Genomic DNA, 56154 nt, shown 5'->3' with positions numbered 1-56154 from the left:
GTCCGGTCAGCAGGAACCAGCCGGCGCTGCCCCGGCGCAGGGTCCTGCGGTGCAGGTACGCGTCCGTGCCGGACGCCCCCGGGCCCGCGTCCCCGGGTGGGCCGGCGGGTGTTTCGGTTCCTCGGGCCATGAGGCGCTCCAGATGTGTGTCAACGGCATCGTCGGAACTGCTCGATCAAAGGTTCGTCGGCACACCTTTGTGGAACGGTCGCGGAAATGGCAAGAGGCGTGCGGCAAAGAGTGGGGACGGGCGCGCCCCGGGGCAGCGGCGGCGGGCACCGGGCCACCGCTCCCGGTCAGAGGCTCCCGACTGCCGACCCAGGGCACAGGACACAGGACAACGGCTCCCGGCCCGGGGCTCGCGGCTCAGGGCTCACGGCTCACGGCTCACGGCTCACGGCTCACGGCTCACGGCTCAGGCGAGGAAACCGCGCAGCAGGGCCGCCGTGCCGCCGCAGTGTTCCCGCATCATCTCGCGTGCCGCGTCCGCGTCCCGGTCGAGCACCGCTTCGACGACGGCCGCGTGCTGTCGCTGCGAGTGCTCCAGGTTGCGCACCAGCAGCGGGATGCAGTCGAGGAGGTCGTTGAGGGCGGCCCGGACGGCGGCGTACCGCGCGGCGAGCGTACGGGAGCCGGAGAGTTCGGCGAGCGTGAGGTGGAGCAGGGTGTCCTGGCGGCGGTAGTCCTCCAGCCGGGCGCCCCGCGTGGCGTCGAGCGCGGCCCGCAGCCGGGCCTCCTCCTCCCCCCTCAGCCCCTCGGCGCACAGGCCGGCGGCCCCCGTCTCCAGCACCTCGCGGAAGCGCAGGGTGTCCTCCACGTCGACGGCGGCGATGCGGCGGCGCAGCTCGACGGCGCCGTCGGGGGCGGCGGGGCGCGGCAGGACGAACGTGCCTCCGTAGCGGCCGCGGCGGCTCTCGACCATGCCCTCGTCCTGGAGGGCTTTGAGGACCTCGCGCAGGGTGACCCTGCTGATCCGCAGCTGCTGGGACAACTCGCGTTCGGAGGGCAGCCGTTCACCGGGCGGGACCAGGCCGAGGCGCAGGAGCTGGAGGATCTGCTCCAGCGCCTCCTCGAAGCCGTTGCCCGCGCGGACGGGGCGCAGTACGGACTCCAGCGGGCCGGCCGCCGCGATGTCCGCCGTCCCCACCGCGTCGCCCGCGGCCCCCACCGCGCCGTCGCGCGCGCCACCGCTCCCGGCGCCGTCCGCCGCCCGCGCCTCCGCCGCCGGTACAGCCGGACGGGTGTCGTCCGCTCTCCCTCTGGTGACCACTGGCGGATCCCCTTCCCAAGCAATGGTTCTCTGTCATACCTTATGCCTCCCGGTTCCCCTAGGAGGCATCCCGTGGCAGACCGCACACCCCCGCTCGCCCTCGACGAGCTGCGCTCACGTGTCGCGGACGGGTCGATCGACACCGTGGTGCTGGCCTTCCCCGACATGCAGGGCCGGTTGCAGGGCAAGCGGTTCGCGGCCGGGTTCTTCCTCGACGAGGTGCTGGAGCACGGGACCGAGGGCTGCAACTACCTGCTGGCCGTGGACACCGAGATGCGGACCGTCGAGGGCTACGCGATGTCCTCGTGGGAGAACGGCTACGGCGACTTCGCCATGGTCCCCGACACCGCGACCCTGCGTTCCGTCCCCTGGCACGAGGGCACCGCCCTGCTGATCGCGGACCTCGCCTGGCACGACGGCAGTCCGGTGGTGGCGGCCCCCCGGCAGATCCTGCGCCGCCAGCTCGACCGGCTGGCGGAGCGCGGCTGGACGGCGCAGGTGGGCACGGAGCTGGAGTTCATCGTCTTCCGGGACAGTTACGAGGAGGCGTGGGACCGCGACTACCGCGGGCTGACCCCGGCCAACCAGTACAACATCGACTACTCGATCCTCGGGACCGGCCGGATCGAGCCGCTGCTGCGCCGCATCCGCAACGAGATGCAGCAGGCCGGGCTGACCGTCGAGTCCGCCAAGGGCGAGTGCAATCCCGGCCAGCACGAGATCGTCTTCCGCTACGACGAGGCGCTGACCACCTGCGACCAGCACGCCGTCTACAAGACGGGCGCCAAGGAGATCGCGGCCCAGGAGGGCGTCTCCCTGACCTTCATGGCCAAGTACGACGAGCGTGAGGGGAACTCCTGCCACATCCACCTCTCGCTCACCGACGAGGACGGCGAGAACCTGATGGCGGGCGCCGGGCCCGACGGCATGTCCGGGCTGATGCGGCACTTCCTGGCCGGCCAGCTCGCCGCCCTGCGCGACTTCTCCCTCCTCTACGCGCCCAACATCAACTCCTACAAGCGCTTCCAGCCCGGTTCCTTCGCCCCGACCGCCGTCGCCTGGGGCGTCGACAACCGCACCTGCGCCCTGCGGGTCGTGGGCCACGGCCCCTCCATGCGCCTGGAGAACCGGCTGCCCGGGGGCGACGTCAACCCGCATCTGGCCGTCGCCGGGCTGGTGGCCGCCGGACTGTACGGGGTCGAGCAGCGGTTGGAGCTGCCCGACGCCTGTACGGGCAACGCGTACACCGCCGGTTACGACCGGGTGCCGACGACGCTGCGCGAGGCCGCCGAACTGTGGGAGGCCAGCCCCATCGCCAAGGAGGCGTTCGGCAAGGAGGCCGTCGCGCACTACCTGAACATGGCGCGGGTCGAACTGGCCGCCTACGACTCCGCCGTGACCGACTGGGAGCTGCGCCGCTCCTTCGAACGCCTCTGACCACCACCCGCTTCCTGATCGGGGTCCGTACGTGTCACCACCCACCCTGGACGTCCTGAACCCGGCGACCGCCGAGGTCATCGCCGCCGTCCCGGCCGCCACCGCCGCCGATGTGGACGCCGCCGTCGCCCGGGCGGCGGCGGCCCAGCGCTCCTGGGCCGCCGCGGCGCCCGCCGACCGGGCCCGCCTGCTGCGCCGCTTCGCCGTCGTCGTCGACGAACACATCGAGGAACTGGCCCGGTTGGAGGTGCGCGAGGCCGGCCACACCATCGGCAACGCCCGCTGGGAGGCGGGCAACGTGCGCGATCTCCTCGACTACGGCGCGGGCGGGGCCGAACGCCTGCTGGGCCGGCAGATCCCGGTGGCGGGCGGCATCGACTTCACGATCCTGGAGCCGCTCGGCGTCGTCGGGGTCATCGCCCCCTGGAACTTCCCCATGCCGATCGCCGCCTGGGGGTTCGCCCCGGCGCTCGCGGCGGGCAACGCCGTCCTCCTCAAGCCCGCCGAGACGACCCCGCTGACCGCGCTCCGGCTGGCCGAACTCGCCCTGGCCGCCGGTCTTCCCGACGGCCTGTTCCAGGTGCTGCCCGGTGAGGGGCCGGTGGCCGGAAACGCTCTGGTCGGGCACCCGGGCGTCGCGAAGATCGTGTTCACCGGCTCCACCCGGACCGGCAAGCACATCATGACCCGCTGCGCCGAGCAGGTGAAGCGGCTCACCCTGGAGCTGGGCGGCAAGAGCCCCAACATCGTCTTCGCCGACGCCGATGTGGAGGCCGCGGCGGCCGCCGCCCCGATGTCCTTCCTGGACAACGCCGGCCAGGACTGCTGCGCCCGCACCCGGATCCTGGTCGAGCGGTCCGTGTACGACCGGTTCCTCGACCTGCTCGCCCCGGCCCTGGCCGCCGTGGTGGTGGGCGACCCGGCCGACGAGAAGACGCAGATGGGGCCGCTGATCTCGGCGGTCCAGCGGGAGAGGGTGCGCGGGCTCGTCGACGGCGGCCGGGGGGACGGGGACGTACGGGCGATGCTCGGCACGGCCCCCGAGGGCCCCGGGTTCTGGTACCCGCCGACCGTGCTCGCCGGGGTCTCGCCCACCGCTCCGGTGGCCGTGGAGGAGGTCTTCGGGCCGGTCGCGGTGGTCCTGCCGTTCGAGGACGAGGCGGACGCGCTGCGCCTGGCCGACGCCACCGACTACGGGCTCTCCGGATCGGTCTGGACCCGCGACGTGGGCCGTGCGCTGCGCGTGAGCCAGGGGCTGCGGGCAGGCAACCTGTCGGTCAACTCCCACTCCAGCGTGCGCTATACGACCCCCTTCGGCGGCTACAAGCAATCGGGGCTGGGCCGTGAACTCGGCCCGGACGCCCTGGCCGCCTTCACCGAGACCAAGAACGTCTTCATCAGCACGGAGGCCTGAGCACCATGACCGACACTTCTTCCGTCTGCCGCCGCCTGGTCGGCCGCACCGCCGTCGTCACCGGGGCGGGCAGCGGGATCGGCCTGGCCACCGTGCGGCGGCTGGCCGCCGAAGGCGCCCACGTCGTCTGCGCCGATGTGGACGAGGAGCGCGGCAAGGCCGCCGCCGAGGAGGCCGCCGGGCTCTTCGTCCGCACCGACGTCACCGACGCCGAGCAGGTGGACGCCCTCTTCAGGGCCGCGTTCGACGCCTACGGCTCGGTCGACGTCGCGTTCAACAACGCGGGGATCTCCCCGCCCGACGACGACTCCATCCTGGAGACCGGCCTGGAGGCGTGGAAGCGGGTGCAGGAGGTCAACCTCACCTCCGTCTACCTCTGCTGCAAGGCGGCCATCCCCTACATGCGCGCCCAGCGCAGGGGGTCGATCATCAACACGGCCTCGTTCGTGGCCCGGATGGGCGCGGCCACCTCGCAGATCTCGTACACCGCCTCCAAGGGCGGGGTGCTGGCGATGTCGCGCGAGCTGGGTGTGCAGTTCGCGCGCGACGGCATCCGGGTCAACGCGCTGTGCCCCGGCCCGGTCAACACCCCGCTCCTCCAGGAGCTGTTCGCCAAGGACCCGGAGCGGGCCGCCCGGCGGCTGGTCCACATCCCGGTCGGCCGGTTCGCCGAGCCGACCGAGATCGCCGCCGCCGTGGCGTTCCTGGCGAGCGACGACTCCTCGTTCGTGAACGCCACGGACTTCCTGGTCGACGGCGGAATCGCCGGGGCGTACGTCACCCCGGTGTGATGCCTGCCGGCCCGTACGGCCGACGGCGCCCGTCGCCGTCGGCCGTACGGACCGGGGCTCAGTCCTCGGCCGGGGCGAGACCGCCCCGCAGGCGCCGGGCCCGGAGCACCAGGAGCATCTCGAAGCGCTGGTCCGGTTCGTCGATGGCGTCGCCCCACAGCTCGCGGATCTGCCGCAGCCGGTAGCGGGCCGTCTGCGGATGGACGCCCAGCCGGGCGGCCACCTCGGGGGCGCCGCCGGAGGTTTCGATCCAGGCGAGCAGGGTCTCCGCCAGCCGTCGCGCCTGGGTGGCGCTGAGGCCGTCCAGCGGGGCGAGACAGCGCCGGGCGGCGGCGTCGATCAGGTCCTCGGCGGGCAACAGGAGGAGTTCTTCCGTCCGCTCGGTGCAGTGCAGCACCTCGCCCTGCGGCAGCAGGCCCTTCTTGATGAGCTGAACGGCGGTCTCCGCCCAGCGCAGCGAGGTCGCCGCGGCCGCCAGCGGGACCGACGGGCCGATCGCCCCGGACCAGCCGGCCGTCGCGCGCCGCAGGATCTCCGCCCGCCCCGCCGTCTCCGGGTCCGGGACGACCACCCGCGGCTGCTCGCTCTCCATCTCCAGCAGGATGCCCTGCCCCACCGCCGGGGCCACCGCTTCGCGGGCCGGACGCATCAGCACGCCCACCGCGATCGTCTCCGGCAGCTCCCAGCCGATGCGGGCGGCCCGCTCGGCCAGGGCCACGGAGACGTCACCGCGGTGTTCCATCAGCAGGAGTTCGATCAACTGGCGCTGGAGACGCAGCCGTTCACTGGCACGTCGGGCTGCGGCCTCGGCGTAGCCCCGTACCGACTGTTCCACGAGCCCGTCCAGATACTCGAATCCCGATTCGGCCAGCTCGTACATGGCGGGCGCCGGGATGTCGGCCTCCTGGCCGATCTCGGCGAGCCTGCGCCAGGTGAGCCGGACCCCGAGGCGGTAGATGGCCTGGAGTGCGTCGAGGCTGCGGCCCTCCAGCCCCTCGCCCCGGCCGAACTCCTGGAACATCTCCGGCGGCACCCGGGGGCGGTCGCCGCCGGTGAGGTTGTGGACGAAACCCTCGATGGCACGGCGGATGCCGACGAGGGCCAGCGGTTCCCCGGACTCGTCCTCCACCAGGTGCAGATAGGGGTACTCCCGGCGAATCTGGAAGAGGATGGTCTGCGCGAGCTCGGGCGCCTCGGAACGGGCGATCTCCTCGAAGCGGTCGAGCTTGGACCGGGGGACGTCCTGCCAGGCCGGGCGGGTCATGGGGCTGCCGGGGAGGTGTCATAGCTGATCAGAGGCGTGTTGGGCTGGTCGGGAGTGGCGTCGAGCAGTGCCACGGCACCGACCGCCGCACCCACGGCGAGGGTGGCGGCCACCAGGGTGGTGACAGCGGCGGCGACGATTCTGCGCATGGTCGGGTCAGCTCCTTGCTGAAGATGGTCCCCACCCCTTCAGCGCGGCTCTCCGGCTGGGACACAGTGTCGACAGCACATTGACATTCCGTCAAGGCTTTGCTTACTGTTCACGCCCATCAAGGGCTGACCGGCCCGGGGCCCGTGCACCTCCGCGAAGAGATTCGACCCAGGAGTGCCCGGATGCGCCACAACGCTTCACCCCTCTCGCTCGTCCTGCTGGGGGCGGGAGTCTTCCTGCTCGTGCTGGCCCCGCTGCTCGTCTGGTACGTCCAGCCGCACGCCAAGCGCACCCCCATCGACATCGACACCACCACCGTCTTCACGGGGACGGGCAGCTACTTCGACACGTCCGAGGTGGAGACGGTCGAGGACAGAACGATCACGATCACCCGGCAGGTGCGCGGCGACGTGGCCGACAGCGAGCAGAGCGGCAACGCCGTGTGGGACGTCTCCACCTCGGTCGACCACGACGGGACCCTGCCGGCCTCGGACCCCCGCGACGCCCTCCAGTGGACCCTGGAGCGCTGGGTGACCGACCGCTCGACCAACGAGCCGGTCCACTGCTGCGAGGAGTCCCCGCGGTTCGACGGGGAGGCGTACCTCAAGTTCCCCTTCGACGTCGAGAAGCGCTCCTACCGCTGGTGGGACGGCACGCTCGGCGGCGTCGTGCGCCTCGCGTACGCCGGTGAGCGGGAGGTACAGGGCTACTCCGGCTACCTCTTCAAGGGCGAGGTGGAACCCGCGAGGACCGGGGTGCGCCAGGTGCCCGGCGTCCTGGTGGGCCGGAAGAAGACGCCCCAGGTGCTGGCCGAGGAGTGGTACTCCAACAGCGGCATCGAACTCGTCGTGGACCGGCGGACCGGCCGCATCATCAACGCGGCGATCGGCCCGAGGAAGACGCTGCGCGCCCCCGGCTCCAAGAAGGACGCCGTGGTGCTGCTGGAGAGCAGGCGGGTGGAGTTCACAGAGGAGACCCAGCGCAAGCAGGTCGAGCTGGCGTCGGCGGACAGCGACCGGCTCGCGATGCTCGGCACGACCGCGCCGGCCGGGGCGGCGGGGCTGGGCGGGGTGCTCGCCCTGGCGGGCGTCGTCCTGCTCGTCCGGGGCCGCCGAACGGAACCGGAAGCGCCGAATACTCACCTGATGACGATTCCGCGCACCTGAGTTACCGGCAAGTTGTTGCTCCGGTGAGTAGCCGGGGGCGTACCCGTGCCCAAAACTGTCTATCCCCACCAGAGCACGGCCCCCCGGTCTCGTCCCTGTCCCCTGCCCGCGTTCCCTTTCCCCGTCCGTCTCCGCCCCACCCTCGCCCTCGCCCCTCCGGCCCCTCCCCCCGCCTCCCGCGGGCCGCCTTCCCGCCCCCTGAGCCGAGTTGGAGCACGCATGCCCCGGCACGTACCTCCCCCCTTGCTCGACGCAGCCACCGTCCGCCCGGGCCAGGACCCGGCGCCCACCCCGGTCTCCGGGGCCCCCGGACGTATCGTCTTCCTCGCCCACCGCGACCTGGGCAATCCGGCCGCCGGCGGCTCCGAGCTGCTGGTCGACCAACTGGCCCTCGGCCTCACCGAGCAGGGTCACGACGTCACGCTGCTCTGCGGCGGACAGGCCGCCCGCAGGCCCTACCGGGTCGTCTCGGCGGGCTCCGCGCTGGGGCACTACATCGGCGCGCGGTCCGCGTTCGCCCGGCACATCGGCTCGTGCGACCTGCTCGTCGAGGTCTGCAACGGCATGCCGTACCTGGCTCCGCTGTGGCACCGCGGGCCCACCGTGTGCCTGGTCAACCATGTGCACACCGACCTGTGGGACATGCGCTTCCCGGCCCCGGTGGCCCGTGCCGGGCGCAGACTCGAGCACTGGGCGCTGTCCCGCGCCTACCGCGACCACCTGATGATCGCGGTCTCCCCGTCCACGGCGGGCGCCCTGCGCGACCTGGGCGTACCGGACAGCCGGATCCGAGTGGTGCACAACGGGGTCCAGGAGCCGAGCCCGCAGGGCGAACGCTCCACCACCCCGCTGTTCGTGGCGCTGGGCCGGCTCGTCGACTACAAGCGCATCGATCTGCTGCTCCAGCTCTGGGAGCGGGTCCGGCCGGTCACCGGCGGTCGGCTCGTGATCGTCGGCGACGGCCCCGAGCGCGCCCGGCTGGAACGACTGGCCGGCCCGGGCGTGGAGTTCGCCGGGCACGTGACCGAGGCGGAGAAGCACCGGCTGCTCTGCGCCTCATGGCTGCTGCTGCACCCGGCCGCCGTCGAGGGCTGGGGACTCGTCGTCACGGAGGCCGCGGCCCGCTCCACCCCCACCCTGGGCTTCGACGTGCCGGGGCTGCGCGACTCCGTCGAGGACGGCGTCACCGGCCTCCTCGCCCGCGGCGCTTCCTCGTTCGCCGCCGCCTGGTGCGCCCTGGCGCTGGACGACGAGCGGCGCGAGGCCATGGGGAAGGCGGCCCGCGAACGCGCCGCCGACTACCGGTGGACCTCCAGCGTGCGCCGGTTCGCGGCGGTGGCCGCCGAGGCGGCCGCCGGACCGCCGGCCGGCGCCGCGGACCGCCCGAAAGCCCCGGCGATGGGCGCGAGCGCGTGAAAGACCCCTCGTTCCGGCGGTCGGCCGCCCTGTTCCGCGCCTTCCTGCGCGAACAGGGCGACCCCGCCACCGCGTACACCCTGCTGGCCCGCGACGCGGCCGACCAGGTCGAACGGCACGGCCCGCTGCGGGGCAAGGTCGTGGTGGACATCGGCGGCGGCGACGGCTACTTCACCCGCGAGTTCCGGCGGCGCGGCGCGCACGGCTACCTCTTCGAACCGGATTCGGCGGAGATCGGCCCCGGGCAGCGCGCGGACACCGTCGTCGCCGACGGCTATCTGCTGCCGCTCGCCGACGGCGCGGCCGACGTCTGCTTCTCCTCCAACGTGCTGGAGCACGTCGCCGATCCGCACACCTTCCTCAGCGAGATGGCGCGGGTGACCCGTCCCGGCGGCCTCATCTACCTCTCGTACACCAACTGGCTCTCCCCGTGGGGCGGCCACGAGTGGGCGCCCTGGCACTACCTCGGCGCCGACCGGGCCCGAAGCCGCTACGAGCGGCGCACCGGGAAACCCGCCAAGCACCGGCTCGGCGAGAACCTGTTCAAGATCGGCGTCGGCGAGACGCTGCGCCATGTCCGGGGCCGCTCGGACGTGGCGATCGTGTCCGCACGGTCGCGCTACTGGCCCGTCCTCCCCCAGCTCGTGCCGCGGATCCCCGTCCTGCGGGAGTTCGCCACCTGGAACCTCCTCCTCATCCTCCGGCGGTGTTCATGACCAGCGCTGTCCTCCCACCCCGGTCCACGGCGCCGGACGGCGCGGACCCCGTGCCGCCCGGCTCCGCCGGGGGCCCGCCCCCGCCCCGCTCCCGGCGGTGGCTGCTGGGCTTCTGGGCCGCCGTCCTCGCGGCGTTCCTCGCCGTGTCGCCGGGAAGGATGACGTTCGACACCAAGCTCGGCGTCGTCGTGGACCCGTGGCGCTTCCTGAGCGACCTGGGCGAACTGTGGCACAGCCGGGCCGGGTTCGGCGGGATCGCCGACCAGTACGTGGGCTACGCCGTCCCGATGCTGCCGTACTACGGGGCCGCCGACCTGCTGCACGTGCCGGTGTGGCTCGCGGAGCGGCTGTGGCTGTCGCTGATCGTGGCGACCGCGTTCTGGGGGGCGCTCCGGCTGGCCGAGCGACTGACCGTGGGGTCTGCGGCGACCCGGCTGCTGGGCGCGGTGGTGTACGCGCTGTGGCCGACGTACACGATCGTCGTGGGTTCGACCTCGGCCGCGGCCCTGCCGGGCGCGTTGCTGCCGTGGGTGCTGCTGCCGCTGACGGACCCGCGATGGGCGCCGCGGGTCGCAGCGGCCCGCTCCGCGCTGCTGGTCCCGTTGATGGGCGGGGTCAACGCCGCCTCCACCCTGGCCTCGCTGCTGCCGGTGGGGCTGTACCTGCTGTCCCGGCCGGGCGGGCCGCGCAAGCGCGCGCTGCTGGCCTGGTGGATTCCGGGGGTGGTCCTCGCTACCGCCTGGTGGATCGTTCCGCTGCTGCTGCTCGGGACGTTCGGCGAGAACTTCATGCCGTACGTGGAGTCCTCGTACACCACCACGGCGACCATGTCGGCGACGGAGATGCTGCGCGGCGGCGGCAACTGGGTCGGCTACCTGAACTTCGGCGAGGCGTGGCTGCCCGCCGGCTGGACCGTGGCCACCGCGGCCGTCACCGTCCTGGGCTCGGCGCTCGCCGCCGCCCTGGGCCTGGCGGGGCTGGCACGGCGTGACCTGCCCGAGCGCCGCTGGCTGGTGCTGACGGTGCTGAGCGTCGCACTGATCACGCTCGCCGGGTACGGCGGTGCGCTGGGCGGGCCGTTCCACGGGACCGTGCAGGAGTGGCTGGACGGCCCGCTGGTGCCGTTCCGCAACATCTACAAGTTCCAGACGGGTGCGGCGCTCGCCCTCGCCCTGGGTCTCGCACACCTGACGGCGGTGGCCTCCCTCGCCGCCGCGGCGCGCGGCGGGCGGAACGCGGCCCGCTTCCGGCGGCTGGCCCCGGTGGCCGCCGCCGTGACCGTGCTGCCGGGTCTGGCCTGGCCGTACGTCAACGGCTCGATCCTGCAACCGGGTTCGTTCCGGGAACTGCCCGCCTACTGGGAGACCACCGGCGAGTGGCTGGAGAAGAACGCGCCCGAGGACCGTGCCCTGGTGGTCCCCGCGACCGCGCACGGCATCTACACCTGGGGCTCCCCCATCGACCAGCCGCTCGACGTGCTGGCGGACTCGCCCTGGGGGCAGCGGGACTACGTGCCGTTCGGCACACCGGGCAACCGGCGGGTGATGGACGCGGTCGAGCAGGCCCTGACGACCGGCGGCGAGGTGCCCGGGCTGAGCGCGTTCCTGAACCGGGCCGGGCTGCACCACGTGGTGGTCCGCAACGACCTGGACCCCGACCAGTTGGGATATGTGCCGACGACCACGGTGAAGCGCACGCTGGAGGCGTCCGGGTACCGGCGCGTCACCGGCTTCGGGCCCGTGATGACGGGCGGCCGGATCGCGGCGGACACCCCCGTGCAGGTGGAAGGGCTCTACCCCCGGCAGCGGGCCGTGGAGGTCTACGAACCCCCCGCCGGGACGGAGCGTCCGGGACGGGCCGGCACGGCGCCGGTCGCCTCGACGGCCGTGGTGAGCGGCGGGCCGGAGTCCCTGCTCCCGCTGTCGGCGAGCGGGGCGCTGGACGGAAGGCCGGCCGTGCTGGCCGGTGACGCGCACCCCGGCCTGGGGCGGCCGTCGCTGTACGCGGCGGGTGATGGACTGCGGCGCGCCGACACCCGGTTCGGGCTGGTCAACTCCAACACCTCGTACACGTACACCGCCGACGAGCGCAACGCGGTGGAGGCCGCGCAGGACCCCGGCCGCGAGCCCCGGCAGATCCTGCCGTCGACCGGTGCGGAGCACCAGACGACGGCGGTGCTGCGCGGCGCGAAGAAGGTCGGCGCCTCCTCGGTGGGGAACTGGCTGTTCCATCTGCCGCGGTACGACCCGGTCAACGCCTTCGACGGCGACCCGGAGACCGGCTGGGCCGAGGGGTCGCCGGGATCGCCCGAGAACGAGTGGGTGCGGATCGACTTCACCGGGCCCACGGACATCCCCGGCTCGCTCCAGGTGACGCCGCTGCCGAGCGCCGACGTGCGCGCCGCGCCGACCGTCGTGCGGGTCGAGACCGACCAGGGCTCCAAGGACAGTCCGCTGCGGCCCGACGGTTCGGCGCAGACGGTGGCCGCACCCGCGGGGCGGGCGGCCTGGTTGAAGGTGACGATCCTGGAGTCCCAGCAGGGGCGGCCCGGGCTGACCGGCGCCGGCTTCACCGACATCGCGATCCCCGGGGTGCGGGTGACCCGGATGCTGGAGCTGCCCGCCGACGCGCCGCGTGAGGGCGCCGACTCCACGGTCTACTCGCTGCGGCGGGGCAGCGACCCGGGCGGCCTGTCGTCGGTGGCGGCCGAAGCGGGCCTGCACCGGCAGTTCACCCCGCGGGAGGCGGGCGCGTACCGGGTGTCCGCGACCGCGGTGCCGGTGCCCGGCGACGCCCTGGACAAACTGCTGTTCGAGCTGACGGGCGAGCGGGAGCGGATCGAGGTGAGCGCCGACTCCACGGCGCGGCTGGGCACCGACCTCAGCCCGCGCAATCTGACGGACGGCGACCTGACCACGGCGTGGATCGCGGGCGAGCGCCCCGTCCTGCATCTGTCCTGGCCGGAGAAGAAGGAGATCGGGGAGATCGTCTTCGCCGCGGCCGGCGGTCTGTCCACCCGTCCCGAGCAGGTGCAGATCACCTCCCCGGACGGCACGGCGGTGGCCGCCGTGGACGAGAACGGCATGGCCCGCTTCTCGCCGATCAGGACCGACCGGCTGGACATCACCATCTCGCGGCAGGCTCCGCTGACCGTCCACAACCCGGTGGCCGACGACCGGTTGCAGCTGCCGGTCGGTCTCAGCGAGGTCTACATCCCGGCGCTGGAGGAGTACCGCACCCCGCAGCCGAAGCCGGACAAGACCTTCGCCCTGGCCTGCGGCAAGGGCCCGGTGCTGTCGGTCGGCGGTACGTTCCTGGAGACCCGGGCCGAGGGCCGGGTGCGGGACCTGACGCAGCGCCGCCCCATCGAGGTGACGCCGTGCACGAAGGGCGGCTCGGTGGAGCTGCCCGCCTCGCCCACCACCGTCGAGGCGGGGGACGCCGGGCCGCTCGCCATCACCGACGTCACCCTGGGCAACGGTGCGTCCGGGGCCGGGACGGGCACGCCCCGGCCGGTGGAGGCCGAGCGGGGCGACGGCGACCGGCGCACGATCGCCGTCGGCGCGGGCGAGGCGTCCTACCTCCAGATCCACGAGAACCACAACAAGGGCTGGAAGGCCACGCTGGACGGCGAGGAGCTGACGCCGCTGCGGATCGACGGCTGGCAGCAGGCGTTCCTGGTCCCGGCGGGCGAGGGCGGCACGGTCACGCTGGAATACGGGCCGGCCCGAATCTACCGGGCGGGCCTGATCGGCGCCGGAGTGCTGCTCCTGGTGCTGGCGGTCCTCGCCTTCGGGCGGCGGCGCGAGGCGGAACCGTACGCGGACGAGGACCGGCCCGTGCCGCCGGGGCCCGGCCTGGTCCTCGGCACGGTGGCGCTCACGCTGGTGGGGGCCGTGATCGCGGGGCCCCTCGCCCTGGCGGTGCCGGTGCTCGCCGTGCTCGCCCACTTCCGGCCCCGCCTGCTCGCGCCGGTGGCGTTCGCGGCGATGGCCGCCGCGGGCGCGGTCGCGGCGGTGGGCACCGGGGAGGCCACGGCGGCGGACGAGGGCGCGTTCAGCGCGACGGCCCAACTCCTGGCACTGACCGGGCTGTTCGCAGCCCTGGTCACGGCCGGGCGCGGACCGCTCGGCAAGCGGGCCGCCGGGGGCCGGGGGGCGGCCTCGCCCGCTGCGGCGGGCGACGGGGCCCCCACGGTTCCGGCGCGGGCGGTCGCCTCCGGCCGGACGGTCTCCACCGACCCGAAGCGCCCCCAGGGCGACCCGCCGCCCGCGCCCGGCAGCGGGCACGGATACGGGTCGGCGGCGGGCGAGGGGCACGCGTCGAGGCCGGGCGGCGGCCACGGCGATGAGAACCCGGCGCGGCGGTCCGGCGGCGAGCGGCCGCCGTCCCGTCCCGGAGGGAGCAGCTGATGGCGACCACGCAGCGTCCCCGGGCCCGGGGCGGCGCGTCCGGGCCCGGGGGGCCGGTCCGGGTGCCGTTCCCGGTGGTCGACGAGGTGTCCCGGCACTGTGCCCAGGACGCCGAGCCGAACACGGTGCACATCGAGATCCATCTGCCGGGCCCGGTGGACGAGGGGCGGCTGCGGGCCGCGTTCGCCGAAGCGCTCGCCCGGCACCCCCGGGCGCTGATGCGGGAGCGGCCCCGGGGGCCGTTCGCCCGGCGCTACGAGTGGGAGCTGACCGGGAGCCCCGACGTGGACCCGGTCTCCTTCCCGCCGCCGGCGCCCGGGGCGCTGGACCGGGCGCGGGCGCGGGCGCTGGAGGCGGCCCCGCCGCTGACGGCGTCGCCGCCGCTGCGGCTGGAGGTGGTCCGGGAGCCGGGGAGGGACGGCTGTGTGCTGGTGTTCGCCGTCCACCACACCGCTCTCGACGGCCCGGCGTGCATGCGGCTGGCGGCGACGGCCGCCGAGGTCTACGGCGCGCACCGCGCACCGGCCGCTCCCAGCCCGGCGCGCCCCGCCTCCGGGCCGTCCGCCGGGGCCTCTCCGGCGGCCCCCGCGGCGCGTCCCGCCCGGATCGCGGCGGGCGCGCCGGGGCCCGGCACGGCGCCCGGCAACTCCTTGCTGGTGGCCGAACTACCGGTGCCCCGGCGGGAGTCCGGGGCGCCTTACACGGTGAACGACCAGCTGATGGTGGCGACCGCGCTCACCGTGGCCGCCTGGAACCGGACGCAGGGCGCGCCGGGCGCCGACCGCCGTCCGCTGCGGATCACCATGCCGGTCGACGACCGCCCCCGGGGGCCCGAGATGCCCATCGGGAACGGCACCCGGCTGGTGGAGGTCGGCTTCGCCGCGTCCGAGCTGGTGCCCGGCACGGACGTCGCCGCCCTGCTGCGGGCGACCGCCGGGCGGACCAGGGCGCTCAAGGCGGTGCGGCGGCCCCCGCTGGGCCGTTCCGCCTCCCTGCTGACCGCGCCGCTGCTGCCGGTGGCCGCCCGCGCGGCGGCCACCCGGGGGCTGCGGGTGCTGGCGGGGCCGTGGACCTCGACGACGCTGCTGAGCAACATCGGCCGGCTGCCGTACCCGCTGGACTTCGGGGAGGCGGGCCGGGCCACGGCCGTGTGGTTCTCCGCGCCCGCCCGGATGCCCCGGGGACTGACCTTCACCACCGCGTCCACGGGCGGCCGGCTGCATCTGGCGCTGCGCTGGTCGCGCACCCTGCTGGGGGACGCGGACGGCGAGCGGCTGCGCGAGCTGTTCACCCGGCATCTGGCCTCGACGTCCTCGGAGACCGCATGACCGACACCACCGCTCCCCCGTCCGGACTGCGGGACTTCTACGAGAACCCGTCCGTCCCCGTCGCCTCGGGGGACGGCCGCACCCTGCGGCAGGCCCGGCTGCTGGCGGAGGCGCTGGGTGCGCCGGGGCGGGTGATCCTGGACATCGGGTGCGGCGACGGCACGGCGGCGGCCGCGGCGGCCCCGATCCTCGCCGGGCACCGGCTGATCGGCGTCGACTGGTCGCAGGACGCGCTGCGCCGGGCCCGTCCCCGGATGGGCGCGGTGGTGCGCGGGGAGCTGGAGCACGGCGGGCTGCCGCTGGCCGGCGGGTGCGCGGACGCGGTCCTGTTCAGCGAGATCCTGGAGCACCTGGTCGACCCGGACCAGGCGTTGGACGAGCTGCGCCGGGTCCTGCGGCCCGGCGGCCATCTGATGCTGTCCACCCCGAACCTGGCGGCCTGGTACAACCGGGGGCTGCTGCTCGCCGGGGTGCAGCCGGTGTTCTCGGAGGTCAGTCTGCGCGGGATCCACGGCCGCCCCGGTTCGGAGGTGGTCGGACACCTGCGGCTGTACACCGCCCGCGCACTGCGCTCGTTCCTGACGGCCTCCGGCTTCACCGACGTGACGATCAAGGGCGCCCCCTTCCACGGCGTGCCGCGTCCGCTGCGGCTGTTGGACCGGGCGGCGTGCGCGGTCCCGGGCGCGGCCTCCATCCTGCTGGCCCACGCGCGGCGGAGGTAGCGGCGTGTGGTGGGGTGTGGGCGCGGCCCTGGTCGCCAACGCGCTGTACAGCGTGGGGTTCGTGGTGGAGAAACGGGCCCTGGGCTCACTGCCCGCCCTGTCGGCCGACCGGCCGCTGCGGGTGATCCGGGTCCTGGCGACCAGTCCGCTGTGGATCGTCGGCGCGCTGGCGCTGGCGGCCGGGTTCGGGGCGCAGCTGGTCGTCTACCGGGCGCTGCCGATCGCGGCGGCGCAGGGCATCTTCGTCTCCGGCCTGGTGCTGCTCCTGCTGCTGTCCTCGGCGGTGCTGGGCGAGGAGTCCACGGGCCGGGAACGCTATGCGCTCGGCGGGGTCCTGGTCGCGCTGCTGATGGTGGTGGCCTCGGTGCGCGAGGGCGAGGACGTGGTGAGCGGCGACGCGCCGTGGACGCTGGTGCTCCTGGTCTGCGTACCGGCGCTGGCGGCGGGCGTCTGGCTGTACGTACGGGTGGAGAGCCGGGCGGCCAGACGGCACCGGATCCCCACCAGCGGCATCGGGTACGGGGTGGCGGTGGGCCTGCTCTACGGGGTCAGTTCGCTGGCCGTCAAGGGCACCTCCAGCCGGCTGACCGGCGCCGGTCCGGGAGGGGTCGCGCTGTCGCTGCTGGGCTCCCCCTACCCCTACCTGCTGCTGTTCACGGCGGTGGCCGGTCTCGTCATGTCCCAGACGGCGCTGCAACGCTGCCGGGCCTCCCTCATCGTGCCGGTGTGCACGACGGTGACCTGCCTGTTCACCGCGGTCCTCGGGACGCTCGCGTTCGGCGAGTCGCTGCCCGAGGATCCGCTGCCGCTGGCGCTGCGGGTGGGCGGCACGGCGCTCGCGCTCTCCGTCCTGCTGGCCATGCCGCGCCACGACCCGCCGCCCCCGGCCGCCCCCTGACCACCGCCCCGACCCCGTCTTCCGTCCCCCACGACACCCAGGAGCCTTCGATGAACCCCGACGACCCCCTGCTCGCCCTGCTGGCCTGTCCGCTCGACAAGGGCCCGCTGTCCCTGCTGCCCGAGGGCGGGGCGCTGTACAACCCCCGGCTGCGGCTGAGTTACCCGATCGTGGACGGTATCCCTCAGCTGCTTCCCTCCTCGGGGCGGAAGGTCTCGGCGGACGACCACGAGCGCCTGCTCACCCGGATCGAGGGCTCGGCCCCGTGACCACGTTCGCCTCGGCGGTGGCGTCCCGGCTGCCCGGGAACCTCGTCGGCTCGGCCTCCGTCGCCCTGTATCCGCGCTTCGAGCCCGAGCTGCGGCGGCTCGCGGACTTCTGCCCGCCGCACGGTGTCGCCCTCGACATCGGGGGCTGGTACGGGCCCTGGTCGCGGCGGCTGGCCGCCCGCTGCGAGCGGGTGGTGACCGTCGAGCCGGTGCCGCATCTGGCCGAGCACCTGCGGCGGACCCTGCCGGCGAACGCCCGGGTGGTCCAGGGCGCGGCGAGCGACCGGGAGGGCACGGCGCGGTTGTGGTTCCCGGCGGGCGACCGGGGCGACCGGGGGGTGTCGTCGCTGGCCCGCCGCGACATCCATGCGCACTGCCTGGAGGTGCCGTCGATCACCGTCGACGGCCTGGGGCTGCGCGGGGTCGGCTTCGTGAAGATGGACGTGGACGGGGGCGAGCGGGCGGCGCTGCTCGGCGCGGCGGAGCTGCTGCGCACCGACCGGCCGGCGGTGCTCGTGGAGTTGGAGAGCCGGCTCGGCCCGGTCGAGCCCGCCGTCGAGCTGCTGACCGGCCAGGGGTACGCGGGCTGGCTCCTGACGGGCCGGCACTGGGTTCCGCTCGACGGGTTCGACTTGGTGGCCCATCAGGCGCGGACCGAGCACCTGGTGCACCGGGGCCTGCTGCGCCGGGCGTTCGTCCCGCGCCGCGAGCGGTACCTCAACTCGGTGCTCTTCCTGCCGGACGGCCGGACGCCGGGCGCGGCCTGAGGGGCCGGAGTCCGGGGCCCGGCGGATCCGCACCGGTCCGGGCCGCCCGGCGGGCCGTCAGTCCTGCCGCGCCTCCTCGGCGTTGCGCCAGATCGTCAGGTCGACGGTGATGTAGCGGCTGGGGTCGTCGGCGCCGGACTTGCCGCGGTAGGTCAGCACGGCGATGTGGCCGGCCTTGCTGAGCACACAGACCTGCGACCCGGGCGTGAGCTGGTCGAGACCGATCTTCTCGGTGTAGCGGGTCTCCTCCCGGCAGAGCTTCAGCGAGCCTTTCTGGGAGTTCTTCAGGACGACGAGCTTCCCGGTGGCGGTGCCCACCTCCTCGTCCCCGAAGACGGAGTCCCGGTAGAAGTAGAAATCCCCGTCGTCGTACCTGACGTCGCTGTCCTCGTCCTTGGTCGGGCGGGGCGGGTTGTCGGCGAACAGCAGCTCGTAGCCGGCCGTCACGTCGATGCCCTTGTACGAGACGGGCCGGGGGTCGACCGGCTTCGTGCGGGCCTTGTCCGCCGAACCGCCGCCGCGCGAACCGCCCGAGGAGGACGAGGCGGTGCGGTCGCCCTCGCCGGAGGTGTCGGGGTCTTCCGGCGCCAGGGCCCCGATGACGCCGAGGACGACCAGCGCGGCGACGACCGAAGCGGCGACGACCAGCCCCGGCCGCTTGCGGGGCGGCGCGGCGGAGGGCTGGAACCCTCCGGTCCCGCCCCAGCCGGGCTGCTGGAAGCCGGGCTGGGCGAACCCCTGCCGGCCCGGCTGGGCGAACCCCGGCTGGAGGTGGGGCGGCGGGGTGGAGTAGCCCTGGGGGTGGGTGTTCTGCTGCCACTGGCCGGGCGGTACGGCCCCCGGGGCCCCGGGGAGTCCCGGTGCGGCCGGGCCGGTCCGGGTGGGGGCGGCCGCCACGGCGTGAGCGGCCGGGGTGGGCGGGTGGGCCGGCCCGTGGGGCCCCGGGGAGAAATGGGTGGGCGGGTGGGCCGGCGGGGCGGCGGGCCGCGGCGGCGGGGTGGGGGCGGGCGCGGGGAGCCGGCGCCGTTCGGTGATGGCGCCCGCGACCGCCTGCGGGAGCCAGTCCTCGCCCTGGCGCAGCGGTTCGGGCGAGACCTCGTGGCACATCCGGATGACGTCGGCCGGCGGGGGGCGGTGGGCGGGGTCGCGGCTGAGGCAGCGGGTGACCAGGGTGCGGAGTTCGGCGGGCAGCCGGCCGAGGTCGGGGTCCTCGTGCACGATCCGGTAGAGGACGGCGTGCGAGGGGCCGTCGCCGAACGCGGGCGCGCCGATCGCGGCGTAGGCGGCGATCTGCCCGAGGGCGAAGACGTCCGTCGCCGGGGTGACGGCGCCGGCCGCCGCCTGTTCCGGCGCCATGAACGCCGGGGTGCCGATGCTGACCCCGGTGCCGGTCAGGGCGGTCGAGTCGGCGGCGCGGGCGATGCCGAAGTCGATCACACGCGGTCCGTCCGAGGCCAGCAGTACGTTCGCGGGCTTCAGGTCGCGGTGGACGATGCCGGCGCCGTGGATGACGGTGAGCGCCTCGGCCACCCCGACGGTCAGCAGCAGTACGCTGCGCAGCGGCAGCCCGCCGTGCCGGGCGACCGCGTGCGCGAGCGAGGGGCCGGGCACGTAGGCGGTGGCCAGCCACGGCCGCGGGCCCTCGGTGTCCGAGTCGATGACCGGCGCGGTGTACAGCCCCTGCACCCGCTGCGCGGACCGCACCTCCTGCTGGAAGCGCCGCCGGAACTCGGGGTCCTCGCTGAACTCCGGCCGGATCACCTTGATCGCGAGGGGCCGGCCGCCCGGCGTGTACGAGAGGTACACCTTCCCCATGCCGCCCGCGCCCAGCACGGCGGCGATCCGGTAGCCGCCCACCACCGCCGGGTCGTCGGCCTTGAGCGGCTGGAACGGGCCGGTCGAAGACGCGCTGCTCATGGAAACCATCCCCCTGGTCACGGCAGTCCGGAGCCGCACGCGCCCCGAAGATCAGACGAGAGCGTACCGAAAGCCCGGAGCGGGTCGGGGGCCGGCCGCGTCCAAGGCGTACCGCGGAGGCGGACCGGCCGTGCGGAGGCCGGGCCCCCGGGGGACGTGCTGAGGGACCTTTCGCGGAGACGGGCGGCTCAGCCGGTGACGATGCCGGCGATCAGGTTGATCGTGGTGGCCAGGATGGTGACCCCGAACACGTAGGACAGCAGGCAGTGCCGGAGGGCGACCGCGCGGATCCCGGAGGTGGAGACGCCGGTGTCGGAGACCTGGTAGGTCATGCCCAGGTTGTAGCTGAAGTAGAGGAAGTCGATGTAGCGCGGCGGTTCCTCCGTGTTGAAGTCGATCCCGCCGCCGTCGGGCGTCCGGTAGTAGAGGTACGCGTAACGGGCGGCGTACATCAGGTGGAGGGCCGCCCAGGACATGAACACGCCGCAGAGGGCCAGGGCGGCCGCCGCGTGGCTCAGGTCGGTGTGGCCGACCAGGAGCAGCAGGACGATGCCCACCAGACCGGACAGGGCGGCCGTGACGACGGCGAGCTCCTCGACGACGGGCCGGAACTCCTCGCGCCGGGCGTTGGCCCGGGTGGCGGCGGCGTCCATCGGCCACAGGACGAGCCAGCCCGCGACGACGAAGAGGGTGTCCGCGGCGGCGATGCCGACGTAGAGGCCCAGTGGGACGTTGCCGACCAGGACGCCTGCCGCCACCCCGGCGGCGGCCCCGGCCAGCACGGAGGCGGTGAGCCGGGGGACGGCGGGAAGCAGGAACCGGCGGTAGGTGTTCATGGGGGCTCCCGGGCTGCCCGGCGCGAGCCTGAACCGTGTTCCGCGGAGGGCTCCCCGCGGCCGGGACCGGGCCCTGTCAGCGTAGGCGCGGGCGCCCCGGGCCGCAGTCCGGCACGACCCGGGTCGTGGGGAGGAGCCGGGCGACGACTGGCAGCCGGGAATCACCCGGCATAGCCTGCCGAAAGGACCCGTTTCGCCCCACCATGCCCATCGGGCCCGCCGCCCCCGCCGGTGAAAGGGTGGAAGTGCCGTGAGCACCGACAACGCAACACAGGAACCCCAGGAGCCTCAGGGATCGCAGGGATCGCAGGGGCCCGTCGAGTCCCGGAGGGGGCCCGCTCCCGGCGCCGCCCCGCGGGTCCGTCCCTACCGCCACCCCGCCGCGGGCTGGGGAGCGGCCAAGAGCGTCGCCCGCGTCCTGGTGGAGGAGCGCGAACCGGTGGACGGCCCGCGGGCCGTCATGCGGATGAACCACGAGGACGGCGGGTTCGACTGCCCGGGGTGCGCGTGGCCGGACGACACCAAGGGCCTGCGCCTGGACATCTGCGAGAACGGCATCAAGCACGTCACCTGGGAGATGACCCGCAAGCGCGTGGACCGCGCGTTCTTCGCCGCGCACTCGGTGACCGAGCTGGCCGGGTGGAGCGACCACGACCTGGAGGACCAGGGCCGGCTGACCGAGCCGATGGTGTACGACCCGGAGTCCGACCACTACGTCCCGATCAGCTGGAAGGACGCGTTCGAGGTGGTCGGAGCCGCCCTGCGGGGGCTCGACGACCCGAACCGCGCGGCGTTCTACACCTCCGGCCGACTGGGCAACGAGGCCACCTTCCTCTACCAGTTGATGGCCCGGGAGCTGGGCACGAACAACCTGCCGGACTGCTCCAACATGTGCCACGAGGCCAGCGGGCGCGCCCTGCAGGCTTCCCTCGGGACGGGGAAGGGGACGGTCGACCTCAAGGACTGGGAGTCCGCCGACGCCCTGTTCATCCTCGGGGTCAACGCCGCCTCGAACGCTCCCCGGATGCTCACCGCGCTCGCCGCGGCCGAACGCCGCGGCGCGCAGATCGTGCACGTGAACCCGCTGGTGGAGGCGGCCGCCACCCGCACCATCGTGCCGCACGATTTTCTGGACATGGCCCTGTTCAGGTCCACGAGGACCAGCACGCTCAACATCCAGCCGCGCATCGGCGGCGACATGGCGCTGCTGCGCGGTATGGCCAAGGCGGTCCTGGAGCGGTCGGCGGGCGACCCCAGGGCGCTGGACGCCACGTTCATCGACCGGCACACCACCGGGTTCGAGGAGTACCGGGCGCTGTGCGAGGCCACCCCGTGGGAGGAGCTGGAGCACCAGTCCGGCGTGAGCCGCGCCGACATCCTGGAGGCGGCGCGGGTGTACACGGAGGCCGACCGCTCCATCGTGAGCTGGTGCCTGGGCCTCACCCAGCACGAGCACGGCGTCGACACGGTCCGCGAGATCGTCAACCTCCTGCTGCTGCGCGGCAACATCGGGCGGGAGGGCGCGGGCCCCTCCCCCGTGCGCGGGCACAGCAACGTCCAGGGCAACCGCACCTGCGGCGTCGACCACCGCCCCGCCGAGGCGTTCCTGGACCGGCTCGCCGACGCCTGCGGCATCGACCCGCCCCGCGAACACGGGCTGGACACCGTCCGCACGGTCCAGGCGATGCGGGACGGCGAGGTGAAGGTGTTCGTCGCCATGGGCGGCAACTTCGCACTCGCCGCGCCCGACACCCCGGCCACGTACGCGGCGCTGCGCTCGTGCGATCTGACGGTGCAGGTGAGCACCAAGCTGAACCGCAGCCACGTCGTGCACGGCCGGGCGGCGCTCATCCTGCCGTGCCTGGGCCGCACGGAGAAGGACCACCAGCGCAAGGGGATCCAGAGCACGTCCGTCGAGGACTCGATGAGCATGGTCCACCTGTCCGTCGGGATGAAGCGGCCGGCCTCCCCGCACCTGCTGTCCGAACCGGCCATCGTCGCCGGGATGGCACGTGCCGCCCTGCCGGACAGCGGGACGCCCTGGGACTGGTACATCGAGGACTACGACCGCATCCGGGACACGATGGCCGTGGTGCTGGACGGTTTCGAGGACTTCAACCGCCGGGTCCGGCTGCCCCTGGGCTTCCGGATCAAGCAGCCCGCCCGTGAACTGGTCTTCCTGACACCGTCCGGGCGCGCCGAGTTCTCCTCGGCCGCCCTGCCCGACGTCGTGCCCGAGCCCGGCACCCTGGCGCTGGGCACCATGCGGTCGCACGACCAGTGGAACACCACGATCTACTCGGACGACGACCGCTACCGGGGCGTCGAGAACCTGCGCACGCTGGTCTTCATGAACCGGGCCGACATGCGCGAGCGCGGCATCGCGGACATGGGCCCGGTCGACATCACCAGCACGGCGAAGGACGGCAGCCACCGGTACCTGAAGGGCTACACGGCGGTTCCGTACGACATTCCGCGCGGCTGCGCGGCCGGTTACATGCCGGAGATGAACGTGCTGTGCGCGCTGGGCGACTACAGCACCCAGAGCGACCAGCCGATCATGAAGCACGTGAAGGTGACGATCGTCCCGGCGGCGGCCTGAGCGGACGCGCGACGGCGGGTCCGGGAGCGCCCCGCCGTCGGTCCCCCCGCGGGTCGACCTGAGCGGACACGCGACGGCGGGCCCGGGGCTTTCCGGGCCCCGGACCCGCCGCTCCGTTCCCGTACGGCTCAGCCGGTCGCTTCGGTGCTGCCCGTCGCCGCCGGACCGCCGCTCCGCGCCGTCTCCCGGGCGTCCTCGGTCCCGGTGGTCTCCGCAGCGGCCCCGCCCTTGCGGACCGAGCAGTGCAGCGTGTCCTTCTCCACGTCCGCGACGATCGTGTCCCCCGGGTCGGCGTCGCCGCTCAGGAGCAGGGAGGCGACGCGGTTGTCCAGTTCCGTCTGGATCGTGCGGCGCAGCGGACGGGCTCCGAACTCCGGCTGGTAGCCGTGGGCGACCAGGAGCTTCTTCGCCGCCTCGGTGACCTCCAGCGTCAGACCCTGGGCGTGGACCCGGTGCTTGCTGCGGTCCAGCAGGTGGTCCACGATCGTGGACAGGTCGTCCTCGGTGAGGCTGTGGAAGACGATGATGTCGTCGATGCGGTTGAGGAACTCGGGCAGGAACCGGCCGCGCAGGTCCTCCATCAGCTCGTCCTTGAGCTCGGCGGCGTCGCCCTCGTGGGCGAGGATGCGATGGGCTCCGATGTTGGACGTCATGATGACGACGCAGTGGCGGAAGTCGACGGTGCGGCCCTGCCCGTCCGTGAGGCGGCCGTCGTCGAGGATCTGCAGGAGCGTGTTGAAGACGTCCGGGTGCGCCTTCTCGACCTCGTCGAACAGGACCACGCTGTAGGGGTTGCGCCGCACCTTCTCGGTGAGCTGGCCCGCCTCGTCGTAGCCGACGTAGCCGGGAGGCGCTCCGACGAGCCGCGCGACCGTGTGCTTCTCCTGGAACTCGCTCATGTCGAAGCGGATCATGCGGTCGTCCTGGCCGAACAGCAGCTCGGCCAGCGTCTTGGCCAGCTCCGTCTTGCCGACGCCGGTCGGGCCGAGGAAGAGGAACGAGCCGACCGGCCGGTTCGGGTCGCCCATGCCCGCGCGGTTGCGCCGTACGGCTTCGGAGACGGCGGTGACCGCCTCGTCCTGGCCGACGATCCGGGCGTGCATCTCCTCCTCCAGCCGGAGGAGCTTCTCCTTCTCGCCCGCGGTGAGCTGGGAGACCGGGATGCCGGTGCGGCGGGAGACGATGTCGGCGATGTCGGAGGAGGTGACCGACACGACGCCCTCGCGGCGCTCCTCGACCCCGGCCAGCTCTCCCTCCACCTCGGCGATCTGCCGCTTCAGCGCGGACGCCTTCTCGAACTCCTCGCCGGCGACGGCCTCGTCCTTCTCGCGGCGCAGCTTGGCGAGGCGGTCCTCGCGGCTGACGACCTCGGTGGAGCGGTTCGCGCTGCGCAGCCGTACGCGGGCCCCGGCCTGGTCCATCAGGTCGATGGCCTTGTCGGGGAGGAAGCGGTCGCTGATGTAGCGGTCGGACAGCTCGGCCGCCGCCGTCAGCGCCCCGTCGGCGAAGCGGACCTGGTGGTGGGCCTCGTAGGCGTCCCGCAGCCCTTCGAGGATCTGCACGGTCTCCTCGACGGTCGGCTCCGGGACCAGGACGGGCTGGAAGCGGCGTTCCAGGGCGGCGTCCTTCTCGATGTGCTTGCGGTACTCGTCGATCGTCGTGGCGCCGACGACGTGCAGTTCGCCGCGGGCGAGGGCGGGCTTGAGCATGTTGCCCGCGTCCATCGAGCCCTCGCCGGTCGCCCCCGCGCCGACGACGGTGTGGAGTTCGTCGATGAAGAGGATGATCTCCCCTTCGGCCTTCTGCACGTCCTCGATGACCTTCTTGAGGCGTTCCTCGAACTGGCCCCGGTACTGGGCGCCGGCCACCATGCCGGAGAGGTCGAGGGAGACGACCCGCTTGTCCTTGAGGGTGTCGGGCACCTCGCCGGCGACGATGCTCTGCGCGAGGCCCTCCACGATGGCGGTCTTGCCGACGCCCGGTTCGCCGATGAGCACGGGGTTGTTCTTGGAGCGCCGGGAGAGGATCTCGATGGTCTGCTCGATCTCCTCGGCCCGCCCGACCACCGGGTCCAGCTTCCCCGCCTTCGCCTCCTCCGTCAGGTCCCTGCCGAACTCGTCCAGGGTGGTCGCGGGCTGCTTCCCGCCGCCGGACGCGCCGTCCGGGCCGGCCGCCCGGTCCGCGGCGCCCCGGAGCCTGCCCACGTCCAGGTCGTCCGAGCCGAGGAGGCGGCCGGCCCCGGAGTCCGCGTCGTCGATCAGCGCGGCGAGGATGTGCTCGGGTCCGATGTAGGACACCCCCGCCGCCTGCGAGCGGGCGTAGGCGGCGGTGAGGGTCCGCTTCGCCGCCGGGGTGAGGCCGGGCTCGGCGGAGGGTTCGGCGGACTCGCGGGGCAGCACCTGGTCGAGCCGGCCCGCCAGCTCGTCGGGGTCGACCCCCGCACGGGACAGCAGCCCGCGCGAGGGCTCGACCTGGGTCGCCGCCCACAGCAGGTGCTCGGTGTCGAGGTCCGCCGTTCCGTCCTGGGCCGCCTTGCTGGTGGCCCGCCCCAGCAGCTCGTGGGACGAGTCCGTGAGCAGCCGCCCGATCGGCACCCGCTGCACGGCAGGGGGCGACGACGCGGGCGACATTCCGAAGAACCGGTTCAGCAGGTCGCTGAACGGGTCGGACGGACCGAAGGGTGAAGAATCGAACGCCATCGACATGCCGGCTCCAGGGAGAAGGGGCGGGGACAGGGCCTCTCTCACTGAAACGCGATGTCCACCACCCCGCAAACGGAGATGCCGCCCGCCGCGGCCCCCACACCGCGAGCCGGACCGGCCGGCCCGCTCACCCCGAGCCGGACCGGCTCCCCGGGCCCACCGCGCACCGGCCGGCGGTGAGGCTACGGCGCCATCTCGTAAGCCCCCGACAGCGCCTCGACGCGCTCCCAGATCCGGGTCGAACGGGCGGTGTCGACGACGGGGCGGCGGACCGCGCCGAGCGCCCACTCCTGCTGGGCCGCGGTGGCGGAGTCCTTGCCGTGCAGTTCGACGGCGTGTGCGGAGAAGTCGCGTACGAGGACGGCGAAGAGCTCGTCGAGCAGCTCCTCGTCCAGGCCGGTCAGGCGGGCCTGCTCCAGGATGAGCTGGCCGTGGACGACCAGGGCGAACAGCTGGCCGACGGCGAGGAGGAGGTCGAGGTCGCGGCTCTGCTCCTCGCCGGGGGCGGCGGTCTCCACGAAGGCGCACAGGGCGTCGGCCTGCTCCCGGAAGCGGGCGACGTTCGGCACCGCGGCGTACGCGTCGAACGCGGTGCGCCAGTCGTGGAAGCGTACGGAGCCGAGGCCGCGCGCCGGGCCCTGCCGGAAGAGGAACGCGTCGTCGGCCGCGTCGAGACGGGTGGGGACGGGCGGATAGTCGGCCGGGTCCAGCAGGTGGTTCCGCATGAACTTGAGGATCAGCGCGAGGTTCACGTGGACCGTGCCCTCCAGCTTGGGAAGTCCGCGGATCTCGACGGCGGCCTGGGCGAAGTAGGTGTCCTTCTCGAAGCCCTTGGCGGCGATGACGTCCCACAGGAGGTCGATGACCTTCTCGCCCTCGGTGGTCACCTTCATCTTCGTCATCGGGTTGAAGAGGAGGTAGCGGCGGTCGTCGGGCCCGGCTGAGCGGAAGTAGTCGACGGCCCGGTCGCTGAACAGCTTCATTCCGACGAGTCGGACGTAGGCGTCGGTCAGCTCGCGGCGCACGTGCGGGAACGCGGTGACGGGACGGCCGTAGAGGACGCGGCTGCTCGCGTGGGTGACGGCCTCGTACATCGCGTGCTCGCAGATGCCGATGGAGGCGGTGCAGAGGTTGAACTTGCCGACGTTGACGGTGTTGAGCGCGGCGTCGAAGGCGGCGCGGCCCGTGTGCAGGACGTCGGCGGGGGCCACCGGGTAGTCCTCCAGCCGGAACTCGCTGACGAACTTGGAGGAGTCGACGACGTTCTTCACCAGGCGGTACGCCTCGTGGCGGCTGTCGGCCGCGAAGAAGACGTAGCCCTCGGGCCCCTCTACGTCGGTGCGGCGCCCGAAGACGGAGACGAGTCCGGCGGCGTTGCCGTTGCCGATGTAGTACTTGGAGCCCGTGGCCCGGAAGCCGCCGGGCACGTCTCCGTCCGGCTCCAGCAGCATGTCGGTGGAGTAGATGTCCGCGCCGTGGGCCTTCTCGGAGAGGCCGAAGGCGAACACCTCGCCCTGGGCGAGGAGATCGGCCGCCCGGTCGCGGGCGGCGGCGTTGTCGCTCTGCCAGACCGGGCCGAGGCCGAGGACGGTCACCTGCCAGGCGTACCAGTAGTCGAGGCCGTAGAACCCGAAGATCTCGTTGAGGGCGGCGATGCGGGCCGTGTCCCAGCGCCGGTCGCCGTCGCCGTCGGGAGCGGCGGAGGCGGGGGTGAGGAAGGCGGCGAACAGGCCCTCCTTCGCCGCGAAGTCGAGGAAGTCGCCCAGCCAGGCGCGGGAGCGGTAGTCCTCGATGAGCCGTCGTTTGCCGCGCGCCTCGAACCAGTCGACCGTGGCGCGCAGCAGCCTGCGGGTCTCCGGGTCGAAGTGCCGGGGGTCGTAGGTGCGCGGGTTGAACAGGAGGGAGGTGGACTCGGCCATGAGGTCGCCTTCCGGGGAGGGTGAGGGGTCGTCGGTGGTACGGAGGGGGCCGGGGGTGGGGACAGTCGGTCAGGCGCCGGGCCCCGGCGGCGCCGCGAGCCGGTGGAGCGTGGCGAGCACGTCGTCGAGCCAGGCGATCGTCATGCGCTCGTAGGCGATGCCGCCGCGCAGGACGACGTGCTGGAGCTCCTGGCCCGGGGTCGGGGGGCCGGGGGCGTCGGGGCCGGTGAAGTCGCGCCGCTCCCCGGCGAGGTAGTGCGCGAGCCGCTCCCGGTGCGCCCGGTGGTGGCGCTCGACCTCGTGGATGAGGGCGGCCGGATCGTCGAAGGCCGCGCCCCTGATCTTCACGGCGAGGTCGTGCCGCAGGCTCTCCGGCTCGATCGGTTTGTGCAGCCACGCGGCGAGGGCGGCGCGGCCGGGACCGGTGACGGAGTACTCCTTCTTGTCCGGCCGGCCCTGCTGCTCCACCTCGCGCACGAGCAGGAGGCCGTCGGCCACCATCCGCCCGAGCACGCGGTAGATCTGCTGGTGGGTGGCGGTCCAGAAGTGTCCGATGGACCTCTCGAACCGCCGGGCCAGCTCATAGCCGGAGCCGGGACGCTCCAGCAGGGAGACGAGGATCGCGTGGTCGAGGGCCATGCCGCGATCCTCGTATGCAACTCGTTGCATAGGCAAGGCGCGGCGGTCCGGTGAGACGCGGCTCACCCGGGGCCGGGGGCGGGGGCCTTCGGCCGGGCGTCCCCGCGCGGGAGGTGCGGGGGCAGTTCGGCGGCGTCGACGCGGTGCCGGTCGCGGGCGTCCCCCGCGCGGGAGGTGGAGGGAGGGGTCAGGGGGCCTTCGCCGAGCGCCGGTCGAGGTAGGAGGTGACCGGCGCCGCCGCGACCCCGTGGACTACGACGGATATCAGGACGGCGAAGACGACGACCGCCCACAACTCCCGCTCGTACGGCCCGAAGCCGCCCTCTCCGAAGGCGTAGGCGAGGTAGAAGAGCGAGCCGATGCCCCGGATGCCGAAGAAGGCGACGGCGGCGCGCTCGTTCGGGCGTCCGGGCCCCCGCAGCTGGGCGATCACGGCGGTGGCCGGGCGGATGAGGAGGTGCAGCAGCACGCCGAGCGCCGCGCCGCGCCAGGTGAGGGCGGCCAGGCCGCCCGAGGCGACGAAGGCGCCCACGCCGAAGAGCAGGAGGGCCATCAGCAGGCGTTCGATCTGTTCCACGAAGGCGTGCATCACCCGGTGGTAGCCGTGGCTGTGCTCCGACCTGCGCAGGGCGCACGCGGTGGCGAAGACCGCGAGGAAGCCGTAGCCGTGCAGGGCCTCGGCGACCCCGTAGGCCAGGAAGGTGGCCGCCAGCGCCACGAACCCCTCGCCCTGTTCGGCCAGCCGCAGCGACCGGCTGCGGGACCGGAAGAGCACGCGCCCCAGCGCCAGGCCGACGGCGAGGCCGGTCGCGGCGCCCACCGTGATCCGGACGAGCACATCGCTCCAGAGCCAGTGGCCCGCCCATCCCCCGGCCCAGTTCTCCCCGGCGGCGGCCAGGGCGACGGCCGCGAGGACGAACGGAAAGGCCAGCCCGTCGTTGAACCCGGCCTCGCTGGTCAGCGCGAAGCGGACCTCGTCCTCGTCCTCCTTCTCGGCGGACGGCTCACCCACCCGCACCTCGGCGGCGAGCACCGGGTCCGTCGGCGCGAGGACCGCCGCCACCAGGAGCGCGGCCGAGGCCGGCCAGCCGAGGAGCGCCCAGGCGGCGAGCGCGGTCGCACCGATCGTCAACGGCATCGCGATGCCGAGCAGCCGCCAGGTCGCGGCCCAGGACCTCAGGCCGAAGGGGCGGTTGATGGCGAGGCCCGCGCCCATCAGCGAGACGATCACGCACAGCTCGGTGAGGTGGTGCACCCAGACCCGGCTGTCGACCGGATCGACCTCCGGCAGCGGCAGCGGGGTCAGATAGAGGACCACTCCGGCGGCGAGGAAGACGATCGGCACGGAGACCGGTCGCCGGGAGAGCAGCCGGGGCAGCGCCGCGGCGAGGAAGGCCCCGATGCCGAGGCATCCGTACACCGCGCCCTCAGTGGTGATCGACACGTCCGCGCTCAGCCTCCTCGCCGGGTCGCCGGGGCCGGTCCGGCCGGCGGCCCGGCGGACGGGACTCGGGCTCGTTCCGGGTACGGGAGGAGGTCCGGCGCTCACGCCGTGCTCCCCCGCGACTCCCCGACGCTGAAAGGTTCCGCGCGCCGTGTACCCCGCTGCGCCCGTCCAAACGAACCCACGACGGGCGGGGGCGGCGGAGTTCAGCCGCGGGGCTGGATCCGGCCCTCGGGCGGGACCTCGCCGGTGATGCTGGCGATCAACTCGGCGCAGAGGTCGCGCAGTTTGATGTTGCGGTGCTGCGAGGCGGTGCGCAGGACGTCGAACGCCTTCTCCGGGGAGCAGCGCTGCTGGCCGATGACCACCCCGATCGCCTGGTCGATGACCGTCCGCGAGCGCAGGGCCGCCTCCAGGTCCGCGGCGAACTCCTCTGTGTCCGAGATGCGCTGGGCCAGCGCGATGGCTCCGGTGGCCTGCGCGGTGAGCAGCCGCAGCGCCGTCAGGTCGGCGGTGTCGAAGGCGTGCGGCAGGGGCGCGTACAGGTTGAGGGCCCCGGAGGTGTGGCTGCGGGGCGCGATGGGCAGCGAGAGCGAGGACCGGGCGCCGCAGACCGCCGCGTAGGCGGGGTAGTCGGCCCAGCGGGTCTCCCGCAGGGTGTCCGGGACGCTGACCTCCAGACCCGTGCGCATCGCCTGGAGGCACGGACCGTCGTCCTGCCCGTACTGGGCCTCGTCGAGCTTCGTGGCGCTGGCCCCCACGCTGGACACGGTGACGGGACGCCCCTGCCGCTCCAGCGTGATGCCGCAGCCGTCGGCCGCTTCCACCAGAGCGAGGGCGCCGGCGGCGAGGGCGTGCAGGAACTCGTCGAGCGACGAGGTCTCCAGGAGCAGCGCGGTCGTGTCCGGCGCCTCGGCCACGGGCCTGTCAGTCATGATCATCTCGTTCTGGGCGTAGGCCGCCCCGGGGACGGGCGGAGCAGAGCTGGGCGGCGCGGTCCGGGCCGCCGGGACGGGGCAGCCGCCACCTACGCGACGGGCCGAGCGGCGCCGGGCGCGGGGCGGTGGGGGAATCAGACGTTGCTGCGGGAGGGCCCCTGCGGGGCGGGCGTACCACCGGGCGCCGGCGCGGTGGCGGTCGGCGCTACGCCCGCGGGGTGAAGCCTCGTCACGGGTGGTCGGCCGAGGACCGTGCGCCCGGGCGGGCGCGCGGCACGCGAGGCGCGCGCGGCCGGAGGGACTGCGTGACGGCGAGGACAGAGGTTCACGGGACACTCCACGGAGGCAGGAAGAATCTTCACGGGCCGTTTCCTGACCTCCAGCCGCTCATTATGCCCTCTCACCCGGCGGGGGTCGGCCCCACCCGGCGAAGCCGAGCGCTCGTCAGCTCCGCCCGCCCCGCAGGGGGTCGGCGCCCGTTCGCCGACGCCGCCCCGCAGGGTGGCGCGAGGCGGCCCGTATAGTGCGATGCTGGTCACAGGGTTCACGCCCGGAAGGGAACGACCATGACCGACGACGGAGCCCTCGCTCCGGGGCCGCCCGACCTCGTGTCGCTCCTGCTGGACACCGACACCCTGGACGAGTTCCTGCAGGCACTGGTGCAGAACACCCTGCTCATGTCGCCCACCGCGGACGGTTGCGGGATCACGCTGGAGCGCCAGGACCGGCCCCTGACCGTGGCCAGCGCGGGCATCAGCGCGCCGCTGCTGGACGAGGCGCAGTACGGGCAGGACGCCGGCCCCTGCCTGGAGGCACTGCGCGAGGGGCACGAGGTCAGCGTGGCCGACATGCGCGAGGAGCGCCGGTGGAACGGCTACCCCGCCTTCGCCGTCGCCTCCGGAACCCTGTCGTCGCTGTCGCTGCCGATCGCCGCGCACACCCACACCGCCGGCGCCCTCAACCTGTACTCGCCCCGGGCGAACGGCTTCGCGGACGCCGATCTGAGCGCCCTGCGCGCCCTCGCCGCACAGGCGACGGGGGCCCTCGAACTGGCCCAGCGGCTCGCGGACGCCCGGACCTTCACCGCCGACCTGGAAGCGGCCCTCCAGTCACGGGCGGTGATCGACCAGGCGGCCGGGATCGTCATGCAGCAGCGCCGCTGCACCTCCGAGGAGGCGCTGCGGATCCTGCGCACCGCGTCGCAGCACCGCAACGTCAAGCTCCGCGACGTGTGCGCGCAACTGGTCGGGGTCGTCTCGGGCGAGACCCCGGCGGAGGGCCCCCGGCTGCGTCCCCGCCGGTGACGCTCCCCGTCCGCGACGTGCCCGCGGCCCGCTCCTGACCTCCCGGGCCCCCGGTGGTCCGACGACGGCGGGCAGCACCGGAAACGGCCGCCCGGGGACATGTTTGGCATCCGCTGCAGGGGTACTCCGACACCAGGTATCCGGCGTACGCGGAACCGAGGTGCCGGCCGGTTGGGAAAACAGCCGTCGGCGCCGCCCGCCCGACGTCAGGCGTCACCCCCGCCCCCGTCCGAGGGGGCGCCCTCCCGCGGTGCGTTGTTTAGTGGGATCCGTACGGGAAAGGCGGTGGGCGTCCACCGGGCACGGGACGTCATCGACCGGTGACGCCGCCGCACCCCGGGCCCCCGGACCGAAGCGGAGGAGCACATCATGCCTGCTGGATCCAGCGAGAAGCGTGAGCGGCAGTACGAGCACATCAAGGAGAGCGAGAAGAAGCAGGGCGCCTCGGAGGGGCGGGCGAAGGAGATCGCGGCCCGGACCGTGAACAAGGAACGCGCCCGGTCCGGCGAGTCCAGGACGGCGAGCAGGACCTCCACGCAGGACCGGAAATCCGCCTACGAACGCGGCGGCGAGCGCTCCCACCGGGGTGCGCAGGGTCCCACGAAGGACCAGCTGTACGCGGAGGCGAAGAAGAAGAACATCGACGGGCGTTCCGCCATGAACAAGGAAGAGCTGCGCAAGGCTCTCGGCCGCTGACGCAGCACGGCGCCCGGAGCGGACGACCCGTGGACGGAGGAGCAGAAGACATGCCCGCAGACGCACGCGGCGACGATGTGTACCAGCCGCAGGACGACGACGGACAGGATCCGCCGAACGACGATCTCGACCTGGAGAACACGCTCGGCGAACGGGGCCTGGACGACCACATGGAAGAGGGCTACTCCCCTCCCGAACGTCCGCTCGGCGTGGACAAGTTCGGCACGACGGGGGCGGAGGAGCGTCGCGGCGAGTCCCTGGACCAGCGGCTCGCCCAGGAGGTCGACGACGTGGAGCCGCCCGCGGGCGACGGCATCGGCGATCTGCCCGGGGGCGACGGCGAGCCCGTGGAGGGGACCGGGCGCGAACCCCGGGCGGGCCGTCTGAGCCCCGCGGACGACCCCACCGGGCGGGAGACCGACGTCTTCGCCCGGGACGTGGGCATCGACGGGGGCGCGGCGTCGGCCGAGGAAGCCGCCGTCCACGTGAGGGACGAGGACGACGCCCTCTGACGAGGCCCTCCGGGGCGAAGCGGCGGGGGAGCGAGAAAGCGGGAGAGCATGGCGGGTGCGGCGATCTTCGATGTGGACGGCACGCTCACGGACACCAACCACCTCCATGTGGTGGCGTGGTGGGAGGCGTTCCGGCAGGCCGGGCACACCGTGCCGATGCCGGACATCCACCGGTCGGTGGGCCTGGGTTCAAGCGATCTGATCGAGCGGCTGCTGGGCGCCGACCGGGACCGCGACCAGGACGACGCCATCAGCTCCGCGCACACGGTGCTGTACGCGACGTACTTCGACCGGCTCCCCGCCTTCCGGGGCGCGGGCGACCTGTTGCGCACGCTCGACGAACGCGGGTGGCGGGTCGTCCTCGCCACCTCGGCGGGCGGCGCGGAACTCACGGCGCTGCGGCGTGCGATCGACGCCGACGAGGCGATTCTCGCCACGGCGAGTTCGGACGACGTGGAGCGGGGCAAGCCCGCCCCGGAGCCGGTGGAGCTGGCCTGCCGCCTGGCCGGCGCCGACCCCGGGGAGGCGGTGTTCGTGGGCGACACGGTGTGGGACATGGAGGCGGCGTCCCGGGCCGGGGTGAGCGCGGTGGCCCTCCTGTCGGGCGGCATCCCCCGCGCCGACCTGGAGCGGGCGGGAGCCCGGACGGTCTACCGGGACGTGGCCGACCTGCTCGCCCGCCTCGACGACAGCCCCTTCGGCCCGGCAGCCGGATGACACGGCTCCGCCGGGCCCGGCGGAGCCGTTCTCGGCGGCCCGGGAGGGGACGCGCTCGAGATGCCGGTGGGGCTTTCATCAGGTTTAGTTCCTTTATGCCCGGGTATGGGGCTATTCGTGCTTCGGACATGAGGTACGCCCGCGGGATCCCGGGCGGCGTCTGTCCGGTCCTGCGCCTCCCGCGGCAACCCGAACGCATCGTCAGAGCGCCGCCGAGGAGTGACAGCCATGCAGGACCCCCCCTCCCCCCAGCCCGGCCCCCGCCCGGCCGACCGGGCGAGCACCGACGCGTTCCGGAGGCTGCGGTCGCTTCCGCCGGGGCCGGAGCGGGACGCCTTGCGCAGCGAGACGATCTGCGCCTGGCTGCCGATGGCCCACCGGCTGGCGACCAGGTTCCGCGACCGGGGGGAGACGATGGACGATCTGCGGCAGGTGGCCGCGATGGGGCTGGTCAAGGCGGTGGACCGCTACGACCCGGAGCGGGGCAAGGCGTTCGAGACGTACGCCGTGCCCACCGTCACCGGGGAGCTGAAGCGGCACTTCCGCGATCACACCTGGGACGTCCACGTCCCGCGGCGGGTGCAGGACCTGCGCAACCGCGTGCGGGCGGCCCGCCGGGAGCTGGCGCAGACCACGTCGGGCAGGGCCCCGACCTGTGCCGAGATCGCTTCCGCCACCGGGCTCGCCGAGGAGGACGTGGTGCTGGGGCTGGAGGCCCTGGACAGCTACAGCGCCCTCTCCCTGGACGCCGAGCCCACGGGTTCGGAGGGGGGAATGCCGTTGGTCGACCGGCTGGGCTCCTGCGACAGGGCGCTGGAGGTCGCCGTCGACCGGGAGGCCGTCAAACCGGGGCTGCGCGGGCTCCCGGAACGGGAACGCACCATCCTGTACCTCCGGTACTTCCAGGACATGACGCAGGTGCGCATCGCCGAACGCCTCGGCATCTCGCAGATGCACGTGTCACGTCTGCTCAGCCAGTCATGCGAACGCGTACGCGACGGGGTCCTCCAAGGAGCCCTCTGACGGGCGGGCACAGCCGCCCGGGAAAGCAGCCATGGGAAACAGCGCTCTCATCGTCATCGACATGATCAACTCCTACGACCATCCCGACGCCGACCTGCTCGTGCCGTCCGTCCGCTCGGCGCTCCCGCAGATGGAGCGGCTGATCGACCGCGCCCGCTCGCAGCGGGTCCCCGTCGTCTACGCGAACGACAACTTCGGACAGTGGCGCTCCCACCACGGGGAGATCATCGAGACGGCGCTCGCGGGGAGCCACGCCGAACTGGTGAAGCCCGTGCTTCCGGACGACGACTCCCTGTTCGTCGTCAAGGCCCGGCACTCCGTCTTCTACGAGACCCCGCTCACCTATCTGCTCTCCCAGTTGGAGGCCGACCACCTCGTGCTGTGCGGTCAGGTCACGGAGCAGTGCGTGCTGTACTCGGCGCTCGACGCGCACATCCGGCATCTGAGCGTGACGGTGCCGAGGGACGCCGTGGCGCACATCCACGGCGATCTCGCGGAGGCCGCGCTGCGCATGATGGAGCGCAACATGGGAGCGGCGGTCCCGGACGGCGTCGACGTCTCCTTCTGAGGCCCCGGCGGGCAGGCCGGCGGGTCAGGGCGCCAGCGGTGCGCGCAGGGCGGAGCGGCCCCCGCGCCACGCCGTCAGCAGATGGTCGCCCAGGCGGTCCTCCAGGTATCCGGTCGCCTCGATGCCCAGGACGACGTCGGCGGCCAGGCCGGGCTCGTCCTCCAGCAGACCGTCGACCACCTCGTGGCGCACCACCTGCTCGTGCACCGCGTCGGCCTCCACGTGCTCGTCGTAGAACCGCTGGGCCGCGGGGCCGGCGCCCGCGCGGCGCAGGGCCTCGGCCAGCCTCCGCGAGCCGGGGGAGGAGGTGATCTCCACCGCGGCGAAGTGCCCGACCAGCGCGCCGCGCAGTCGGCGGTGCAGGCCGAAGAGGGACATCAGGTTGACCGTGGCCAGCGCCTGGGCGGGCGCGGCGTCGAGGTAGCGGCCGTACCGTACGTCGAGGCCGAGGTCGGCCATCAGGTCGGCGAAGAGCTGGGCGTGGACGTTCTCGGCCCGCCCCGCCCCGAACTCGTCGAACTCCACGGCCACCATTGCCGCCTTGGCGCGCCCGCGGAGCCGGGGCACCACCCACAGGTGCGGATCGGCCTCCTTGAGGTGGTACAAGGAGCGAAGGGCGGCGTATTCGCGCAGCTGCCACAGTTCGCCCTCCCGCTGGAGGTGGTGGCTGACGCTGTGGCCGTCGTCCCCGACGGGTTCCAGCTGGAGCGCGTCCACCGCCCCCGCCACGTCCTTTCCGCCGGAGCCCCCGTCGCGGCGTACCGCGTCCAGGAAGACGTCCTCGGCCGCCGCGCGCACGCCGAGCAGGGCCGGATCCCACTCCAGGCGCTCGTCCACCCCGGTGAACCCCCGGTAGTGCAGCTCGTACAGGACGTACAGGAGCAGGTGGAGGTCGTCCCCGTACGGATCGCAGCGGCGTACCGCGTCGGCGTCGGGCAGCCGGGCGGCCCCGCCCGCCAGCACCTGGAGCACGCTCTCGCTCAGGGGGCCGCGCGCCGCGGGGAGCGCGGGGGACGCCGCGGGGCTGTCGTTCACTCGTGGCTCCGTGGTGGCCTGGGTCGTCACGTTCGGGACTCCTCCTCGCCCTCCCGGGGCGGTCGTCCGTCCGGACCGCCCCGCGGGGGGGGCGACGGGCTTGCGGCGGCGGTGGCTGGTGTCGCACCAGGGGTAGGCGCGGCTGCGTCGGCAGGTGCAGAGGGCGACGACGAAGCGGTCCGACCGGGCCGTCGTGCCGTCGTCTCCCACCACCTCGACCGGCCCCTCGACCAGGACGGGGCCCTCCCGGTTCAGCACCACGCGGCGGGGCGTCTCATTTCTTCCGGGCACGGATCACCACCAGTTCCTCCCGGTCGAGCCGGTCGCGCAGCAGCCCCCGTGCCCGCAGCCAGGCGGCCCGGCCCCGGGTGACGGGGCCGAACGGGATCGTGACCCGGTCGGTCACGGACACGTCCAGCCCGGCCGAGGAGAGCCGGTCGACCGTCTCCGCGGGGCGGCTCAGCCCCGACTGGACGAGCAGGAGCAGTCCACCGGGGCGCAGGGCGGCGAAGGCGTCGTCGCAGATGCGGTCGAGGATCATCCGGCCGTCTGGCCCCGCGTCCCAGGACCGGCCGGCGCGGTGGCGCGGCGCCGTCAGGCCGGGGGCGGGGACGTACGGGGGGTTGCTGACGACGGCGTCGAACGTACGGCCCGGCAGGGCCCGCAGCAGATCGCCCCGGCGGACGGTGACGGGCAGGCGGGCGAGTGCGGTGTTCAGCCGTGCGGAGGCCACCGCCCGGCGGCTGATGTCCACGGCCGTGACACGGGCGCCGAGCCGGGCGGCGTGCAGGGCCAGCGCGCCGGTCCCGGTGCACAGGTCCAGCAGGTCCGTGCCCGCGCCGATCCCCTCGCGACGCATGGCGAGGGCGAGCAGCAGGGTGTCGGTCTGCGGCCGGTACACGCCGGGAAGCCGCACGACCCGGGGCCGGCCCGGGCTTTCCGCCGCCGGAGGAAGCGTTGCGGAGACCTCCGGCGGGGCCGGCCGCGTCATCGGGTCGTCCTCGCCCTCGGAAACCCGTACCCCTCGCCCGTTCAACGGCCGGAGCTCCCGTCGGGGCGGTCCCGCCGCTCCAGGCGGCGGGCCTCGTCCTGGCGGCGCCGGCCCTCGTCCTTGCGGACCTGGTCGTCGAGCGCCTTGCCGTCCGATTCCCGGGCCAGCCCGCGAGCCTTGAGGACCTTGGCCCGCAGGAGCCTGCGTACGTCACGCATCGTGTCCTCCTGTGCGGTCAGCAGTCGTTCCACCGTCGTGCGGTTCATGTCTCCTCGTCGCGGAGCGAGCCCGAGTCCGTCACCGGCCGGTCCGGTTCCCGGGTGGGCACACGCCGCTGTAGTGGAGTGACCCGGTACGGCTCCGCCAAACGTGCGGTCCGCTTTTCGTGGGCCGGCGTAGGCCGCATACCCCGTCTGCCGGCCCGCGCCGTGGACGAGAAAGCACGGCGCGGGCCGCCCGGAGGGGGCCGCGGCCCGGCTCGGATCGACGTCCGCCGCCCCGGGCCGCACGTCCCCGCGCCAGGCCCGGGGTGGTGGCGGCGGACGCCGGGGCGATGGCGGTGGCGAGGGCGGGCGAACAGCGCGGCCCCTGCGGCCTCAGCGCGGTCCGACGGCCCGCCGCTCCGCCCGGGGGTCCGGTCGCGGCTGCCGGTGGATGGGCTCCGCTCCCCCGGTCAGCGGCCGGCCCGTGCCGCCGCGCCGGGCCGCGACGATCTCCGCCGCGATGGACAGGGCCGTCTCCTCCGGCGTACGGGCCCCCAGGTCCAGTCCGATGGGCGACCGCAGCCTCGCCAGTTCGCCGTCGCCCAGCCCGGCCTCGCGCAGTCGCCGGACCCGGTCCGCGTGGGTACGGCGCGACCCCATCGCGCCGACGAAGGCGGCGGGCGCCCGCAGCGCCTCCGTGAGCAGCGGCACGTCGAACCGGGCTTCGTGCGTGAGCACGCACAGGACCGTGCGCCCGTCGGTCGGGGTGCGCCGGAGGTAGCGGTGGGGCCAGTCGACGACGACCTCGTCGGCCTCGGGGAACCGGGCGGGGGTGGCGAAGACGGGCCGGGCGTCGCACACCGTCACATGGTGGCCGAGGAACTTGCCGGCCCGTACCAGCGCCGCGGCGAAGTCGACCGCGCCGAAGACGATCATCCGGGGCGGCTCCACGCTGGACTCGACGAGCAGGGTGAGCCCGCCGGGGCAGTGCGAACCGTCCTCGGAGAGGGCGACCGTGCCGGTGCGGCCGGCGTCGAGCAGGGCCGCCGCCTCGGCCGCCGCCGTGCCGTCCAGCTCCGGGTGGCCGCCGAGCCCGCCTTCGCGGGAGCCGTCGGCGCGCACCAGCAGCGAGCGCCCCAGAAGTTCCCCGGGGCCGCTCACCACCCGGGCCAGGGCCGCGGAGGCGCCGGAGGCCGCGGCTGCCAGCGCGGCCCGCAGCACGCTCCGCTGCGGTGAGTCGGCCCGTACCGGGGTGACGAGGATGTCGAGGACCCCGCCGCAGGTCAGTCCCACGGCGAAGGCGTCCTCGTCGCTGTAGCCGAACCGTTCCCCCACGGTGCGGCCGTCCCGGAGGGCCTGCGCGCACAGTTCGTAGACCGCGCCCTCCACACAGCCGCCGGAGACCGAGCCGATCGCCGTGCCCTCCATGTCCACGGCGAGGGCGGCGCCGGGGCCGCGCGGCGCGCTGCCGCCGACGGAGACGACGGTGCCGACGGCGAACTCCCGGCCCTCCTCGACCCATCGGTGCAGCTCGCCCGCGATGTCAAGCATCCACCGCTCCTCCGGCGGAGCCCGCCGCCGCTTCGATCACCCGGTCGGGGCGGATCGGCAGGTTCCGGTGGCGTACGCCGGTGGCGTGGTGGACCGCGTTGGCGACGGCCGCCGCCGCGCCCACGATGCCGATCTCGCCGACGCCCTTGATGCCGACCGGGTCGTCCGGATCGTGGTCGTCCACCCAGTCCGCCTCGACGTCCGGGACGTCGGCGTGGGTGGCGACGTGGTAGCCGGCGAAGTCGGGGGCGTAGTGGACGCCGGTGTTCCGGTCGCGGACCGCCTCCTCGTGCAGGGCCATGGAGATGCCCCAGGTCATGCCGCCGACGAGCTGGTTGCGGGCGGTGAGCGGGTTGACGATGCGGCCCGCCGCGAAGATGCCGAGCATGCGGCGCACCCGGATCTCGCCGATGGCGGTGTCGACGGCGACCTCGGCGAACTGGGCCCCGTAGGAGTGCCGCTCCTTCCGCGCGAGGGACCCCAGCGCCTCGGTGGTGTCGGACCGCACCGTGATGCCCTCCGGGGGGATGACCGTGGTCGTGGCGAGCCGCTCGCGCAGTTCGGCGGCGGCCGCCGTGACCGCCCAGGCCCAGGAGCGGGTGCCCATGGACCCGCCGGCGATCATCGCGGGGCCGAAGTCGCTGTCGCCGATGCGGACCCGGACGCGGTCGGGCGCGGTCTCCAGTGCGTCGGCGGCGATCAGGGTGAGCGCGGTGCGGGCTCCGGTCCCGATGTCGGCCGCGGTGATGCGCACGGTGAAGGAACCGTCCTCCTCCGCCGTGACCAGGGCCGTGGACGGGGCGGCCCCGGCGCCGAAGGAGGCCGCCGCCGTGCCGGTGCCCAGCAGCCACCGCCCGTCCCGCCGGACGCCCGGGCGCGGGTCGCGGTCCGCCCAGCCGAAGCGGCGCGCGCCCTCGCGGAAGCAGGCCGCCAGATTGCGGTTGCTGAACGGCAGGCCGGAGACCGGGCCCACCTCGGGCTCGTTGCGCAGGCGCAGGTCGATCGGGTCGAGGCCGGCGCGTTCGGCGAGTTCGTCGAGGGCCGCCTCGATGGCGAACGACCCCGGGGCCTCCCCCGGTGCCCGCATCCAGGTCGGGGACGGCACGTCCAGCCGTACGACGTGGTTGGCGGTGCGGTGGGCCTCGGCGTCGTACATCACCCGGGCGACGCCCGCGCTGGGCTCGACGAACTCGTACACCGTCGAGGTCTGGTTCAGCGAGCGGTGTTCCAGGGCGAGCAGCCGGCCGTCGGGGGCCGCGCCGAGCCTCACCCGCTGGGCGGTGGGGCTGCGGTAGCCGCCCAGCGAGAACACCTGGCGCCTGGTCAGGACCACGCGTACCGGGCGACGCAGGGCGGTGGCGGCCATCACGGCGGACACCTGGTGGGCGCGCAGCCCCTTGCTGCCGAAGCCGCCTCCGATGTGTTCGGAGCGCACCCGCACCGCGGAGGCGTCGAGCGAGAACATCGCGGCCAGCTCGCTCTGGACCCAGCCGGCGCCCTGGTTGGAGTCGACGACCTCCAGTCGGCCGGCGTCCCACCGGGCGGTCGCGGCGTGGGGCTCCATCATGCCGTGCTGTTCCTCGGGGGTGGTGTACTCCTGGTCCACGACGAACGCGGACTCGCCGAACCGCGCCTCCAGGTCGCCCTTCTCCGTCTCGGCCGGCATGTGGCCGGCTGCCGGGTAGGCGCCGGGGTGGCCGGGGACGAGCACGGTGTCGTGCGGCTCCCGGTCGTACGTCACCACCAGGGCGCCGGCGGCCTCCCGGGCCTCCTCGGGGGTCTCGGCGACGACGAGCGCGACCGGCCAGCCGGCGAACGGCACCCGGTCGTCCTGGAAGACGGCGGAGGTCGGGTCCGGCGGGACGCCGAGCATGCCGATGTAGTCGGTGTTCAGCCGGGGGGCGTTGCCGTGGTGCAGCACGGCGAGCACGCCCGGCATGGCCAGGACCGGGTCGGCCTCCACCGTACGGATCCGGCCTCGGGCGACCGTCGACAGCACGAGCCAGCCGTGGGCCAGGTCCGCGAACGGTATCTCTCCCGCGTAGCGGGCCGCGCCGGTGACCTTGTCGCGGCCCTCCACGCGGGTGCGGGCGGTGCCGACGGCTCCGCGGAGCGCGGGGCGGCCCGGGGCAGCGGTCGTCATCGGGCGTCCTCCCCGGCGAGTTCGGTCAGGACGGAGACGACGAGGTTGCGCATGAGGGTCACCTTGTATCCGTTGCGGGGCAGGGGGCGGGCGGCGGCCAGTTCGGCGTCCGCGGCGGCGGCGAAGGCCGTGCCGTCCGCCGGTGCGCCGGTCAGGGCGGCTTCGGCCGCGCGGGCGCGCCAGGGCCGGGAGGCCACGGCTCCGAGGGCGAGGCGCGCTTCGCGTACGACGCCGTCCTCGAGGGTGAGCGCGGCGGCGACGGAGCCGATGGCGAAGGCGTACGAGGCGCGCTCGCGCACCTTGCGGTAGCGGGAGCGGGCGCAGACGGGCGCGGCGGGCAGGGTGACGTGGGTGATCAGCGCGCCGGGCGGCAGGGCGGTCTCCCGGTGCGGGGTGTCGCCGACGGGGAGGTAGAAGTCGGTGACCGGGACTTCGCCGGGGCCGTCGGGGCTCTCGTAGGAGATCCGGGCGTCGAAGGCCGTCAGGGCGACGCCCATGTCGGAGGGGTGCACGGCCACGCAGTGGTCGCTCGCGCCGAGGACCGCGTGGTTGTGGTGCTCGCCCGCGACGGCGGAACAACCGGCGCCCGGGACGCGCTTGTTGCAGGGCGCCGACAGGTCGGCGAAGTAGCCGCAGCGGGTGCGCTGGAGGAGGTTGCCCCCGACGGTCGCCATGTTGCGCAGCTGGCCGGAGGCTCCGGCCAGCACCGCCTGGGCGAGCGCCGGGTAGCGGCGGCGGACCTCCGGGTCGGCGGCGAGGTCGCTGTTGGTGACGGTCGCCCCGATGCGCAGGCCGCCGTCCGCCGCGGGTTCGATACGGTCCAGGGGGAGTTCACGGACGTCCACGAGCCGGGCGGGGCGCTCCACGCCGGTCTTCATCAGGTCCACGAGATTGGTGCCGCCGCCGAGGTAGCGGGCGTCGGGGTCCGCGGCGAGCAGGGCGACCGCCCCGGTGACGTCGTGGGCCCGCTGGTAGCCGAACTCCCTCATGCGGTGCTCTCCTTCGTGCCCGCGGCGTGGGCCCCGGCGGCGCGGGCGACGGCCTGGACGATCGAAACGTAGGCTCCGCAGCGGCACAGGTTGCCGCTCATCCGCTCGCGGATCTCCTCGGGCGTCAGCGGCTGCGGCGCGGCGTCGGGACTCAGGTCCTCGGTGACGGCGCTCGGCCGCCCGGCCGCGTGCTCCTCGATGACGGCGATGGCGGAGCAGATCTGGCCGGGTGTGCAGTAGCCGCACTGGTAGCCGTCGAGGTCGAGGAACGCCTGCTGGACGGGGTGGAGTTCGTCGCCCTCGGCCACGCCTTCGATGGTGGTGATCTCGCGCCCCTCGGCGGCGACCGCGAGGGTGAGGCAGGAGACGGCGCGCCGCTGGTCCACCAGGACCGTGCAGGCGCCGCACTGGCCCTGGTCGCACCCCTTCTTGGTGCCGGTGAGGTCGAGGCGCTCCCGCAGGGCGTCGAGCAGGGTGGTGCGGTGGTCGACGGGCAGGTGGTGCTTCTCGCCGTTGATGTTCAGGGTGATCACGCTGGACGTCGACGAGGTCGCTGGGGCCATGTTCAGCCTTCTCTGGTGTCGGGTGACGAGGAACCGGGCGCGGGCGGAGACCGATGGGCCCGGTCGGCGGTAAGGTAGCCCTAACCGGACTGCTGTCCGTTTATCTGAAAAACGTAACGGACAGCTGTCCGGTTAACAAGGACGGGTTTCGGCCACGAACCCACGAGGAGGCACCGTGCCCGAGCCGAAGAAGGACCCCCCTCTGCGTTCGGACGCGCAGCGCAACCGCGAGCGCATCCTGCGCGTCGCCACGGCCGAACTGACCGTGCGCGCGGACGTCCCGCTGAGCGTCATCGCCAGGAAGGCGGGCGTCGGGCAGGGCACCTTCTACCGCAACTTCCCGCACCGGGAAGCACTCGTCCTGGAGGTCTACCGCTACGAGATGCGCCAGGTCGCGGACGCCGCCCGCGAGTTGCTGGAGTCCCGGCCGCCCGAACGGGCCCTGCGCGAGTGGATGGACCGCCTCGCCCGCTTCGCCATGACGAAGGCGGGCCTGGCGGACGCGATCCGGCTGGTCACCGGGGCGCCCGGCGGGCCCGCCAGACCCGGCCCCACCCCGGTCGTGGAGGCGGCCGGAACCCTCCTGGACGCCTGTGAGGCCGTCGGCGCCGTCCGCCCCGGGGTGACTCCGGACGACTTCTTCCTCGCCATCGCCGGTCTGTGGCAGCTCGATCCGCACGAGGACTGGGAACCGCGGGCCGGCCGCCTCCTGGACCTCGTCATGGACGGCCTGCGGGCGGGGGCGCCCGGGGGGTGAGCGGCCCAGCCCCCGCCGATGGCGCCGGAGCCCCGTGTGACGATGTCCCCCGTACGGCGTCCGGCCCGGGAGGGGCCGGTCGCGGCCGTTTCCGGACCTCACCCGATCGGACCCCGCCGGGCCCCGCCCCTAAGACGCCCAATTCTCCCGATATGCCCATTTACGTGAATCGGCTTAGCCTGCTGACACTGCTCGGGTAGAAGACAGCCGGCGCCGTCGGCGGAGGGCGAGCTTCCATGGCCGAACTACGCAAGAAGTCCGGATTTCTCGGCGAGTTGTCCGCCGAGTTCGCGGGCACGTTGATCCTCATCCTCTTCGGATGCGGTGTCGTGGCACAGGTGGCGGCGGGCGGAGCCCTGACCGACCCGGCCGGAGGGCTCGGGGACCACGACAGCATCGCCTGGGCGTGGGGGCTCGGCGTCACGCTGGGCGTCTACGTGGCGGCGCGGCTGAGCGGGGCGCATCTCAACCCCGCGGTGACCGTCGCCCTCGCCGCGTTCAAGGGGTTCCCCTGGAAGAAGGTGGCCCCGTACGCGCTGGCGCAGACGGCCGGCGCCTTCGTGGCCGCGCTCCTCGTCCGCTGGAACTACAGCGAGGCGTTGGCGAAGGCCGACCCCGGGCACACCATCAAGACGCAGTCGGTGTTCTCCACGCTGCCGGCCAACGGCAACCCGGCTCTGCCGGTGCACGAGTGGGGCGCGTTCCGCGACCAGATCATCGGCACCGCCCTCCTGCTGCTGCTGATCCTGGCCGTCACCGACCTGCTGAACACCCCGCCCGGCTCGAACCTGGGACCGTTCGTCATCGGTCTGATCGTGGTCGCGATCGGTATGGCCTGGGGCACCAACGCGGGGTACGCGATCAACCCCGCCCGCGACTTCGGCCCCCGCCTCGCGAGCTTCCTCACGGGGTACGGCGGGGCGTGGCGCGACCAGTACGGGAATCTCTACTTCTGGGTGCCCATCCTCGGCCCGCTGATCGGCGGTCTGCTGGGCGCGGGCCTCTACAAGGTCTTCGTCGGACGCTTCCTGCCGTCCGCGGAACCCGAACCGCCGGGCCGTGTCCCGGCGGGCAAGGACTGACCCCACCGGCCGGAGAGGCGGCACATCATGGCGGACTTCATCGGCGCGGTGGACCAGGGGACCACCAGCACCCGGTTCATGATCTTCGATCACGGCGGCAACGAGGTCGCCAAGCACCAGCTGGAGCACGAGCAGATCCTGCCCCGTTCCGGCTGGGTGGAGCACGATCCCGTGGAGATCTGGGAGCGCACCAACTCGGTCATGCAGAACGCGCTGCGGTACGGCGGTCTGTCGCCGACCGACCTGGTGGCCATCGGGATCACCAACCAGCGCGAGACCACGGTGGTCTGGGACCGGCGCAACGGGCGGCCCTACTACAACGCCATCGTCTGGCAGGACACCCGTACGGACGCCATCGCGGCGAAGCTGGAGCGTTCAGGGAAGGGCGAGGTCATCCGCCGCAAGGCCGGGCTGCCGCCGGCGACGTACTTCTCCGGCGGCAAGATCCAGTGGATCCTGGAGAACGTCGACGGCGTACGGGAGGCGGCGGAGGCCGGTCACGCGGTCTTCGGCAACACCGACGCCTGGGTCCTGTGGAACCTGACCGGCGGACCGAACGGGGGCATCCACGCCACCGACGTCACCAACGCGAGCCGGACCATGCTGATGGACCTGGAGACCCTCGACTGGGACGACGAACTCCTGGGCTTCTTCGGCGTCCCCCGGTCGATGCTCCCGAAGATCAACTCCTCCTCGGACGCGGAAGCCTACGGCTCCACCCGCACCTCCCGGCCGTTGAGCGCCGCCATCCCCATCGGGGGCGTCCTCGGCGACCAGCAGGCGGCCACCGTCGGCCAGGTCTGCTTCTCCCCCGGCGAGGCCAAGAACACCTACGGCACCGGGAACTTCCTGTTGCTCAACACCGGCAACGAACTGGTCCGTTCGCAGAACGGCCTGCTCACCACGGTGGCCTACCGGTTCGGCGACAGTCCGGCGGTCTACGCGCTGGAGGGGTCCATCGCCGTCACCGGCTCCGCGGTGCAGTGGCTGCGCGACCAGATGAAGATCATCAAGTCGGCGCCGGAGAGCGAGGAACTGGCCCGGAGCGTCGAGGACAACGGCGGCGTCTACTTCGTCCCCGCCTTCTCCGGGCTGTTCGCCCCGTACTGGCGCTCCGACGCCCGCGGCGCGATCGTCGGCCTCTCCCGGTACAACGACAACGCCCATCTGGCGCGGGCCGCCCTGGAGGCCATCTGCTACCAGAGCCGCGATGTGGTGGAGGCCATGGAGCAGGACTCCGGGGTCCACCTGGACGTGCTCAAGGTCGACGGCGGCGTCACCGCCAACGACCTCTGCATGCAGATCCAGTCGGACGTCCTCGGCGTCCCGGTCAGCCGCCCCGTCGTCGCCGAGACGACCGCGCTCGGCGCCGCCTACGCGGCCGGCCTCGCCACCGGCTTCTGGCAGGACACCGATGAACTGCGCACCCAGTGGCACGAGTCGAAGCGCTGGACGCCCCAGTGGACCGAGGAGCAGCGCGCGGAGGGGTACGAGGGCTGGAAGCGGGCGGTGGAACGCACCCTCGACTGGGTGAAGGTGCCCTGACGTCCTCGCGTAGGTTGGGCCGGTCCCCTCCCGCCGTCGCGACAAGGACCGGCCCATGCCCAGCTCCACCACGATCCGCCTGATAGAGCCCGCCGACGCCGCGCCCGTCGCCGCCCACCGGGCGCGGGACGCGGAGGCCTTCCGGCGGTGGGAACCGGCCCAGCCGGCCGACTGCTTCACCCCCCAGGGGCAGGAGGAGCGGATCGAGGGGCTGCTCGCCGGGTACCGGGCCGGCACGGTCTGGCCGGGCGTGGTGCTCGCCGACGGCGAGGTGGTCGGGCAGGTCACCGTCGGAAACATCCTGCCGCAGCCGCACCTGCGGCGCGGCTCCCTCGGCTACTGGATCGCCACCGCCGCCCAGAACCGGGGGCACGCCGGCCGGGCTGTCGGGCTCGCCCTCCGGGTGATGCGGGAGGAGCTCGGCCTGCACCGCGCGGAGGCGTCCACCAACCTGGAGAACCTGCCGTCGCAACGGGTGCTGCGCCGCAACGGGTTCACCCCGTACGGCGTCGCGCACGCCGCGATCCTCCTTGAGGGGGAGTGGCGGGACGGGCTGCTGTGGGAGCGCGTCCTGGGCGACTGAGCGGGGCGCGGGCAGCGGGCGGACCGGCATCACGGGCTCCACCGGTCCCGGCGGGACCGCCGGGTCAGCGCGGCCTCGGCGGATTCCCCGCGTCGAAGGCGAAGAGGGTGTTCTCGGCGGCGGCCACGAACACCGCGCGTCCCGCCACGGTCACGCGCGGGCTCGCTCCCTCCTGGCCCGTGAGCCCGTCGGCCTGCGGGTCCGTCGCCCACAGCGTCTTCCCGTCGTTCGGCGACAGCGCGACCACCCGGCCGGTCGCCGAGCTGAAGTACACCGCGCCGTCCCCCGCGGCGGGCCCCGACGCGCCTTCCACGCCCGTCTGCCGCACCCACTTCTTCCGTCCGGTCGCGGAGTCGAACGCCGTGACGAGACCGGTCCGCCCGCTCAGGTAGACGGTGCCGTCCGCCATGCCGGGGGTGCCGTCGTACACCTCGTCGAGCCGGGAGTACGTCACCTTCCCCGAGGCCGGGTCGAACCGGGCCAGTCCGTCGTACCCGGTGCGCGCGGTCCCCTCGTAGTGCGGGGAGAGGAGGACGAGGGAGCCTCCGGCTTCGCCCACCGGTTCGACGGGCCCCTCGACCTCGACGGCCGCGCCCAGCTCCCCGGAGCCGGGGTCGAGCGTGCGCAGGGTGGGGCGGCGCGGTCCGAGGCCGTCCACCTCGGCGTCGGTCGCGCACATCGCGAGGAGCCGCGTGCCCTCGGCGACGGGAGCGCACTGCGTGCCCCCGGGGAACGGCGCCGTCCAGGCGACCTTTCCGCCGCGGGCGTCCCGGGCCTCGAAGCGGGAGTTGGAGGGGTCGACCGTCACCACGGCGGAACCGGCCACGACGGCGTCCCGGGTCCGGCCGGTGACGGCCGTGGACTGGGCGCCGGAGGGCGTGGACCACAGCTCCTCGCCGCTGTCCGCGTCGAGTGCCACCACCTCCTCCGGCGGTCCCTGCGGGGCGTCCTGGTCGGCGATGCGGTAGCCGACCACGGTGTCGTCGGTGGCGCCCACCAGGTGCATGCCCTGGGTGGGGACGCCCGGGCTCTTCACCGTCCACACCTGCGTTCCGTCCCCGGGGTCCACACGGCTCGCGACGACACCGCCGCCCCCGCAGAACAGCGCCTCCGCGCGGGTGACGCAGCGCAGCTCGTCGGGAATGTCCTCGCGGCCGCCGAGCACGGTCGTACGCCACGGCTCGAAGCCGGCCGGGAGGGCGCCGCCCGGCACCGCGGGGCCGGGGTCCCCGCCGCCGTCCCGGTCTCCGCCGCCCGTGGTCAGCGCGGCCACTCCCCCGCCGATCGCCGCCACCGCGACCGCCGCCGCGAGGACGGGCCGCCACCGGCTCCGCAGACGGCCGCCGACCGACGCGCCGGTGCTCCCCGCCTCGGAGGGCGCCGGGGGCGCGGAGGCCGGGGCGGCGGGCGCCGGATCGGAGGGCTTCAAGGCGGCCGCCGGCGCGGTGGCGGGCGAGGGGGTGGCCGGGGTCGCCAGATGGTGCTGGGTGATCACGTCGCGGGTGCGGCCCGCTCCCGGCCCCCCGGAAGCCGGGTCGGCCCCGCCGAGTCCGTCCGCCGGCAGGTCCCTCAACAGCACCAGGAGTTCATCGGCCGAGGGGCGCCCCTCGGGCTCCTTGCCCAGGCACGGCTCGACGACCGCTCGCAGGGCCGGCGGCACGGCGTCCAGCGACGGCTCCTCGTGCACCACCTGGTACGCGGTCATGTAGGGGCTGTCCGCGTCGAAGGGCCCGCGGCCCGTCGCGGCGTACACCAGCAGCGTCCCCAGCGAGAAGACGTCAGAACGCGGTCCCACCCCGCGCGGGGCCCGCAACTGCTCGGGCGACATGAAGGGCGGCGTGCCGATGACCCGCCCGGTCATCGTGAGCGTCTCCTGGTCCGCCGCGCGCGAGATGCCGAAGTCGATGACCCGGGGGCCCTCGGGCGAGAGCACGACGTTCGAGGGCTTCAGGTCGCGGTGGACGACGCCCACCCGGTGGATGTCGCGCAGCGCCTCCGCCAGCCCGATGGCCAGCCTCCGCAGCTCCGCTCCGCCGAGCGGGCCCCCCTCGGCGATGCGCTGGGCGAGCGTGGGCCCCTCGATGTACGTCGTCGCCATCCACGGCTGCTCCGCCTCGGGAGCGGCGTCGACCACGGCCGCGGTGAACGCGCCGCTCACCCGTCTCGCGGCCGCCACCTCCTGCCGGAACCGGATGCGGAACTCGTCGTCCCCCGCGAAGTGCTGATGGATCAGCTTGATCGCGACGGGCCGCCCCGAACTGGTACGGGCCAGGAAGACCGTGCCCATGCCGCCCGAGCCGAGCCGTTCCTCCAGCGGATAGCCGCCGATCTCGGCCGGATCACCTCCGCGCAGCGACACGCTCCCCACCTCCCGTCCCCCGTGCGTCTCCGCCGCATCGGGCCCGCTCATCCGTCCTGCACACAAACTAGTCGCAGGGCGGTACGGCCGGGCGAAGCGGGTGGCGGCACCGGGCGGGGAGGGACAGCCCGCGCCGGAGAACGGCGGCCCCCCTCGGCTGCGCGGGCGGCTTCGGTCAGCGCGGTGGCCGCCCGGTCCGGTGCGCCACCGGCACGTAGTGCTGGGGAAGGCCCCGCCGCTCCTCGGGCGGGAGGTTCCGGGCGGGCGTCTCCACCGGGACCTCCGCCGGCCGGCCCCGCTCGCGGTCCCATCCGGCGCGGGCGCGCGGGTGGAAGCGGTACCGCTCGGGGACGTGCCTCCAGGCGTGGTGGACGAGGCCGCCCACCAGTCGCAGCAGCCGTTCGTCGCGGGGCGTCCAGCGCAGGCCGAGGCGGTCCCGGACCGTCTGCGGGTACAGGCCGACCGTGAGCCACCGCGTCGAGCGGACGAGCGGGACGCGGAGGAGGGCCCAGAGGGGCGGCGGCAGCAGGCGCAGGAGGGGCGGCCGGGCGATCCGGCGCATGTCCAGGACGTCCCGGGTGGGCCGGTTGTCCTCCAGGACGTCGGCGCACATGCGGTCCCAGTACGCCTGGAACTCCTCCCAGCCGCCGGGTACGGGCTTCATCGAGAGGCCGTAGAGCGCGTACCAGCGGACGTGCTCGTCGAAGAGCGTGTGCCGCTGCGCCTCGGTGAGGCCGCCGCCGAAGCGCTCGGCGACCTGCACGGTCAGCATGAAGAAGGTGGCGTGGGCCCAGTAGAACGTGTCCGGGTCCAGCGCGTGGTACGGGCGGCCCCGTGCGTCGACCCCGCTGATCGAGGCGTGGTAGCCGCGCACCTCGCGGGCGGTCCGGGCGGCGAGCGGGCCGTCGTAGACGACTCCCCCGATCGGGTACAGCGAGCGGAAGAGGCGCTCCCAGCGCTCCTCGAAGAAGCGCGAGTGCTCGGCGACGGCCGCGCCCAGTCCGGGGTGCATGTTCTGCATCGATCCGGCCCAGGGGGCGAGCAGCAGTCCTCTCCAGTCGCCGAACCAGCGCCAGGTGAGGGAGTCGGGGCCGAGGGGTTCGGGGGTTCTCGGGCCGGTCTGTTCCGGTCCGGGGGCTGACGGTGTCACGTGTACCTCCGCTGGCTGGGGTTGCGGTGCGGGGCGCTCCGCGGGCGGAGCTGTTCAGGACACGGTTCGCGGCGCTGTGCGTGGCGGTGCTCGGGAAGGCGTCCCGCGCGGTTGCGACGAGAGCAATCTGAGGACACCTGTCATCAGGTTAGAATGTGCGGACAGGTGTCGTCAATTGCTTCAACGCGATACGGGGGAACGGGAGTTGACGGAACGGAGCTGGGGCGGCACCACGCTCGCCGATCGCCGCGCCGCCCGTCGGCAGGCCCTCCTGGACGTCGCCGAGCGGCTGGCCGGCGAGGAGGGGGCCGCGGCCGTCACGGTCCGGTCCGTCTGCCGTGGGGCACGGCTGACCGACCGCTACTTCTACGAGAGCTTCGGCGGTCGCGACGATCTCCTCCTCGCCGCCTTCGAGCGGGTGGCCGACGAGGCCAGAAGCGCTCTGGAGGAGGCGGTGGCGCTCAGTGCCCCGCAGGCCGGCGTCCGGGCCCGCGCCGCCGTCTCCGCGTTCGTCGCCCTGGTCCTGGACGCCCCGCACAAGGGCCGCCTGCTGCTCCTGGAGCCGTTCGCCGACCCCGCTCTCGGGGCCCGCGGCCACCGCCTCATGGCGGTCTTCACCGAACTCGTCGGCGGCCAGCTGCCGGGGACGGTGGACGAGGCCGACCGCCGGATGGCCGCCCACGCCCTGGTCGGCGGGCTGGCGAGCCTCTTCGCGGGGTGGCTGCGCGGCACCCTCGACGTACCGCGCGAGCGGCTGGAGGCGCACTGCGTGGAGCTGGTCCTCACGGCGATGTCGCGGCAGTGACCCGGCGGGCGGCGCGGACGTCCCGCCGCACGGCGGCGGCCGCGCCCCCGGCCCCGGCCCTCCCGGCGAACCGGGCCGGGGGCGCGGCCGCCACCGCGTTCAGGCTCCGCCCAGCAGGTCCGGGGCGCGCAGCATCGCGGCGGGGATGTTCCAGGCGTCGACGAGGCCGCCCGCCAGCGGCCGGATCCTGCGGCAGAGGTCGTTCACCTCACGGGTGATCGCCTTGGACCGCTGGACGGTCAGCCGGCCGTGCTCCATGAACCACGCCCGGTCCGCCTCGATCGTCGTCAGGGCGAACAGGTCGCACAGCAGGCCCAGCGCCGCCTTCTCGCCGCTCTCGGGCAGCGTGCGGACCTTGTCGACGAACGCCTCCAGCACCAGCCGCTCCATATGGGCGTGGGCGAGGGCGATGACGTGGTCCTGCACCTGCGAGAAGACGGCGCCGGGGTCGCGCTTCTGGTCGATGCCGCGCTTGAGCCTGCGGGCCACCCCGGCGAGCATGTGCTCCTCGCGGTAGCGGACCATCGCGAGCTGGTACTCCGGGTCGAGCAGACCGGCCTCCCGGTCCCACTCGTCACCGCCGGGCAGCAGGTCGCGCACCCGTTCCAGCAGCTTGTGGGCCGAGGTCTTCTCGATGAGCGTCTCGACGGCGAGGCCGGTGACGTGGCGGATCATGCCGAGCTGGTCCAGGTCCTCGAACTCGTCGGCGTAGTGGGTCAGCAGGCCCTTGGCGACGAGCTGGAGCAGGACGTGGTTGTCGCCCTCGAAGGTGGTGAAGATGTCGCTGTCGGCCTTGAGCGCGGCGAACCGGTTGACGGCCAGATAGCCCGCTCCGCCGCACGCCTCCCGGCACTCCTGGACCACTCGGGTGGCGTGCCAGGTGGCGAGCGCCTTGGTCCCGGCGGCCCGGGCCTCCAGCAGGCGGCGCGCCTGCGGGTCGTCCTCGGCGCCGGAGAAGACGTCGTGCAGCCGGGTGCGTACGACGTCCTGCGCGAAGTGCAGCGCGTACGTGCGCGCGATCAGCGGCAGCAGCCGGCGCTGGTGCAGCCCGTAGTCGAGGAGCAGCTGCTCCTCCCCGTCCGCGCCCGCGGCGAACTGCCGCCGCCGCAGCCCGTACCCGGTGGCGATCGCGAGGGCGACCTTGGAGACGGCGACTCCGGCGCCGCCGATGCTGACCCGGCCCTGCACCAGGGTGCCGAGCATGGTGAAGAAGCGGCGGTGGGGGTTGTCGATCGCGCTCTCGTAGACGCCTTCCGGGGTGACGTCGGCGAAGCGGTTGAGCAGCGCTTCGCGGGGCACCCGCACGCCGTCGAACCGGAGGCGTCCGTTGTCCACGCCGTTGAGGCCCATCTTGCGGCCGTCGTCCTCGATGCCGACGCCCGGGGCGGGTTCACCGCCGGACCGGATCGGCACGACGAAGGCGTGGACCCCCTCGGACTTCCCGTCCACCTCCAACTGGGCGAACACCACGGCGAGTTCGCCGTGGCGGGCCGCGTTGCCGATGTAGTCCTTGCGCGCCTGGTCGCCCTCGGTGGTGATGACGAACTCCCGGGCGGCGGCGTCGTAGCGCGCGACGGTGCCGAGCGCCTGCACGTTGGAGCCGTGCCCGGTCTCGGTCATCGCGAAGCAGCCCATCAGCTTCCCGGTGATCAGGTCGGGCAGATAGGCCTCGTGATGGCGTTCGGTGCCCAGGTGCAGGATCGCACCGCCGAAGAGGCCGAACTGCACGCCGGCCTTCACCAGCACCGACAGATCGCCGAGGGCGAGCGTCTCGAACGCGGCGATCGAGGCCCCGACGTCGCCGCCCCCGCCGTACCGGGCCGGAAACCCCATGCCGGTCTGCCCCGTCGCCGCCATCGCGACCACATGGTCGCGCACCCGCTCACGGAAGGCGTCGACGTCGAGTTCCTCGGCCTCGTCGAGGACCGCGGCATGGGCCGCCAGGTTGGTCCGGACCAGGTCGCGGACCTCGGCGTACTCGCCGTCCAGCAGCGCGCTCAGCGCCTTGACGTCCAGCTCCGGCGGTACGTGTCCGCCGGGTGCGGGCGGTGTTCTGTCGGTGGTCATACCGTTTCGCTACCCCGCCCGTGGACGATCAAGCGGTGGACCGCGGGCGGGGCGCCCCGGGCCGGTTCACCGCCCCTCGGCGCTCCGCGCGGACAACGGCGCCCAGGTGTAGCGCACGGGCGCGCCGTGGTCGCGGAGCCAGGCCGCCTCGCGGTGCCGGAGTTCGCACGCGGACTCCGGGGCGATGGCGCTGGGCCAGCGGACGAGCACGGCGGTGACGCGGCCCGCCCGGGCCAGCCGCCGCACCCGCCGCCACCCGCTGCGCCGGACCGGGTCGGGTTCGCCGTAGGCGTCGGTGACGACCTCGGCGATCGCCAGTCCGCGCTCCCGGGCGAACGCGTACCCCTCCGCCTCCGCACGGCGCGTCGCGTCGCCGGGCGCTCCCGGGCCCCGGTCGGCGCACACGTACAGCACGACGGGGGGCGCGCCGCCGCCCGGGGAGGTCATGGGCGCCCCTTCGGCGGCCGGGGCGGGGGGAAGCGTTCCGCGGCCGGGGCGGGGGGACACGGCATCACGGGTGCGCCGTCAGCTCCGCCCAGACGACCTTTCCCCCGGCTCTCGTGGAGCGGGTGGAGCCCCAGCTCTCCGCGAGCTGCCTGACCAGGAGCAGTCCCCGCCCGCTCTCATCGTCGGGGCCGGCCTCGCGCTCGGGCGGCCTGACCGGGGCGCTGTCCTCGTCGTGCAGTTCGATACGCAGGCGCTTCCCGTCACCGGTCAGCGTGAGGCCGCACAGGACCTGCCCCGTGCCGGTGTGCAGCACGGCGTTGGTGGTCAGCTCGGAGATCAGCAGTACCGCGTCGCAGCAGGTGTCGCCGGGCAACCGCCAGGCGCGCAGCAGGTCGCGCGCGGTGTCGCGGGCGGATCTCACGCTGGTCCGCAGGGCGGGCAGGCCGAACCAGTGCTCCCGCGACGGGACGGCTCCGGTTAAGGCGGGGAGAGAGGGCGGTGCTGCGGACGGGGACAGAGTCACGGGTTTCGCCTTCCAGCGCCGTTCAGGGGGGTGGGCGCGGTGAGGGGATGAGGGCTGCCGCTCGATCGGTGCGCGGTGCGCGCCGGTGCAGGCCCCCGGCGGCGGGGCGTCGGCGACGCCGTCGGCATCGCGCGTCCCCTCCGGTCCGGAACCTGCGTCGGAGATATGACGTGACCGCTCACGCGACCACTATGCGCGTGATCACACTCATGCTGCAACCGACTCCCTGATAATTTCAGCAGCATCTGTATCAACCTGGTGCCCCCACCAAGTCGATGCCACAATGGCGCTGTTGACGGCTCCTCAGGAGGTAGGGCGTGAGCGAAGCCCGTTCCGGCACCAGCGCGCCGACGGTCCTGCGCATGATCCTGGGCCGACGGCTGCGGGACAGGCGCCTGGGAGCCGGCACCTCGCTGGAGGACGCCGCGAGGGCACTGCGCGTGAAGTCGCTGACGATCCGCAGGCTGGAGAAGGCCGAAGTCGCGCTGAAGCCCCTCTACGTCGAGAAGCTGCTGGAGACCTACGGAGCCGAGCGCCGGGAGATCGACGAGTTCGTCGAACTGGCCGAGCAGGCCAACAAGCCCGGCTGGTGGCACTCCTACCGCGACGCCGTCCCGGACTGGTTCACCGCCTACGTCAGTCTGGAATCGGGCGCGAAGACGCTGCGCACCTACGAACCCCAGTACGTCACCGGTCTGTTGCAGACCCCCGACTACGCCCGCGCCGTGCTGCGCGGCGGATTGCCGAACGGCGACGAGGAGGAGCTGGCCCGCCGCGTGGAGCTGCGCCTGCGCCGCCAGGTCCTGCTGGACCGCGCGGACGCCCCCACCTTGTGGGTGGTCATGGAGGAGGCCGTCCTGCACCGGGCCGTGGGCGGCCCGGACATGATGCGCGAACAGGTCGAGCGGCTCCTCGAAGTCTCCGAACTCCCGCACGTCAGCATCGACATCGTGCCCTTCTCCGCCGGGGCGCACAGCGGAGCGTGCGCCCCGTTCACGTATTTCCGGTTCGAGGAACCGGAGTTGCCCGACATCGTCTACAGCGAACTCCTGTCCGCCGGTGTCTACCTCGACCAGCGCGAGGACGTGGTCTCCCATCTGGAGGCGCACACCCGCATGGCGTTGATGACGTCGTCCGAGGACAGCACCGCGCTGTTGAACCGCATGCGCAAGGAGTACTCATGACGGCCGACGGCAAGAGCGTCTACAACGGCATGCCGGCCACCGACCTCGGGGAACAGGGCTGGGAACGCCCCTGGAGCGGGCCCAACGGCGGCCAGTGCGTCGAGACGAAACAACTCACCGACGGCCGCGTCGCCTTCCGGCAGTCGACCGATCCGGCCGGGCCGGCGCTGATCTACGCAGCGGAGGAGATCGCGGCGTTCGTCCGCGGCGTCAAGGCGGGACTGGCCGACCATCTGGTCGCCGGGTGATCCGGCGGCAGTGAAGGGACGACGCCGCGGGTTCCGATCCCGGCCCCGCGGGCGGCGGACACACGCGTGAAAGGAAGAACATGACCACCAGG

50 protein-coding genes and 1 pseudogene (2 of these 51 running past the window's edge) are annotated in these 56154 nt (G+C 73.8%); 27 read left to right on the top strand and 24 right to left on the bottom strand.

Annotated elements, in window-relative coordinates; genetic code table 11:
* Positions 1 to 130, bottom strand: the 5' end (the start) of a protein-coding gene (gene eat, locus AMK24_RS21915) for an ethanolamine permease (RefSeq protein ID WP_073770525.1). The gene continues 1340 nt to the left of window position 1, outside the view; only the first 130 of its 1470 coding nucleotides appear in the window; the start codon lies at positions 128 to 130; the stop codon falls past the left edge of the window.
* Positions 131 to 415: 285 nt separating this feature from the next.
* Positions 416 to 1168, bottom strand: coding sequence for a FadR/GntR family transcriptional regulator (locus AMK24_RS21910; protein ID WP_073770581.1), 753 nt, complete (start codon positions 1166 to 1168; stop codon positions 416 to 418).
* A 174-nt stretch (positions 1169 to 1342) separates the two neighbouring features.
* Between AMK24_RS21910 and AMK24_RS21905 the strand changes: the two genes are divergently transcribed.
* The 3 genes from AMK24_RS21905 to AMK24_RS21895 are packed head-to-tail and all read left to right on the top strand — an operon-like array spanning position 1343 to position 4912.
* On the top strand, positions 1343 to 2707 hold the full coding sequence (locus AMK24_RS21905; RefSeq protein WP_073770524.1) for a glutamine synthetase family protein: 1365 nt from the start codon (positions 1343 to 1345) through the stop codon (positions 2705 to 2707).
* 31 nt (positions 2708 to 2738) lie between these two features.
* A complete protein-coding gene (locus tag AMK24_RS21900) occupies positions 2739 to 4121 on the top strand; it encodes an aldehyde dehydrogenase family protein (RefSeq protein WP_073770523.1) in 1383 nt (460 codons plus the stop codon).
* Positions 4122 to 4126: 5 nt separating this feature from the next.
* Positions 4127 to 4912 carry a 3-oxoacyl-ACP reductase gene (locus AMK24_RS21895; protein WP_073770522.1) on the top strand — a complete coding sequence of 262 codons (786 nt, stop codon included), beginning with the start codon at positions 4127 to 4129 and terminating at the stop codon, positions 4910 to 4912.
* Between the two features lie 58 nt (positions 4913 to 4970).
* Here the strand turns inward: AMK24_RS21895 and AMK24_RS21890 are convergent, their stop codons facing one another.
* Positions 4971 to 6176, bottom strand: a complete 1206-nt coding sequence (locus AMK24_RS21890; RefSeq protein WP_073770521.1) for a helix-turn-helix domain-containing protein — start codon at positions 6174 to 6176, stop codon at positions 4971 to 4973.
* The gene (locus tag AMK24_RS34280) at positions 6173 to 6325 is read right to left on the bottom strand and encodes a hypothetical protein (protein ID WP_199876477.1); all 153 of its coding nucleotides are present in this window, start codon (positions 6323 to 6325) and stop codon (positions 6173 to 6175) included. Before AMK24_RS34280 ends, AMK24_RS21890 begins: the two co-directional genes overlap by 4 nt.
* A 183-nt stretch (positions 6326 to 6508) precedes the next feature.
* Here AMK24_RS34280 and AMK24_RS21885 point away from each other — a divergent pair, with 183 nt between their 5' ends.
* The 9 genes from AMK24_RS21885 (at position 6509) to AMK24_RS21845 (ending at position 18020) form a co-directional block, all read left to right on the top strand.
* Positions 6509 to 7492 (top strand): DUF3068 domain-containing protein, encoded by a 984-nt coding sequence (locus tag AMK24_RS21885; RefSeq protein WP_073770520.1) that lies wholly within the window; start codon positions 6509 to 6511, stop codon positions 7490 to 7492.
* 219 nt (positions 7493 to 7711) lie between these two features.
* A complete protein-coding gene (locus tag AMK24_RS21880; protein ID WP_073770519.1) occupies positions 7712 to 8908 on the top strand; it encodes a glycosyltransferase family 4 protein in 1197 nt (398 codons plus the stop codon).
* A complete protein-coding gene (locus AMK24_RS21875) occupies positions 8905 to 9624 on the top strand; it encodes a class I SAM-dependent methyltransferase (RefSeq protein WP_073770518.1) in 720 nt (239 codons plus the stop codon). Before AMK24_RS21880 ends, AMK24_RS21875 begins: the two co-directional genes overlap by 4 nt.
* Entirely contained in the window at positions 9621 to 14036 is a 4416-nt protein-coding gene (locus AMK24_RS21870) for an alpha-(1->3)-arabinofuranosyltransferase domain-containing protein (RefSeq protein ID WP_073770517.1), read from the top strand. The genes AMK24_RS21875 and AMK24_RS21870 overlap by 4 nt, the downstream gene beginning before the upstream one ends.
* A complete protein-coding gene (locus AMK24_RS21865; RefSeq protein ID WP_073770516.1) occupies positions 14036 to 15364 on the top strand; it encodes a condensation protein in 1329 nt (442 codons plus the stop codon). Before AMK24_RS21870 ends, AMK24_RS21865 begins: the two co-directional genes overlap by 1 nt.
* Complete coding sequence (locus tag AMK24_RS21860; protein ID WP_073770515.1) at positions 15361 to 16086, top strand: class I SAM-dependent methyltransferase; 726 nt, start codon at positions 15361 to 15363, stop codon at positions 16084 to 16086. Before AMK24_RS21865 ends, AMK24_RS21860 begins: the two co-directional genes overlap by 4 nt.
* A gap of 4 nt (positions 16087 to 16090) precedes the next feature.
* Entirely contained in the window at positions 16091 to 16984 is an 894-nt protein-coding gene (locus tag AMK24_RS21855) for a hypothetical protein (RefSeq protein ID WP_073770514.1), read from the top strand.
* 50 nt (positions 16985 to 17034) lie between these two features.
* Positions 17035 to 17253: a Trm112 family protein gene (locus AMK24_RS21850; RefSeq protein ID WP_073770513.1), complete on the top strand. Its 219-nt coding sequence runs from the start codon at positions 17035 to 17037 to the stop codon at positions 17251 to 17253.
* Positions 17250 to 18020 carry an FkbM family methyltransferase gene (locus tag AMK24_RS21845; RefSeq protein WP_073770512.1) on the top strand — a complete coding sequence of 257 codons (771 nt, stop codon included), beginning with the start codon at positions 17250 to 17252 and terminating at the stop codon, positions 18018 to 18020. The genes AMK24_RS21850 and AMK24_RS21845 overlap by 4 nt, the downstream gene beginning before the upstream one ends.
* 57 nt (positions 18021 to 18077) lie before the next feature.
* Here the strand turns inward: AMK24_RS21845 and AMK24_RS21840 are convergent, their stop codons facing one another.
* Together AMK24_RS21840 and AMK24_RS21835 are read right to left on the bottom strand one after the other, a co-directional pair.
* Complete coding sequence (locus AMK24_RS21840; protein ID WP_079190578.1) at positions 18078 to 19937, bottom strand: serine/threonine-protein kinase; 1860 nt, start codon at positions 19935 to 19937, stop codon at positions 18078 to 18080.
* Positions 19938 to 20125: 188 nt separating this feature from the next.
* On the bottom strand, positions 20126 to 20773 hold the full coding sequence (locus AMK24_RS21835; RefSeq protein ID WP_073770510.1) for a DUF1345 domain-containing protein: 648 nt from the start codon (positions 20771 to 20773) through the stop codon (positions 20126 to 20128).
* Between the two features lie 250 nt (positions 20774 to 21023).
* Between AMK24_RS21835 and AMK24_RS21830 the strand changes: the two genes are divergently transcribed.
* Positions 21024 to 23375 (top strand): FdhF/YdeP family oxidoreductase, encoded by a 2352-nt coding sequence (locus tag AMK24_RS21830; protein ID WP_073770509.1) that lies wholly within the window; start codon positions 21024 to 21026, stop codon positions 23373 to 23375.
* 128 nt (positions 23376 to 23503) lie between these two features.
* On the opposite strand, the gene AMK24_RS21825 is transcribed toward AMK24_RS21830, so the two are convergent.
* From AMK24_RS21825 to AMK24_RS21805, 5 genes are all read right to left on the bottom strand, one after another.
* The gene (locus AMK24_RS21825) at positions 23504 to 26080 is read right to left on the bottom strand and encodes an ATP-dependent Clp protease ATP-binding subunit (RefSeq protein ID WP_073770508.1); all 2577 of its coding nucleotides are present in this window, start codon (positions 26078 to 26080) and stop codon (positions 23504 to 23506) included.
* 179 nt (positions 26081 to 26259) lie between these two features.
* Positions 26260 to 27996: an acyl-CoA dehydrogenase family protein gene (locus AMK24_RS21820; RefSeq protein WP_073770507.1), complete on the bottom strand. Its 1737-nt coding sequence runs from the start codon at positions 27994 to 27996 to the stop codon at positions 26260 to 26262.
* Positions 27997 to 28065: 69 nt separating this feature from the next.
* Complete coding sequence (locus AMK24_RS21815; RefSeq protein ID WP_073770506.1) at positions 28066 to 28635, bottom strand: PadR family transcriptional regulator; 570 nt, start codon at positions 28633 to 28635, stop codon at positions 28066 to 28068.
* A 187-nt stretch (positions 28636 to 28822) separates the two neighbouring features.
* Positions 28823 to 30079 carry a cation:proton antiporter gene (locus tag AMK24_RS21810; protein ID WP_073770505.1) on the bottom strand — a complete coding sequence of 419 codons (1257 nt, stop codon included), beginning with the start codon at positions 30077 to 30079 and terminating at the stop codon, positions 28823 to 28825.
* 206 nt (positions 30080 to 30285) lie between these two features.
* Positions 30286 to 31014, bottom strand: coding sequence for a GAF and ANTAR domain-containing protein (locus tag AMK24_RS21805; protein ID WP_073770580.1), 729 nt, complete (start codon positions 31012 to 31014; stop codon positions 30286 to 30288).
* Positions 31015 to 31583: 569 nt separating this feature from the next.
* On the opposite strand from AMK24_RS21805, the gene AMK24_RS21800 reads away from it, so the two are divergent.
* The 6 genes from AMK24_RS21800 (at position 31584) to AMK24_RS21775 (ending at position 35837) form a co-directional block, all read left to right on the top strand.
* Positions 31584 to 32321: a GAF and ANTAR domain-containing protein gene (locus AMK24_RS21800; RefSeq protein ID WP_073770504.1), complete on the top strand. Its 738-nt coding sequence runs from the start codon at positions 31584 to 31586 to the stop codon at positions 32319 to 32321.
* A gap of 369 nt (positions 32322 to 32690) precedes the next feature.
* A complete protein-coding gene (locus AMK24_RS21795; protein ID WP_073770503.1) occupies positions 32691 to 33017 on the top strand; it encodes a plasmid stabilization protein in 327 nt (108 codons plus the stop codon).
* A 50-nt stretch (positions 33018 to 33067) separates the two neighbouring features.
* Positions 33068 to 33529, top strand: a complete 462-nt coding sequence (locus AMK24_RS21790) for a DUF5709 domain-containing protein (protein WP_073770502.1) — start codon at positions 33068 to 33070, stop codon at positions 33527 to 33529.
* 48 nt (positions 33530 to 33577) lie between these two features.
* Positions 33578 to 34246, top strand: coding sequence for an HAD family hydrolase (locus AMK24_RS21785; protein ID WP_073770501.1), 669 nt, complete (start codon positions 33578 to 33580; stop codon positions 34244 to 34246).
* Between the two features lie 228 nt (positions 34247 to 34474).
* Positions 34475 to 35269, top strand: coding sequence for a SigB/SigF/SigG family RNA polymerase sigma factor (locus AMK24_RS21780; protein WP_073770500.1), 795 nt, complete (start codon positions 34475 to 34477; stop codon positions 35267 to 35269).
* Positions 35270 to 35300: 31 nt separating this feature from the next.
* Positions 35301 to 35837 (top strand): cysteine hydrolase family protein, encoded by a 537-nt coding sequence (locus AMK24_RS21775; protein ID WP_073770499.1) that lies wholly within the window; start codon positions 35301 to 35303, stop codon positions 35835 to 35837.
* A 24-nt stretch (positions 35838 to 35861) separates the two neighbouring features.
* Here the strand turns inward: AMK24_RS21775 and AMK24_RS21770 are convergent, their stop codons facing one another.
* From AMK24_RS21770 to AMK24_RS21735, 8 genes and pseudogenes are all read right to left on the bottom strand, one after another.
* Positions 35862 to 36902: an iron-containing redox enzyme family protein gene (locus AMK24_RS21770; RefSeq protein WP_073770579.1), complete on the bottom strand. Its 1041-nt coding sequence runs from the start codon at positions 36900 to 36902 to the stop codon at positions 35862 to 35864.
* A gap of 90 nt (positions 36903 to 36992) precedes the next feature.
* A pseudogene (locus tag AMK24_RS35215) lies at positions 36993 to 37130 on the bottom strand (CDGSH iron-sulfur domain-containing protein); the annotation flags it as partial.
* Positions 37131 to 37146: 16 nt separating this feature from the next.
* Positions 37147 to 37863 (bottom strand): HemK2/MTQ2 family protein methyltransferase, encoded by a 717-nt coding sequence (locus tag AMK24_RS21760; protein WP_073770498.1) that lies wholly within the window; start codon positions 37861 to 37863, stop codon positions 37147 to 37149.
* A 41-nt stretch (positions 37864 to 37904) separates the two neighbouring features.
* Complete coding sequence (locus AMK24_RS21755; protein WP_073770497.1) at positions 37905 to 38129, bottom strand: hypothetical protein; 225 nt, start codon at positions 38127 to 38129, stop codon at positions 37905 to 37907.
* 330 nt (positions 38130 to 38459) lie between these two features.
* On the bottom strand, positions 38460 to 39617 hold the full coding sequence (locus tag AMK24_RS21750) for an XdhC family protein (RefSeq protein WP_073770496.1): 1158 nt from the start codon (positions 39615 to 39617) through the stop codon (positions 38460 to 38462).
* Entirely contained in the window at positions 39610 to 41760 is a 2151-nt protein-coding gene (locus tag AMK24_RS21745; RefSeq protein ID WP_073770495.1) for a xanthine dehydrogenase family protein molybdopterin-binding subunit, read from the bottom strand. The genes AMK24_RS21750 and AMK24_RS21745 overlap by 8 nt, the downstream gene beginning before the upstream one ends.
* Positions 41757 to 42749 carry an FAD binding domain-containing protein gene (locus AMK24_RS21740; protein ID WP_073770494.1) on the bottom strand — a complete coding sequence of 331 codons (993 nt, stop codon included), beginning with the start codon at positions 42747 to 42749 and terminating at the stop codon, positions 41757 to 41759. The genes AMK24_RS21745 and AMK24_RS21740 overlap by 4 nt, the downstream gene beginning before the upstream one ends.
* Positions 42746 to 43312, bottom strand: a complete 567-nt coding sequence (locus AMK24_RS21735; RefSeq protein WP_073770493.1) for a (2Fe-2S)-binding protein — start codon at positions 43310 to 43312, stop codon at positions 42746 to 42748. Before AMK24_RS21735 ends, AMK24_RS21740 begins: the two co-directional genes overlap by 4 nt.
* Positions 43313 to 43487: 175 nt before the next feature.
* Here AMK24_RS21735 and AMK24_RS21730 point away from each other — a divergent pair, with 175 nt between their 5' ends.
* From AMK24_RS21730 to AMK24_RS21715, 4 genes are all read left to right on the top strand, one after another.
* A complete protein-coding gene (locus tag AMK24_RS21730) occupies positions 43488 to 44069 on the top strand; it encodes a TetR/AcrR family transcriptional regulator (RefSeq protein WP_073770492.1) in 582 nt (193 codons plus the stop codon).
* A 236-nt stretch (positions 44070 to 44305) separates the two neighbouring features.
* Complete coding sequence (locus AMK24_RS21725; protein ID WP_073770491.1) at positions 44306 to 45151, top strand: MIP/aquaporin family protein; 846 nt, start codon at positions 44306 to 44308, stop codon at positions 45149 to 45151.
* Between the two features lie 27 nt (positions 45152 to 45178).
* A complete protein-coding gene (gene glpK / locus AMK24_RS21720) occupies positions 45179 to 46696 on the top strand; it encodes a glycerol kinase GlpK (protein ID WP_073770490.1) in 1518 nt (505 codons plus the stop codon).
* A 55-nt stretch (positions 46697 to 46751) separates the two neighbouring features.
* The gene (locus AMK24_RS21715) at positions 46752 to 47279 is read left to right on the top strand and encodes a GNAT family N-acetyltransferase (RefSeq protein ID WP_073770489.1); all 528 of its coding nucleotides are present in this window, start codon (positions 46752 to 46754) and stop codon (positions 47277 to 47279) included.
* Positions 47280 to 47343: 64 nt separating this feature from the next.
* On the opposite strand, the gene AMK24_RS21710 is transcribed toward AMK24_RS21715, so the two are convergent.
* The gene (locus AMK24_RS21710; RefSeq protein WP_073770578.1) at positions 47344 to 49638 is read right to left on the bottom strand and encodes a serine/threonine-protein kinase; all 2295 of its coding nucleotides are present in this window, start codon (positions 49636 to 49638) and stop codon (positions 47344 to 47346) included.
* Between the two features lie 175 nt (positions 49639 to 49813).
* Complete coding sequence (locus tag AMK24_RS21705) at positions 49814 to 50788, bottom strand: oxygenase MpaB family protein (protein ID WP_073770488.1); 975 nt, start codon at positions 50786 to 50788, stop codon at positions 49814 to 49816.
* Positions 50789 to 50993: 205 nt separating this feature from the next.
* Here AMK24_RS21705 and AMK24_RS21700 point away from each other — a divergent pair, with 205 nt between their 5' ends.
* Positions 50994 to 51593 (top strand): TetR/AcrR family transcriptional regulator, encoded by a 600-nt coding sequence (locus AMK24_RS21700; protein ID WP_073770487.1) that lies wholly within the window; start codon positions 50994 to 50996, stop codon positions 51591 to 51593.
* Between the two features lie 99 nt (positions 51594 to 51692).
* Here AMK24_RS21700 and AMK24_RS21695 read toward each other — a convergent pair whose 3' ends face one another.
* From AMK24_RS21695 to AMK24_RS21685, 3 genes are all read right to left on the bottom strand, one after another.
* Positions 51693 to 53660, bottom strand: coding sequence for an acyl-CoA dehydrogenase family protein (locus AMK24_RS21695; protein ID WP_073770486.1), 1968 nt, complete (start codon positions 53658 to 53660; stop codon positions 51693 to 51695).
* A 66-nt stretch (positions 53661 to 53726) separates the two neighbouring features.
* The gene (locus tag AMK24_RS21690; protein WP_073770485.1) at positions 53727 to 54107 is read right to left on the bottom strand and encodes a hypothetical protein; all 381 of its coding nucleotides are present in this window, start codon (positions 54105 to 54107) and stop codon (positions 53727 to 53729) included.
* A gap of 64 nt (positions 54108 to 54171) precedes the next feature.
* On the bottom strand, positions 54172 to 54630 hold the full coding sequence (locus AMK24_RS21685; RefSeq protein ID WP_338012702.1) for an ATP-binding protein: 459 nt from the start codon (positions 54628 to 54630) through the stop codon (positions 54172 to 54174).
* Positions 54631 to 54947: 317 nt separating this feature from the next.
* On the opposite strand from AMK24_RS21685, the gene AMK24_RS21680 reads away from it, so the two are divergent.
* The 3 genes from AMK24_RS21680 to AMK24_RS21670 form a co-directional block, all read left to right on the top strand.
* Complete coding sequence (locus AMK24_RS21680) at positions 54948 to 55814, top strand: DUF5753 domain-containing protein (protein WP_073770484.1); 867 nt, start codon at positions 54948 to 54950, stop codon at positions 55812 to 55814.
* The gene (locus AMK24_RS21675; RefSeq protein ID WP_073770483.1) at positions 55811 to 56062 is read left to right on the top strand and encodes a DUF397 domain-containing protein; all 252 of its coding nucleotides are present in this window, start codon (positions 55811 to 55813) and stop codon (positions 56060 to 56062) included. Before AMK24_RS21680 ends, AMK24_RS21675 begins: the two co-directional genes overlap by 4 nt.
* A gap of 80 nt (positions 56063 to 56142) precedes the next feature.
* Positions 56143 to 56154, top strand: partial view of an SAM-dependent methyltransferase gene (locus AMK24_RS21670; protein WP_073770482.1) — the 5' portion only. The gene runs 807 nt beyond the window's last position; only the first 12 of its 819 coding nucleotides appear in the window; the start codon lies at positions 56143 to 56145; its stop codon lies off the right edge, out of view.

Source organism: Streptomyces sp. CB02366, assembly GCF_001905905.1.
Taxonomy (GTDB): Bacteria; Actinomycetota; Actinomycetes; order Streptomycetales; family Streptomycetaceae; genus Streptomyces.
Note: the sequence above shows the minus strand (reverse complement) of the source record. Positions and strands in the feature narration are given on the sequence as shown.

What these genes read in the sequence shown, in the direction of transcription:
- AMK24_RS21895 (WP_073770522.1), top strand. Translation starts at nt 4,127, where the DNA reads ATGACCGACACTTCTTCCGTCTGCCGCCGCCTGGTCGGCCGCACCGCC.
- AMK24_RS21890 (WP_073770521.1), bottom strand. Translation starts at nt 6,176, where the DNA reads ATGACCCGCCCGGCCTGGCAGGACGTCCCCCGGTCCAAGCTCGACCGC.
- AMK24_RS34280 (WP_199876477.1), bottom strand. Translation starts at nt 6,325, where the DNA reads ATGCGCAGAATCGTCGCCGCCGCTGTCACCACCCTGGTGGCCGCCACC.
- AMK24_RS21885 (WP_073770520.1), top strand. Translation starts at nt 6,509, where the DNA reads ATGCGCCACAACGCTTCACCCCTCTCGCTCGTCCTGCTGGGGGCGGGA.
- AMK24_RS21880 (WP_073770519.1), top strand. Translation starts at nt 7,712, where the DNA reads ATGCCCCGGCACGTACCTCCCCCCTTGCTCGACGCAGCCACCGTCCGC.
- AMK24_RS21870 (WP_073770517.1), top strand. Translation starts at nt 9,621, where the DNA reads ATGACCAGCGCTGTCCTCCCACCCCGGTCCACGGCGCCGGACGGCGCG.
- AMK24_RS21865 (WP_073770516.1), top strand. Translation starts at nt 14,036, where the DNA reads ATGGCGACCACGCAGCGTCCCCGGGCCCGGGGCGGCGCGTCCGGGCCC.
- AMK24_RS21860 (WP_073770515.1), top strand. Translation starts at nt 15,361, where the DNA reads ATGACCGACACCACCGCTCCCCCGTCCGGACTGCGGGACTTCTACGAG.
- AMK24_RS21850 (WP_073770513.1), top strand. Translation starts at nt 17,035, where the DNA reads ATGAACCCCGACGACCCCCTGCTCGCCCTGCTGGCCTGTCCGCTCGAC.
- AMK24_RS21840 (WP_079190578.1), bottom strand. Translation starts at nt 19,937, where the DNA reads ATGAGCAGCGCGTCTTCGACCGGCCCGTTCCAGCCGCTCAAGGCCGAC.
- AMK24_RS21835 (WP_073770510.1), bottom strand. Translation starts at nt 20,773, where the DNA reads ATGAACACCTACCGCCGGTTCCTGCTTCCCGCCGTCCCCCGGCTCACC.
- AMK24_RS21825 (WP_073770508.1), bottom strand. Translation starts at nt 26,080, where the DNA reads ATGTCGATGGCGTTCGATTCTTCACCCTTCGGTCCGTCCGACCCGTTC.
- AMK24_RS21820 (WP_073770507.1), bottom strand. Translation starts at nt 27,996, where the DNA reads ATGGCCGAGTCCACCTCCCTCCTGTTCAACCCGCGCACCTACGACCCC.
- AMK24_RS21815 (WP_073770506.1), bottom strand. Translation starts at nt 28,635, where the DNA reads ATGGCCCTCGACCACGCGATCCTCGTCTCCCTGCTGGAGCGTCCCGGC.
- AMK24_RS21805 (WP_073770580.1), bottom strand. Translation starts at nt 31,014, where the DNA reads ATGACTGACAGGCCCGTGGCCGAGGCGCCGGACACGACCGCGCTGCTC.
- AMK24_RS21800 (WP_073770504.1), top strand. Translation starts at nt 31,584, where the DNA reads ATGACCGACGACGGAGCCCTCGCTCCGGGGCCGCCCGACCTCGTGTCG.
- AMK24_RS21795 (WP_073770503.1), top strand. Translation starts at nt 32,691, where the DNA reads ATGCCTGCTGGATCCAGCGAGAAGCGTGAGCGGCAGTACGAGCACATC.
- AMK24_RS21790 (WP_073770502.1), top strand. Translation starts at nt 33,068, where the DNA reads ATGCCCGCAGACGCACGCGGCGACGATGTGTACCAGCCGCAGGACGAC.
- AMK24_RS21785 (WP_073770501.1), top strand. Translation starts at nt 33,578, where the DNA reads ATGGCGGGTGCGGCGATCTTCGATGTGGACGGCACGCTCACGGACACC.
- AMK24_RS21780 (WP_073770500.1), top strand. Translation starts at nt 34,475, where the DNA reads ATGCAGGACCCCCCCTCCCCCCAGCCCGGCCCCCGCCCGGCCGACCGG.
- AMK24_RS21775 (WP_073770499.1), top strand. Translation starts at nt 35,301, where the DNA reads ATGGGAAACAGCGCTCTCATCGTCATCGACATGATCAACTCCTACGAC.
- AMK24_RS21760 (WP_073770498.1), bottom strand. Translation starts at nt 37,863, where the DNA reads ATGACGCGGCCGGCCCCGCCGGAGGTCTCCGCAACGCTTCCTCCGGCG.
- AMK24_RS21755 (WP_073770497.1), bottom strand. Translation starts at nt 38,129, where the DNA reads ATGAACCGCACGACGGTGGAACGACTGCTGACCGCACAGGAGGACACG.
- AMK24_RS21750 (WP_073770496.1), bottom strand. Translation starts at nt 39,617, where the DNA reads ATGCTTGACATCGCGGGCGAGCTGCACCGATGGGTCGAGGAGGGCCGG.
- AMK24_RS21745 (WP_073770495.1), bottom strand. Translation starts at nt 41,760, where the DNA reads ATGACGACCGCTGCCCCGGGCCGCCCCGCGCTCCGCGGAGCCGTCGGC.
- AMK24_RS21740 (WP_073770494.1), bottom strand. Translation starts at nt 42,749, where the DNA reads ATGAGGGAGTTCGGCTACCAGCGGGCCCACGACGTCACCGGGGCGGTC.
- AMK24_RS21735 (WP_073770493.1), bottom strand. Translation starts at nt 43,312, where the DNA reads ATGGCCCCAGCGACCTCGTCGACGTCCAGCGTGATCACCCTGAACATC.
- AMK24_RS21725 (WP_073770491.1), top strand. Translation starts at nt 44,306, where the DNA reads ATGGCCGAACTACGCAAGAAGTCCGGATTTCTCGGCGAGTTGTCCGCC.
- glpK (WP_073770490.1), top strand. Translation starts at nt 45,179, where the DNA reads ATGGCGGACTTCATCGGCGCGGTGGACCAGGGGACCACCAGCACCCGG.
- AMK24_RS21715 (WP_073770489.1), top strand. Translation starts at nt 46,752, where the DNA reads ATGCCCAGCTCCACCACGATCCGCCTGATAGAGCCCGCCGACGCCGCG.
- AMK24_RS21695 (WP_073770486.1), bottom strand. Translation starts at nt 53,660, where the DNA reads ATGACCACCGACAGAACACCGCCCGCACCCGGCGGACACGTACCGCCG.
- AMK24_RS21690 (WP_073770485.1), bottom strand. Translation starts at nt 54,107, where the DNA reads ATGACCTCCCCGGGCGGCGGCGCGCCCCCCGTCGTGCTGTACGTGTGC.
- AMK24_RS21675 (WP_073770483.1), top strand. Translation starts at nt 55,811, where the DNA reads ATGACGGCCGACGGCAAGAGCGTCTACAACGGCATGCCGGCCACCGAC.